Annotated in this window: 43 protein-coding genes and 1 tRNA gene (2 of these 44 running past the window's edge); 21 read left to right on the top strand and 23 right to left on the bottom strand. The window is 48.6% G+C overall.

Annotated elements, in window-relative coordinates; translation table 11 throughout:
* On the bottom strand, positions 1–170 hold the start of the coding sequence (secF, locus tag HRU79_06910) for a protein translocase subunit SecF (GenBank protein QOJ26395.1). 778 nt of this gene lie to the left of the window's left edge; 170 of the gene's 948 nt are visible here — the first part of the coding sequence; the start codon lies at positions 168–170; the stop codon falls past the left edge of the window.
* A gap of 24 nt (positions 171–194) precedes the next feature.
* Entirely contained in the window at positions 195–2,243 is a 2,049-nt protein-coding gene (gene secD / locus HRU79_06905) for a protein translocase subunit SecD (GenBank protein ID QOJ26394.1), read from the bottom strand.
* 101 nt (positions 2,244–2,344) lie between these two features.
* Between secD and trmB the strand changes: the two genes are divergently transcribed.
* From trmB to HRU79_06875, 6 genes are all read left to right on the top strand, one after another.
* A complete protein-coding gene (gene trmB / locus HRU79_06900) occupies positions 2,345–3,040 on the top strand; it encodes a tRNA (guanosine(46)-N7)-methyltransferase TrmB (protein QOJ26393.1) in 696 nt (231 codons plus the stop codon).
* Between the two features lie 12 nt (positions 3,041–3,052).
* On the top strand, positions 3,053–3,670 hold the full coding sequence (locus tag HRU79_06895) for a leucyl/phenylalanyl-tRNA--protein transferase (protein ID QOJ26392.1): 618 nt from the start codon (positions 3,053–3,055) through the stop codon (positions 3,668–3,670).
* Between the two features lie 38 nt (positions 3,671–3,708).
* Positions 3,709–5,424 (top strand): PD40 domain-containing protein, encoded by a 1,716-nt coding sequence (locus tag HRU79_06890; GenBank protein ID QOJ26391.1) that lies wholly within the window; start codon positions 3,709–3,711, stop codon positions 5,422–5,424.
* A complete protein-coding gene (locus HRU79_06885) occupies positions 5,421–7,565 on the top strand; it encodes a PBP1A family penicillin-binding protein (protein QOJ26390.1) in 2,145 nt (714 codons plus the stop codon). Before HRU79_06890 ends, HRU79_06885 begins: the two co-directional genes overlap by 4 nt.
* 85 nt (positions 7,566–7,650) lie before the next feature.
* On the top strand, positions 7,651–9,015 hold the full coding sequence (locus tag HRU79_06880; protein QOJ26389.1) for a hypothetical protein: 1,365 nt from the start codon (positions 7,651–7,653) through the stop codon (positions 9,013–9,015).
* Positions 9,008–9,637, top strand: coding sequence for a hypothetical protein (locus HRU79_06875; GenBank protein ID QOJ26388.1), 630 nt, complete (start codon positions 9,008–9,010; stop codon positions 9,635–9,637). Before HRU79_06880 ends, HRU79_06875 begins: the two co-directional genes overlap by 8 nt.
* A gap of 18 nt (positions 9,638–9,655) precedes the next feature.
* Here the strand turns inward: HRU79_06875 and HRU79_06870 are convergent, their stop codons facing one another.
* The 5 genes from HRU79_06870 to HRU79_06850 form a co-directional block, all read right to left on the bottom strand.
* On the bottom strand, positions 9,656–10,819 hold the full coding sequence (locus tag HRU79_06870; protein ID QOJ26387.1) for a 5-(carboxyamino)imidazole ribonucleotide synthase: 1,164 nt from the start codon (positions 10,817–10,819) through the stop codon (positions 9,656–9,658).
* Between the two features lie 56 nt (positions 10,820–10,875).
* Entirely contained in the window at positions 10,876–11,247 is a 372-nt protein-coding gene (gene acpS, locus HRU79_06865) for a holo-ACP synthase (GenBank protein ID QOJ26386.1), read from the bottom strand.
* Positions 11,248–11,262: 15 nt separating this feature from the next.
* Positions 11,263–12,006 (bottom strand): NAD-dependent deacylase, encoded by a 744-nt coding sequence (locus HRU79_06860; protein QOJ26385.1) that lies wholly within the window; start codon positions 12,004–12,006, stop codon positions 11,263–11,265.
* 14 nt (positions 12,007–12,020) lie between these two features.
* On the bottom strand, positions 12,021–13,124 hold the full coding sequence (locus tag HRU79_06855; protein QOJ27287.1) for a peptide chain release factor 2: 1,104 nt from the start codon (positions 13,122–13,124) through the stop codon (positions 12,021–12,023).
* Between the two features lie 552 nt (positions 13,125–13,676).
* Positions 13,677–16,367 (bottom strand): T9SS type A sorting domain-containing protein, encoded by a 2,691-nt coding sequence (locus HRU79_06850; GenBank protein ID QOJ26384.1) that lies wholly within the window; start codon positions 16,365–16,367, stop codon positions 13,677–13,679.
* Between the two features lie 478 nt (positions 16,368–16,845).
* Here HRU79_06850 and HRU79_06845 point away from each other — a divergent pair, with 478 nt between their 5' ends.
* The 4 genes from HRU79_06845 to HRU79_06830 all read left to right on the top strand — a co-directional run bounded on the left by HRU79_06845 (position 16,846) and on the right by HRU79_06830 (position 20,050).
* Positions 16,846–17,145 (top strand): transposase, encoded by a 300-nt coding sequence (locus HRU79_06845; GenBank protein ID QOJ26383.1) that lies wholly within the window; start codon positions 16,846–16,848, stop codon positions 17,143–17,145.
* Between the two features lie 17 nt (positions 17,146–17,162).
* Positions 17,163–17,597 (top strand): hypothetical protein, encoded by a 435-nt coding sequence (locus tag HRU79_06840; GenBank protein ID QOJ26382.1) that lies wholly within the window; start codon positions 17,163–17,165, stop codon positions 17,595–17,597.
* Between the two features lie 149 nt (positions 17,598–17,746).
* Positions 17,747–18,184, top strand: coding sequence for a transposase (locus HRU79_06835; GenBank protein QOJ26381.1), 438 nt, complete (start codon positions 17,747–17,749; stop codon positions 18,182–18,184).
* A gap of 42 nt (positions 18,185–18,226) precedes the next feature.
* Complete coding sequence (locus tag HRU79_06830) at positions 18,227–20,050, top strand: hypothetical protein (protein ID QOJ26380.1); 1,824 nt, start codon at positions 18,227–18,229, stop codon at positions 20,048–20,050.
* 338 nt (positions 20,051–20,388) lie between these two features.
* On the opposite strand, the gene HRU79_06825 is transcribed toward HRU79_06830, so the two are convergent.
* From HRU79_06825 to HRU79_06800, 6 genes are all read right to left on the bottom strand, one after another.
* A complete protein-coding gene (locus HRU79_06825; protein ID QOJ26379.1) occupies positions 20,389–20,880 on the bottom strand; it encodes a T9SS type A sorting domain-containing protein in 492 nt (163 codons plus the stop codon).
* Between the two features lie 6 nt (positions 20,881–20,886).
* Complete coding sequence (locus HRU79_06820) at positions 20,887–25,431, bottom strand: RHS repeat protein (protein ID QOJ26378.1); 4,545 nt, start codon at positions 25,429–25,431, stop codon at positions 20,887–20,889.
* Positions 25,432–25,742: 311 nt separating this feature from the next.
* On the bottom strand, positions 25,743–28,169 hold the full coding sequence (locus HRU79_06815) for a carboxypeptidase-like regulatory domain-containing protein (protein QOJ26377.1): 2,427 nt from the start codon (positions 28,167–28,169) through the stop codon (positions 25,743–25,745).
* A complete protein-coding gene (locus HRU79_06810; protein ID QOJ26376.1) occupies positions 28,166–28,834 on the bottom strand; it encodes an NAD(P)-binding domain-containing protein in 669 nt (222 codons plus the stop codon). Before HRU79_06810 ends, HRU79_06815 begins: the two co-directional genes overlap by 4 nt.
* Positions 28,835–28,893: 59 nt before the next feature.
* Complete coding sequence (locus tag HRU79_06805; protein ID QOJ26375.1) at positions 28,894–30,093, bottom strand: cation:proton antiporter; 1,200 nt, start codon at positions 30,091–30,093, stop codon at positions 28,894–28,896.
* A 2-nt stretch (positions 30,094–30,095) separates the two neighbouring features.
* On the bottom strand, positions 30,096–30,782 hold the full coding sequence (locus tag HRU79_06800) for a YggS family pyridoxal phosphate-dependent enzyme (protein QOJ26374.1): 687 nt from the start codon (positions 30,780–30,782) through the stop codon (positions 30,096–30,098).
* A gap of 53 nt (positions 30,783–30,835) precedes the next feature.
* On the opposite strand from HRU79_06800, the gene HRU79_06795 reads away from it, so the two are divergent.
* Positions 30,836–32,350 carry an AbgT family transporter gene (locus tag HRU79_06795; protein ID QOJ26373.1) on the top strand — a complete coding sequence of 505 codons (1,515 nt, stop codon included), beginning with the start codon at positions 30,836–30,838 and terminating at the stop codon, positions 32,348–32,350.
* A gap of 37 nt (positions 32,351–32,387) precedes the next feature.
* Here HRU79_06795 and HRU79_06790 read toward each other — a convergent pair whose 3' ends face one another.
* Positions 32,388–33,878, bottom strand: a complete 1,491-nt coding sequence (locus tag HRU79_06790; GenBank protein QOJ26372.1) for a polysaccharide biosynthesis C-terminal domain-containing protein — start codon at positions 33,876–33,878, stop codon at positions 32,388–32,390.
* Positions 33,879–33,950: 72 nt separating this feature from the next.
* Between HRU79_06790 and HRU79_06785 the strand changes: the two genes are divergently transcribed.
* On the top strand, positions 33,951–35,792 hold the full coding sequence (locus tag HRU79_06785; protein ID QOJ26371.1) for a M28 family peptidase: 1,842 nt from the start codon (positions 33,951–33,953) through the stop codon (positions 35,790–35,792).
* A gap of 14 nt (positions 35,793–35,806) precedes the next feature.
* Here the strand turns inward: HRU79_06785 and HRU79_06780 are convergent, their stop codons facing one another.
* Entirely contained in the window at positions 35,807–37,165 is a 1,359-nt protein-coding gene (locus HRU79_06780; GenBank protein QOJ26370.1) for a M20/M25/M40 family metallo-hydrolase, read from the bottom strand.
* Between the two features lie 89 nt (positions 37,166–37,254).
* On the opposite strand from HRU79_06780, the gene HRU79_06775 reads away from it, so the two are divergent.
* The 4 genes from HRU79_06775 to HRU79_06760 are packed head-to-tail and all read left to right on the top strand — an operon-like array spanning position 37,255 to position 41,250.
* Positions 37,255–38,391, top strand: coding sequence for a GNAT family N-acetyltransferase (locus HRU79_06775; protein ID QOJ26369.1), 1,137 nt, complete (start codon positions 37,255–37,257; stop codon positions 38,389–38,391).
* Between the two features lie 33 nt (positions 38,392–38,424).
* Complete coding sequence (locus HRU79_06770) at positions 38,425–39,138, top strand: YebC/PmpR family DNA-binding transcriptional regulator (protein QOJ26368.1); 714 nt, start codon at positions 38,425–38,427, stop codon at positions 39,136–39,138.
* Complete coding sequence (locus tag HRU79_06765; protein QOJ26367.1) at positions 39,138–40,595, top strand: amidophosphoribosyltransferase; 1,458 nt, start codon at positions 39,138–39,140, stop codon at positions 40,593–40,595. The genes HRU79_06770 and HRU79_06765 overlap by 1 nt, the downstream gene beginning before the upstream one ends.
* A gap of 4 nt (positions 40,596–40,599) precedes the next feature.
* Positions 40,600–41,250 (top strand): hypothetical protein, encoded by a 651-nt coding sequence (locus HRU79_06760; protein QOJ26366.1) that lies wholly within the window; start codon positions 40,600–40,602, stop codon positions 41,248–41,250.
* Between the two features lie 7 nt (positions 41,251–41,257).
* On the opposite strand, the gene HRU79_06755 is transcribed toward HRU79_06760, so the two are convergent.
* The 6 genes from HRU79_06755 to HRU79_06730 all read right to left on the bottom strand — a co-directional run bounded on the left by HRU79_06755 (position 41,258) and on the right by HRU79_06730 (position 52,000).
* Positions 41,258–42,529: an OmpA family protein gene (locus HRU79_06755; GenBank protein ID QOJ26365.1), complete on the bottom strand. Its 1,272-nt coding sequence runs from the start codon at positions 42,527–42,529 to the stop codon at positions 41,258–41,260.
* Between the two features lie 115 nt (positions 42,530–42,644).
* A complete protein-coding gene (locus tag HRU79_06750) occupies positions 42,645–44,036 on the bottom strand; it encodes a hypothetical protein (GenBank protein QOJ26364.1) in 1,392 nt (463 codons plus the stop codon).
* 32 nt (positions 44,037–44,068) lie between these two features.
* Positions 44,069–45,730 (bottom strand): hypothetical protein, encoded by a 1,662-nt coding sequence (locus tag HRU79_06745; protein ID QOJ26363.1) that lies wholly within the window; start codon positions 45,728–45,730, stop codon positions 44,069–44,071.
* Between the two features lie 25 nt (positions 45,731–45,755).
* The gene (locus tag HRU79_06740; protein QOJ26362.1) at positions 45,756–47,915 is read right to left on the bottom strand and encodes a hypothetical protein; all 2,160 of its coding nucleotides are present in this window, start codon (positions 47,913–47,915) and stop codon (positions 45,756–45,758) included.
* A 59-nt stretch (positions 47,916–47,974) separates the two neighbouring features.
* Positions 47,975–48,328 carry a hypothetical protein gene (locus HRU79_06735; GenBank protein QOJ26361.1) on the bottom strand — a complete coding sequence of 118 codons (354 nt, stop codon included), beginning with the start codon at positions 48,326–48,328 and terminating at the stop codon, positions 47,975–47,977.
* A gap of 192 nt (positions 48,329–48,520) precedes the next feature.
* Positions 48,521–52,000: a vitamin B12-dependent ribonucleotide reductase gene (locus tag HRU79_06730; protein QOJ26360.1), complete on the bottom strand. Its 3,480-nt coding sequence runs from the start codon at positions 51,998–52,000 to the stop codon at positions 48,521–48,523.
* Between the two features lie 338 nt (positions 52,001–52,338).
* On the opposite strand from HRU79_06730, the gene HRU79_06725 reads away from it, so the two are divergent.
* Complete coding sequence (locus tag HRU79_06725; GenBank protein ID QOJ26359.1) at positions 52,339–52,920, top strand: phosphatase PAP2 family protein; 582 nt, start codon at positions 52,339–52,341, stop codon at positions 52,918–52,920.
* On the opposite strand, the gene HRU79_06720 is transcribed toward HRU79_06725, so the two are convergent.
* On the bottom strand, positions 52,850–54,184 hold the full coding sequence (locus tag HRU79_06720) for an FAD-dependent oxidoreductase (GenBank protein ID QOJ26358.1): 1,335 nt from the start codon (positions 54,182–54,184) through the stop codon (positions 52,850–52,852). The genes HRU79_06725 and HRU79_06720 overlap by 71 nt on opposite strands.
* Positions 54,185–54,298: 114 nt before the next feature.
* Between HRU79_06720 and HRU79_06715 the strand changes: the two genes are divergently transcribed.
* The 4 genes from HRU79_06715 (at position 54,299) to clpX (ending at position 57,634) form a co-directional block, all read left to right on the top strand.
* Positions 54,299–54,380: transfer RNA gene (locus HRU79_06715), tRNA-Leu, on the top strand.
* Between the two features lie 25 nt (positions 54,381–54,405).
* Complete coding sequence (tig, locus tag HRU79_06710) at positions 54,406–55,698, top strand: trigger factor (protein QOJ26357.1); 1,293 nt, start codon at positions 54,406–54,408, stop codon at positions 55,696–55,698.
* Between the two features lie 28 nt (positions 55,699–55,726).
* On the top strand, positions 55,727–56,326 hold the full coding sequence (gene clpP / locus HRU79_06705) for an ATP-dependent Clp endopeptidase proteolytic subunit ClpP (protein QOJ26356.1): 600 nt from the start codon (positions 55,727–55,729) through the stop codon (positions 56,324–56,326).
* 18 nt (positions 56,327–56,344) lie between these two features.
* Complete coding sequence (clpX, locus tag HRU79_06700; GenBank protein ID QOJ26355.1) at positions 56,345–57,634, top strand: ATP-dependent Clp protease ATP-binding subunit ClpX; 1,290 nt, start codon at positions 56,345–56,347, stop codon at positions 57,632–57,634.
* A 9-nt stretch (positions 57,635–57,643) separates the two neighbouring features.
* Here clpX and HRU79_06695 read toward each other — a convergent pair whose 3' ends face one another.
* Positions 57,644–57,671 carry the final stretch of a choice-of-anchor D domain-containing protein gene (locus HRU79_06695; protein QOJ26354.1) on the bottom strand. The gene runs 3,644 nt beyond the window's last position, so 28 of the gene's 3,672 nt are visible here — the last part of the coding sequence; the start codon falls outside the window, past its right edge; the stop codon is at positions 57,644–57,646.

Genomic DNA, 57,671 nt, shown 5'->3' with positions numbered 1-57,671 from the left:
CCCTTGTTAAAGCGCACTGTCAGCTGGGTACCACCGGTAAAATCAATTCCGTAGTCAAGACCAACAATAAAACAAGCGATAATTCCAACCACGGCAACTATGGTTGACACCATAAAGAGACGACCGGCGGAAGAAACAAAGTCAAAATTGGTTTTCTTAATAAGATCCATGGTGTTTCCTTGTTCTAATTTTTCTTACGCTTGTTTCTTCTGGCCAAGGTTAATTGTAGTAGCACCGCTGGCAATGATCAGTTCAAACATTGCACGCGTCATCACCACAGCCGTAAACAGCGTCATGATTACACCAATAATGAGCGTAACAGCAAATCCCTTTACAGGTCCTGTACCAAGGAACAGCAGCACAACACCGGAGAGCATGTTGGTGATGTTCGAGTCAAAAATGGCTGACCATGCTTTTTCGTATCCCTGCTGGACTGCCGACCTCAGGTTTCTGCCGGCGGCAAACTCCTCTCGCATCCGTTCGAACACCAGAATGTTGGCGTCCACGGCCATCGCCGTAGAGAGAATAATACCCGCAATACCCGGAAGTGACAGTGTCCCGTTAAAGCCGATTAGCGCGGCCACAACAAGAAGAACGTTTACCAAAAGGGCAATATCTGCCAGTGCACCGCCAATGGCATAGTACAGAAGCATAAATACAATAACCAGGGCAAACGAGATAACCGATGAGGTGATGCCACGCCGGATTGAATCTTCACCCAGCGAGGGCCCAACCACACGTTCTTCGATAATCTTCACCGGTGCTTTCAGAGCTCCGGCTTTAAGTACAACGGCAAGTAATGTTGCTTCCTCGATGTTTCCTGAACCGGTGATCTGCGATGATCCATTTGGAATTTTGCCCAGAACGTTTGGTGCCGAATACACCCTGCCGTCAAGTACAATAGCAATTCGTTTCCCAACGTTCGCCCCGGTGATCTGAGCCCAGCGTTCGGCGCCGTTAGCGTCCATCTGCATCATAACCATCGGAGAGTTGTTCGTAGGGTCAAAGCTTGGATATGCTTCGGTGATAGCGTCACCGGTTAGCTCGGGTTCGGCAGCAACTGCGTACACATAATAAAACTTTTCGGATTCGGGAAGGTCTTTCGGACCCTCGGCAGTAGCGCCTACCAAAATCTTTAAGTCCACAGGCATTGCCTTCTTTACTTCCGGACGGTCAAGGAGTGCCAGCAGCTTTGGAACTTCGCGGGCACCAACATAGAAGTTATAAATCCCTGTCTTTGGGAAGCCATCAAGTTTTGCACCTGCAATTCCAAACTGCTGTGGCTGTGAACGCTCGTCAGCGGCATACGAACCGCTGATCATCCAGGTAAAGGGGTAGTCTGCCCGTACACGTCGTGCCCGTTCTTCTTCGGATAAACCGGCGTACGGATCTGCTGTGTCGGCATTACGTTTACCAGCCGAGTCAACCTTGGCACTGTCTGCCGTACTGTCGGCCTGAGCCAAGTTCTTGGCTGAGTCAGCAGCAGCGCCGGATGCGGTGTCGGCAACCGGCTCTTCGATCGACATACCTTTCAGGATTTTATCAATATTCAGAGCGGTTTCAATCAAACGGGGACCATTCAGCACCCGGGTAAATTCCAAACGTGCAGTGGTTTGCAGCAGCTTTCGAATTTCACCCTCGTCCTTAACGTCGGGAAGCTCAATCTGAATCCGGCGTGACCCAATCTTCTGAATCGAGACCTCGGATACTTCGAACTTGTTAATCCGTTGCTTGATAACCTGCAGTGCCTGGTCAATAGCATCAGAAACGTCCTTCTGAAGCTTCGTTACAACAGCTTCCTCGGTTACATCCAACTGATTGCTAACCGTGAAATACTCCAGGAGCGACCGCTTGGGATCCTTTCGGAAAATGTCCAGAAAGGTCTGAAGCACATCCTTGTCAGTATTGTCAGTGGCTTTGCGGGTTTGCTCCACAATGGCCAGGAACTGGTCATCCACGGCTTCCGGCAAGGCCGACTCTTCGATCAGCTTCAGTACGTCTACCTCCAGGGTAACATACATACCGCCACGAAGGTCCAGACCTAACTTTAACCGTCCGGCCTTAGCAGCGTCAAACGCTTTTTCGTTATTACGATCCCACTCGTCAAGCGCGGCACTGTCTGACTTCAGCGCAGAACGTTCATTATCGAGCTGGTAATACTCGTATGTGGGATAAAACAAATAGGCTGCTGCCACCAATGGCAGAACCAGAATCAACCAACGACTTAATACTTTCTGTTTCAATTATGCCTCCTGGACTGAACAGGAACCGACTCTCCAAAACTTTCGGAGAGTCGGGACAAGGACGGCAAATATACAGAGTCAGAGACTGTAGTTTTGCTATTATGCTTCAGCAATTTTTAATTGACTATCAAAAATACCCGATTCCACGGGTCAGGCATCACGTAAATCCACAGTCATATCTGGCTGCTGCAGACCAGCAAAAACTACCGTCGCTGTATCCGCCCGTAATAACGCAAGCCAAGTGGGAGCAATGGTTTACAGATATTCATCAGCCGCTGGTACTGGATATTGGTTCCGGCCGCGGGGGCTTTTTGCTGAACCATGCGTGGCACTTTCCTGAAAAGAATGTTTTAGGTGTCGAAATCCGAAATATTTTGGTGGAATGGACGATGCGGGTGATTTCAGGTGAGCAGTTTACCAATGCTCACGTTTTGTGGTACAGTGCTGCAAACGGATTTTCATGGATTCCCAACTCATCGGTTGAATATGCTACATATTTATTTGCCGATCCGTGGCCCAAAAAACGACATCATAAGCGGCGCGCATTTTCAAGCCCCTTTCTCACTGACCTACAGCGGGTTCTGGTACCACACGGAAAGTTGTACCTTGCTACCGATCGTGCCGATGTTGCCGAACAGCAAGCAGCAATGCTCGAAGAACACCAGGGGTTCCACCTTGCGGAGTTACACCCTGACGATTGGCCGTTCAGCTTTGAAACCGATCAGCAGAATTTCTGCCGACGCAAGAATATCCCGTACAGGCTGTTCTGCGCAACGGCAAATGCAAACAATGATTAGGATTGTACTCGCATGACGTCTTCTGCCAGCTCAGTTCCGGTTTTAGCCGATGTTCTGCTCCTTGCCTACAGCAAGGGATTCTTCCCAATGGCTAACGAAGATACCGGTGCCATAGAATGGCATCGCCCGGATCCCAGAGGAATCATCCCGTTGCAGTCGGTGCGTTTTGCACGTTCCCTACTGAAGACTGTTAAAAAACAAGTTTATAACGTCACGATAAACACGGCGTTTAGTGAAGTAATTGCCGGATGTGCTAACCGGAATGAAACATGGATTTCGCAGGAGATCATTGACGCATATACCCAGCTTCATTCGATGGGTTACGCATACAGTTTTGAGGCATGGAATGAAGGACGCCTGGCAGGGGGCTTGTACGGCGTAGCTATCGGACGTGCTTTTTTTGGCGAAAGTATGTTCTCGGTTCAGCGTGATGCGTCGAAAGTAGCGTTCTACCACCTGGTGCACTATCTGCGTGAGCATGGGTTTATGCTGCTTGATACCCAGTATGTAAATGACTTTACGCTGTCGTTGGGTGCCATTGAGATTCCAGATTCTGTTTATCAGCGTATTTTGCAAACAAGTCTGAAACCATCGTCAGACTCAGCCGATGAGGGCTGTACGTACTGTTGAGTTTTCGGAGGACTGTCCTGCACACTTCACCTTCCACATTGTTACGAAAATTCAGGGGTGTTGAAGCCTTACGATTTTCCACCTGTTTAACCTTCCTTTGCCTTGGTTTTACGGCAATATGGCTTGCCGGTTGTATGCCGGGAAGAACTGTACGGTCTGCCGCCTTTTGTCCGCCTCCGCCACCGCCTCCACAGTGTTTGCCAGAAACATTTAACGGCACCATCTACGATACGTCGATTGTTGTGAATAATAAGCAGTGGTTTATCCAGCGGGTTATCGGAGCCGCAACACGAACAAACGAGTGGGCACTGCAAACTCGTGGCTCCGCTGGTATTCTTATCAGGGGGAATACCCCTGCCCTTGCCGAGTATGTAACCGTGAACCGCCCTTCTGCAACATCGATAGCTGCATCGCCTCTGACTATTAGTCAATCCGTTTATATTACTGCAATTGCTGACACAATGATGAGCGGTGATGCTTCGGTACAACAGGCGGTGTTTACGAACGGTGTTTTGAGCAGGCAGCCACTACAGTCTGATTCTGTTAATTCATTTATTCATTGGGACGGACATCCCACCGTTAGCAGCAACGGGAAGATATTGGTGTTTGCTTCAGACCGACCCGGAAGCCTGGGTGGTACAGATCTGTGGTGGAGCGCTCTCATTAATCAGGCATGGTCAGCTCCACAACCGCTGGGTGAAGGTGTGAATACACCGTGCGACGAACTATGCCCTCAGTTTGCGGGTGATTCAGTGCTTCTCTTTTCATCTGCCGGACATTCCACGGTTGGCGGTTATGATTTGTTCGCAGCGCCAGTATCCGTTAACGGAAGTACTGTCACCATTGGTAAGCCTTATAATCTCGGAAAACCGGTTAACACACCGTTCGACGAGATGTTCCCGGTCTGGGCAGACGCTCAGACATTATACTACTCCAGCGATCAGCCTGTACGGGGTAGTACATCCCGAAAAGACTTCGACGTTTTTGTTCTCTCGATGAAAACGCAGGGCACACGGATCGAGCGCGAGGTGCACGTTGTAACTGAAGACGCAGAAGTGAACAATCAGAAACCGGCAGAACCGGCAAAAACAGTTGTTGTTGCAGGCACAGTAATCCGCAACGATACAAAGGAACCCGTTTCCGGTGCTGATGTAAAGGCTACAAAGCCCTGGTCGGAACAGGTGATATCACAGACCCAGACAGATACAGCCGGACGCTACGCACTGAACCTTCCCGAAGGCGAAACCGTGAATATTACTGCTCAGACGCCGGAACTGTTTTTTGATAAGATCAAGGTTACCGTGCCCAAGGCATCAAACAACGATACCGTAACGATATCAAAGCCCCTTTCAATCCCGGTGACAATGGTGCTTCGTATTAATTTCCCTACTGCCATTTTTGACGCACCATACCAGTACACTCTGGATACCAACGGAGTTGATACTGACGTTACATGGAATGCAGCTCTTCAGACATTAGTAAACAACATTAAATTATCAGGATCACGCCTTAAACGCTTAGTCCTGATTGGTCATACCGATGATGTTGGAACGGATGCCAGCAACATAACGTTGGGAAGGAACCGCGTAAACTTTATCATACAGCAGTTAGTAGCCAGTGGTGTGAACCCGGAAATCCTTGAAGGGCGGACTGCCGGCGAATCACTTCTCCCGGCCCGACGCCCCGGAGAGAGTATTGTTCTGTGGCGCAAACGAGCCCGTCGTGTAGAGCTCGTAAAGGTGCTTGAGCAATGAAACCATTCACTGCCTGGAGACTTGTTTTATATTCAATTGCTTTTGTTACAATCGCAGTTGCGGGCTATATTGCCTACTCACTTTCATCAGGCGTTCCTACTCTTCAGCAACTCGAAAATCCCCGCCAGGATCTGGCAACTCAGGTATTGAGTGCCGATGGCGTTGTCCTGGATCACTTTGCAACAACCAGGCGCACCTATGTTCCGTATGACAGTATTCCGGACCACTTTGTCCATGCCCTGATTGCAACCGAAGACAGAGCCTTTTACGATCACTGGGGCGTGCATGTAATGCGGATTATAAAAGCGGCTTTTAAAAATGTGCTTTCACTGCGCACAAAGGAAGGCGCAAGCACAATCACGCAGCAGCTTGCCCGAAACCTGTACTTCACCCAGGAACAAACACTGGCACGAAAAATCCGGGAAGCATGGACAGCACTACAGATCGAGCGCACCTACACCAAGGAAGAAATCATCGAGATGTACACCAATGCCGTCTATTACGGGAAAGGGGCTTACGGCTTGCGTGTAGCAGCAAACACGTACTTTAAACGAGAACCAATGCAGCTTACTGCAGCTCAGTGTGCGTATCTGGTTGGACTGTTTAAGGCACCGGAACGGTATAATAATGATGACAGTATTGGCGTACAACGACGCAACCTTATTCTTGAAATGATGAAGGAACAGGGCTTCCTTTCGGAAAGCAGCTATGCACAGGCAATCACCGAGCCGCTTGTTAAGGTCAGCTCTACCGACAGTTATCGTGGAATCGCACCACATTTTGTTGAGATGATTCGGCAGGAATTAACGCAGGACGAAACCTGGAAGCGCAGACTCGATGGATATGACCTTTACCGTGACGGTCTTGTAATCACGACTACCCTTAATGCCCGGATTCAGAATTACGCCAACGAATCCGTTGCAGAACACCTGATACAATTCCAGAAAATGTTTGATGATTCATGGTCGTGGAAGTCCAACAGAAATACTCTTCAGAGCATTGTCAGCAACAGCATTCGGCAACGGTCAGACTATATTTCGGCCGGTAAAGAAGACCGGTCGAAAATGATGAAACGATTATCGTCCAGCCGACGATATATTGACAGCATCAAACACCTGGCTCAGACAATTCAAACCGGTGTTGTAGTGCTGGACAGCCGCACCGGAGCCATTCTTGCTATGGTGGGTGCTTCGCCGCGGGCAATGAAGTTAAACCGTGCATCAAAATACTCGCTCAATCACGTTACTCAGATAAAACGTCAGCCCGGCTCTGCTTTTAAACCGTTTCTGTATGCCACTGCTCTGGAAGCAGGAATAAAACCCGACTCAACGATTGAAAGCGGTCCCTTCAGCATCCACCTTGGCAATGGCCAGGTGTGGGCTCCACGGGGCAGCAGTAAGGACGGAGGACCAATGACGCTACGCCAGGCATTAAAGATGTCGGTTAACTCCGTGGCAGCCCGACTCATAACACAAGTTACTACTCCGGCCGACGTTGTTGACATGTGCCGCAGGATGGGTATTACAAGCACACTTCGTGCCGTGCCATCAATTGCTCTGGGCGCTGTTGAAGTTAGTCCGCTGGAACTTACCGCAGCCTACATCCCGTTTGTTAACCAGGGTCTGGCCATTGAGCCCGGGTTTATTACAAAAATTGAAGATAAGCGCGGGAATGTACTTTGGGAAGGAAAACTGCCACTAAACGTTACTGATGCTATCTCGCCCCGGATAGCCCACACCATGACGAGCATGCTTCGTGGTGTAGTTGACGGCGGTACCGGCTCACGAGTTCGGCAGTTCTTTAAGCAGCAGGCTGCCGGTAAAACCGGTACAACCAACGATTTTGCCGATGCATGGTTTGTGGGCTACACGTCACAGCTTGTAGCCGGTGTTTGGGTAGGATTCGACGACCGACGCATTCACTTTACCACGAACGACGGACAGGGCGGCCGGGCCGCTGCGCCTATATGGGGTCGGCTTATGGCCCACATCTCCGCCGATCAGGTCCTTCCGTTCCAGCGAAGCGTTTTCTCGCTGCAGGCTGCCTCGGCCGATACGGTACTGCCCATAGATATTGTCAATCCACCAGAAGAAAAAAGCTCAACAAAACAGGAGGCCGACAGTGCAGAAGTCCTACACTAATTCTGGCAAACCGTCACCGACAAGTTTTAGCCGGTACCCAAGCCCCTTCCAGGCATCACGAACACACAGGACGGCTGTTTTGCTCATGATACTAAGCATAGGTCTGATAACGGCGTGTGGGTCCATTAACCGCGTTGAGCGCGACCGCTTTACACATACGATTATTGACACGCTTACGGCCAGCGAGGTAAAGAACCAGCCAAACTCCCGTCCCGAAGGTATCATCTACCCGTCATCACGGACGGTTACTACCGAGCGTGCCCTGCTTCAGTTTGACAGCGTTGTAACGCGTGAATACCCAGCCTTTATACGCCTTGCACTGTTCGAAGGCGTTGGCATGATAGGTACTCTACAAACGGGTAATAGCACCCTGCTGGGTTTGTTTGGCATTTTTCCCGAAGTAGATGATATCCTTTTTGGTGATCCCACCACAATCCCTGACCGTACGCTATTCACCGGTCAGCAGCTAAGGCTGGGTATCGGTGAATGGAAACTTGATCTGTTCAAGGATGATCCAAACTGGACGTACGGCCTAACTGCATTTGAGCAGATTTCTCCCGATGATGATGTTGAGAACACACTCACCGGCGTTGGTACTTTTTCAGTTAGAAAACGGTGGTATCTCAGAGATAGGATTCCCTATGTTGCCATTACTCCAGGACTGCACTTCACTGCTATGCCTTCGTCATACGTGCATGCCAACGTGAGTGCCGATGTTGGAAGCATTGCCGGGGTTAACCTTCGACTTCAGGCAGGATACGTATTTGGTCAGACTACCCTTATCGGCGGCGATGCCCGGCTGGTAAGCTTTCCGTATCTGGGTGTCGGCTTAGGAATGTTCGACTTTTTAAATCGCGAAGAAGAACTCGAGGTTGAATGGAAAAACCACGAACATAGCGGCTGGCAGCTTTCGGTTCTTGACTTTGCATTTCTTGGGTCAAGTGCTGATAGTTCGTTTTTCTCTCGAAAAGACCCTAAAACGCAGACCGAAAATCCAATAAACGGTTTTACTGTGTCTGCACTTACAGCCAAACTTGCCTTACCGTTTGCCGACTACAGGTTTTATGCGGGCACGTCACTTTTGAACTTTACGGTTGCGGGTATTCGTGAATACACTCTTGGTGTCCTGCCAATTCAGGTAGGCTACCGGTGGAATCCCGGCAGTGGTAAACTTGCCATTGACCCATTTGTGGAAACTGCCTTTGCTCCGTCACGTTACCTACAGGCCGGTGCCCGCGTCATGCTGCCAATTGCCGATCAAACATCGCTACAGGTTGTTTTCGGATATCTTAGCGGCAATACCGGATCAGAACTCTTAAAAAATCTTAGCGACAGAATACAAACCAGCAGCAGCTTCAGCGTGTTCTACATTGGTGTGGGGGCCAGACTGTTTGACAGGATATTCTCACGAGATGAGCTGCGGTATGGCAGGGGGCTTCCGCATGAGTAATACCATGCCTGCATCGGTTCGGCACATGCCTGCCGTTACATCCATCAAGACATCAAAACTGGTGCTGGGTGCCATCGTTACTGTGCTTCTGCTGAGTGGTTGTAACCGGCGTGTTTTTCAGCTGCAGTCTGAAGACTACACGCTGCTGGACGGACGAATCCTGAGCAATCCCGATTCGGTTTCACTGCCGGCTCTGAACCGTGTTGTTGTATCATGGCCTGCCAGGATTGCCATCCGGAACCCGCAGATTACCGATGGCGAGCTGAATACAGTTATGCGCTTTGTTCGGGGCAACAATGCCACAGTACGGTTACGGTCAACCCCATACGATGATAGTACCGGCTCAAACCCCAACCCAATTACTATCGATATTGATGGTTCGCTAACAACACTGCGTTACCGTGACAAGTCGGAAACCCGAACTACAAATACTGTAGCCCAGCCGTTTGCAATCAAGTACGCATCCTTAGGCAGGTGGACCGATATTGAGGTTGGTTGCACTCAATTCCCCCGCTTCCGGAATCACACTCCTTCCACTCAGTGGATCCTGGTTGCTCCGGGGATGGGTAGCAGCGTTGAAATAACAAATCTTAATATTGTCGGAGTTGAACCCGAAGAATAGCAATCATTAGTGTCAGGCTTACCACACCAGCCTGTCCAATGCCTTACTTGCACGTGCAAAAGCCTCATCCACTGTATTTGCCGTTACGGTAAGGTGTCCCATTTTACGTCCCATTCGCACCTCCTTCTTCCCATATAGGTGAAGAACCACATCATCAATTTTCAGAACATCCAGAATGTTGTCGGGAATACCGTTACCATTACGCTCACCAAGCATGTTAATCATAGCGGCTGCAGGTACCTGCATTGTTCCCGCTCCTAAAGGCAGATTCAGAACAGCACGAACATGGTTTTCGTACTGACTTACGTGGCATGCTTCAATCGTGTAGTGTCCGCTGTTATGCGGACGTGGCGCTATTTCGTTAAAAATGATTTTGTCATCTGGCGTTAAAAACATCTCCACACCAAACACCCCGATACCTCCAACGGCTTCTACGCAGGCTAAAGCAATTTCCTGAGCCTGTTTTTGCAGGTGTTCCTCGATTGGAGCGGGGGCTAAAACCGTAACGCAGATATGGCCTTGCTGAATTGTCTGCACACACGGATACACAGCAGTTTCGCCCCGCTTGTTTCGGGCAACCATGACTGCAAGTTCTTTTGCGGCCGTGACAAAACTTTCTGCGTACAAGGCCCTGGGCTTACCGCCACCCATGAACCTGTTCCAGGCGATGTCAATTTCCGATTCACGGTTTACGGTAGCATTACCGTGTCCGTCGTAACCGTGTGTTCTGGTTTTCACAACAAAAGGGTATCCGTACTGCTTTCCAAAGGCGATTAAGTCTTCACGATCAATAATTTTAGCAAAGTGCGGTGTGGGGATACCTATACCTGCAAATGTTTGTTTCTGTGTGAATTTATCGCGGACCAGACGCATTGTTTCAACGGTTGGGTACAGTAATCGTTTTTCTGCAAACTTTTCGAGCACCTCGGGCGGGATGAATTCGTTTTCAAGCGTAATCACGTCCGATGCTTCAATAAACTGCTGTACCGATTCTTCGCTGTCCCAGCCACCGGTAAACTCAAGCTTCGTAAGCATTCCTGCCGGCGAGTTGGAAGCATGCTCGATAATTGCAACCCTCAGCCCCATGCGCTGTGCAGCCTGTGCCGTCATTTTTGCCAACTGACCGCCTCCAAGTATTCCCAGTGTAAGTATTTCGGATGGGTTATAAATAGATGGTAACATATTTTATATTTATGATGATGAACGAATAGTATGAGCTCTGGTCCCTTACCAGATGATTATGATTCAATAACAACAACGGCCAGGCCTACGTTATCGGTATGTGAGAGTGTAACGTGAATCGTTTTGTTTGACCAGCGCTCATGCATTGCACCGAACAGCTCGATGATGGGCAGTCCTGATTCCAGATTTCGAATACCAACAAGTTTGAATGCCATTCCCCCGGTCATGCCGGTTCCAATAGCTTTCGAGAACGCTTCCTTGGCAGCGAATCTGGCGGCGTAATGCAGAAAGCGGGTTTCGCCAAAACGTTCGCAGTAGCTGATTTCAGTGTCGGTAAATATGCGTTTGCAGAACCGCTCCCCGTACTCGCTATAAGCGTGTTGTATTCGGGCAACTTCTACGATATCAGTACCAATTCCAATTATCATCAGATTCTCTTGGCCTCAGCGTGGTGGTGAATGTGTATTGCGTTTATTCAGAAACCGCTCTACTAACTCCGATACAGCCTTAACTGCTGTATGCCTGATGGACTGGTGAGCGTACGGCGTTAGGACTGTTTGGTTTGGGTTAATTTCTACAAGATACGCACCATGGTTTCGGGCATCGTACGGGAGCTGCGCGGCAGGATATACTTCGGCACTTGTGCCAATACAGATAAATACGTCGCATGTACGGGCTGCTTCGGTGGCTTGTTCAATCGCTTCAACCGGGAGCATCTCGCCAAACCACACAACGTTGGGACGCATCAGGTCACCACACCGTATGCAGATTTCAACATGCTTGTGTGCATCGGTAAGCCAGCCGCAGCCGTTACACCGGTTTTCAAGGAGGTTGCCATGCAGTTCTACTACATTGCGCGATCCGGCCTGCTGGTGCAGTCTGTCAACATTCTGTGTGATCAGCGTAAGCTTTGGAACATGCTGCTCCAGCGTTGCCAATGCCGTGTGTGCCCGGTTTGGCGTCACAGAGTCAATAACATGCAGACGGTATGTGTACCAGTCTCTCACACGCTCCGGGTTTGCCAGGAATCCGTCCATACTTGCCAGCTCCTGCGGCGAAAACTTTGCCCACAACCCATCGGGATCCCTGAATGTTGCTACGCCGCTCTCTGCACTAACTCCGGCGCCGGTAAGTACGCAAACATGCATTGCGTCACAGAGGTGTTGTATCGTTGTTTCTGACGGCATGCAGCCACACCTGCTTAATGCTGACTCTCAGCATTTTCCATTAACAGATACGCTTTTATCAGTTCGTCAAGGTCGCCGTCCATCACACTGTGAACATCAGTTATTTTAGTTTCTGTCCGATGGTCATTGACCATGGTGTACGGCTGAAACACGTAGCTGCGAATTTGAGAGCCCCATTCAATCTTTTTCTTTGTTCCTTCGATGGCCGCTTTTGCAGCTTCTTCTTCTTCGCGACGTTTCTGATACAAGCGCGACTTAAGCATTTTCATGGCACGTTCACGGTTTTGCAACTGTGAGCGCTCTTGCTGACAGCTTACAACGATGCCTGTGGGGACGTGTGTAAGCCGGACGGCAGTTTCAACTTTATTTACATTCTGTCCTCCCTTACCACCAGACCTAAACGTATCCATTTCAACATCTGCAGGGTTGACTTCGATTTCTACGTCGTCATCTACCTCGGGGTACACGAATACCGATGCAAACGAGGTATGGCGGCGTGCATTCGAGTCATACGGACTTATCCGTACCAGCCTGTGTACGCCATTCTCGGCCTTCAGGTAGCCGTACGCATAGGCTCCGCGTATTTCAAGGGTACCACTCTTGATGCCTGCCTGATCGCCTTCCAGCTCATCGGCAAGCAGCACCTGATATCCGTGCTGATCGGCCCACCGGGTGTACATACGCAGCAGCATTTCGGCCCAGTCCTGAGCTTCTGTTCCTCCGGCACCCGCATTGATGGTGAGGATGGCATTCCGGTTATCGTCCGGGCCCGACAGAATCTTTCGCAACTCCAGTTCATCAACAGCCTGCACGGCATTTTCAAGTTCGGTGTCGATGTCGGCCTCCATCGAAGCATCGGCGGCTTCCTCGGCAAGTTCTATCAGGGCCCGTACATCTTGAGTTGCGCTATTGGCGCGTTCCCAGGTTTCCACCCAGTCTTTTAAATCGGCCTGTTCTCTCATGAGTTTCTGGGCTCTCTCCTGGTCATCCCAGAAGTCGGGTGCCTGCGACAGCATGTCGCGCTCGGCAATCAGATCGCGCTTAGCATCAACGTCAAAGGAACCTCCGGAGTTGTTCCACGCGTTCCGAAAGCTCTTCCAGTTTTGATTTTTGAATATCGAACATGTTCAAAAATACAAATGGACCTTCGGGGGCAAGGTGAATCGTGCTACAGAGCCTGCCGGCAAGCACGTATGCTCCGTCATCATTGAATGTGAGGAGGCTTGACCAATATTCCGTTTTTTTCAGACTGCTTTAGTCCGCTACGCCAGTGCTTGATCGACAATCATCTTTTATAGTTCCTGATTTTCCATCCGAAGTCGTTGAGTCCCCGGATCGTCATTGCGAACATTGCCCGACGGTCCCGCTTCTCCCAATACCTAGCACTTCTTCTTCCAGTCATGAATCCGGATTGCCGATACACCTTGTTTTCGGCTTGTCTAGGCTATCCCGGATTGTTAAGCCGGGATAGCCAGTTTTATTTCTTTACTCCTGCGGCGGTAGCTTCCTATCTGATACTCAATGTTTGTGAGAAATCACGATTAGGAGTCCGGCTAAGGTGATTAGAGGACTAATAAGGAAGTGCATAGCCGTTATTTGCATCATCTGATTGGAGCAGGTGGAGTCACCCCCCCCACATAGCTGGGAGAGTATGGTTCATAAACAAGCCCTTAGTGTGCGACAATCATTTGCACGATGGATATTCCATTAGTGGTAGAGAGTCGAACTGAGTACGTACCGGTAGCAAGGTTTTGAACGCTGAATGGGATCTCGTGGTATCCAGGGGTATCGCTCACCACCGGAATATCAGCAACCGCGTTACCTACCATGTCAAAGACTGTGAGCGTAACTCGCTCGTTTGTCGTTTGACGGTAGCGGATTAGCACATCTCCAGCAGTTGGATTTGGAACAGTTTGATATAGTATTGGCTTGTAATGTTCAGCGTCGCCACCTCCACCAATGCCAGACACAACGGTTTCGAGTCTCACCCTACCGGTAGCCAATGGCTTTGAGCTTTCATTATAATAGATGATGTCTAAGAACACATCCTTCGCCTGTGGTCGGCGCGACTCAACAAGTAGTGATACATTGAACTCGGATGATTCTGTTGAATGGGGCGCAGCAAGGTCAAGGTATGCGGCTATGCTGCCGACACGAATGTTTTCGACAGATATTTCGTTCTGGTCAGCTCCTACAGATAATATGGAAACCAATCCAGAATCCTCTGTACGGACACGAAATCCTATTGATCGTACTTCACCGACATCAGGCCTCCTTGAGAGCGTTATAACATCTCCAAAGCGCCTAGTGCCGCTGTCCGGAGTTATTCCACCAATGTCGCCAAGGGTTGAAACATCACCAGGGAAGATATCTTGTGGGCAATCATGTAGATTTGGACGCGCACACCAATCTATGGTTTGTTCACATTCTCTGCCATCGCAGTGAATGATAGTGAACTTCACCTGACCACTCCAGTCATATTGATATTCGATGAATAAAGAGAAGTAAATTGGTGAGAAACTAAATGGTGCACCGGTGGGAATATTTAACGAGCCGGCCTGAGGACCAGGGCTTCCGGTAGCAAAGTCCCAAAATACCATCTGCGACATACTCGGAGTTCCACTATTATTCACAGTCCACGAGTGATTCTGCATAAAGCTATGTAGAGCAAATTGGGATGGTGGGATAGGAACGATAATATGATTGTTAATGATATCATTTGGAATATTGTTGGCAGGTACAAATGTACTAGTAATGAAATCTACTTTTACCGCACAAATTAGTGCCGGGGGCTGTATGTGATTCCATATCGTAAAGTCTAACCCAGATCCAAGTATATTCCCGGTATTACTATTCAGGTAGGGAGCAAAGGCGGAAGGATGAACTGAAATCGAGTCACACCGTGTTGCAACGGGGGGTTGGCAGTGGAAAGTTATCGTGTCCTCACAAACGGCACCATCAACATGTACTACCTCCAGTTCTATTGTCGTTGTTCCGGCAGAGGGGGAAACCTCCAGATTTAGCCAGAAGCCGGCAGCGTTGCAATCTGGCAAGAAGTCAATAGTGCCTTGGGATGCCGGAAATGCAGGCACTGCGCTAAACGAACTACACCACCCTAATACTGATGCACCATCAATACTTCCACCAATAACCCGGTAATTAATTTTATCTATATCACTGCCGTTAACTTTGTGTATATACACTCTTCCGGTACAGCAGAGTGAGTCGAACTCAACGGCTCCAATCTCATCGCCTTTACACAGTGCGGGTGCAGTAGTATCACCGTGTTCTGCTGCGATCCTCCACATCTGATTGCCAGTAGTGCTATCATCGTACCGCCAACCAACATATATGTTGTTACCGAGAACAAAAGTCCTTCCACTATTCAACTCTACAGGAAAGTTTAGTAGGTTATTTGACGGGAATGGAATCCAACTCCCCATGGCTTGCCCAATACTTGGTGGATCGAAGGCATAGAGCGTTTGCTGAGGTATATTCGGTGAATGACATTCAGTTCCCAATCCAATAAAACCAATAGCGTTCGAGATGCCAAGAACCGTCTGGCCCAGTACTGTACCTCCAGTTGCCCATGTCCTTGCTCTGTTTGTAGGGGACAATGGATAGTTAGCCATTGGGCTCCAAACACGCGATTGCAGATCAAAGCGCCAGAAGCCATTTGAGCAACTGCTGTTGATCCCACTCACTCCAACGTACAGGTAGCCCTGATTCCCACTCGTAGGGTCTTCTCCAAAGCCCTCAACATAGCCGGAAATGGCAAAAGGATTAGGACCCGACGAAGCCAGCTCGGTCCACGTCCCCTGCGTTCCACCTGCTCCCGGACTATATTCCCACACATCGGATGGATTCCCGCCGGAATTCACTCCGCCAACTACATAAGCCCTATTGTTAACTATCATAACGGCCGGCTCAATTCTCCCCCGCATAAGCTTGGGCAGATCTTGCATTTGTTGCCAAGTGTCGAGAGCTGGATCGTACCTCCAAAAGTCAATAAAGTAGCTGTTTCCACCGCTACTCCCCGAACCTACGTAACCATACCCTCCAAGAGAAAAGGCAAATGCACCAAGCCTTGGGCGAAAGGGAGGGTCACTCAGGCGTGTCCATGCATTGGTTGTGTGACTAAACTTCCATAGTTGTTTACTTAATATTGTATTCGTGGTTGTAGCTCCTCCGCCTACATACGCTATGTTATTTAACGTGAAAACGTGTTGAAAGGTACGACCATCGCCAAGATATGGTGGTGCTGCCTGCCAGTATAGCGTTTGGGCCGAGAGAGATGTTTTAATGATAATGACTACAATTAACCATATTATCATCTTGTAATATGAATGTGACCTTGCCATTTTTGAACTCCCTAGTTTTGTGGCTTCTACGTGAAATAATTGTGAGTGTAGTAATACGCTTGAAAACCGCTTGAATATGTAGACTGTATAAGTCTGCGCTAGATGCTCGGAATCCGATCTCTATTGATGTAGTTCCTTTCCTACATGACCGTATAGACTATGTAAAGCTGATGTCTAATGGCATTTGATAGGTACAAATGCACATCTGAGGGGCGGTTAGACTGAATCTCAACTGTAAGTCGATCAATTTCATTAACTACTTGAACAGGAATAATCGTCCCTACACCACAAAGCTATCATTGAGGATATTATCTATTCAATACTGGGGTATACTTGTTCTTTTTAATTTCTGTAAATCATTAACCTGAACAGCTTAGCATACTAACATCAATAGTGAACTGTTTCACACAAAACAGGACATGCAAGAAAAAGTTCTAAGCATTAGATTGGTGCTGCTTTCACATCATAAGGAGCAGCAATGTCAGAGAAACGACAACGGCGACACATGAGTGCGGAGGAGAAGGTCAAGATCCTCCGTGTACATTTAGAAAAGAAGCGACCGATATCGGAGCTGTGCGAGCAGTATGGAATCGATCCTGGTCAATTCAGCCAATGGAAGAAAGCCTTTTTTGAAGGTGGAGTCCAAGTATTTGCCACTAGAGCTGGTCGGCGGCGCAGTCCCACATCAGACGAGCTACGGGCACAGAAATCCGTCATAGAGATCAAACGTCTTCAGGAAGTTGTCGCCGAATTGGCGGCCGAGAACATTGAGTTATAAAAAAGGACTGGCAGATCATGCGAGGAGTACACCTACCAGGGGAAGTACTCCGTGATGTTGTGGCAACGGTGGAATCGCTTCGTGAGCGCACACGCCTTTCACGCCGCTTGCTTCTGTCGTGGGTTGGCATTGAGCCCAGTCGGTATCAGCGGTGGCGGCAAGCATCCTTTCAGGCGGCCAATAGGCGTGAGCAGCAGCGTCCATGTTCGTGGAAAATTCTACCGCAGGAGCAGGAAGCGATCTTAGCGTATCACGATGCCACCATACGTGAAGGACGGCGCCTGAGCCACCGCGTGCTCACCTACGAAATGATTGATAACGACATTGCAGCCTACAGTACTTCTACAACGTATCGCGTGTTGAGTACGGCAGGCAGGATAAGCTCACGGATGTCAACCGAAACCAAGAAGGGAACAGGGTTTGTCCAGCCGAGAAGGCTACATGACCACTGACACATCGACATCAGCTATCTGTGGGAGTTCGGCTACCGGGCATACCTGTTCTCTGTACTTGAGGGCAAAAGCAGATACGTACTACATCACCGCGTTATGAGGAGCATGACAACTGGAGATGTCGAACTCGTCCTACCACCAGCACGGAGATGTATCCCGATGCAAGGCCTGGCTTAGTGAGCGACAATGGAAGTCAATTTGTCGGCATTCAATTCAAAGGCTACATCGCAGACTGCGGTTTTGAACACCGTCGCCCTTCCGTGTGCTATCCGCAATCCAATGGTACGATGAAGCGTCAGTTCCGCACGACTAAGGAAGAACTACGACAGCGATCCATCATCGACGTTGATGACTTCACTGAGCAGATCAGCAACGTTATCAACGACGACAACACAAAGAGGTATCACTCAGCTCCTGGCTATGTTACACCATTGGACGTGGTCCAAGGTCGGGAAGATCGGATTAAGCATCAACGCCGCGAGATACTCGATGAAGCGCAAGGTAGACGGAAACAAAAAAAACACAAATACTCTAATAAGGCATGTCATGAAATTACTTCGATATTTAACTTGGACAACCTATTTTAGCTTAAACAGTCACCATCCTTAAATTCATGACAGGGGGTTTAGATGACCAGTGACCATTATGGAAGTCAACTGAAGTTATTATGGTTAGTAGCTGAGGCTTCAAAGGCAATCGAGGTCAGTAACTTCGATAAGGCTTGGAGTAATGCCAGCCAGGCACTCAGGCTCATTACCGATGATGGTCTTTTTATAAATGGATATCTTGCACTGGAAGAACAAGGGGGCTACTCACTTTCGCTACGTTGCTACCGCATAATGCTCCGCGCTGCCTTGTTTCAAGGAAAGGCCGACGAAGTGCAGCAGCTTTTACAGAAGGCAATGCAAATAGCACAAAGTAGAAACAATGTTAACGAAATTGCCGACGTTTATAGCGATTCCAGTATCATGCATATTATGAAGACGGAATGGAAAGAAGCACTTGTTTATACTTCGAAGGCACTGGACATTTATAAACAAACGAACAATAAAGAAGATCTTGCTAGAGTGTTGGGAAACTTAGGCATTATACAGCTAAACCAAGGCAACCTGGAAGATTCTATGACGAATTTTAACGAGGCACTGCACTTGGCTACTACTCTGGGTAATAAGCACCTTATGGCAAGCATGCACTCTAATATAGCAAACGTATATAACGAATATGCAGACTACAATGCAGCCCTTAACAGTTACTTACTTTCCTTAGAAACATACGAGTCGATTGGCTATCGAATGCAAATAGCCGGATTGTTGGGAAATATTGGTCAGATCTATTACTACATGAAGCACTACCAATCTTCCTATGAATTCCACAACCGTGCCCGGGCTATAAACGAGTCGCTCACAGCGACTACGTCGTTAATACTTAACTACGGCAACATGGGCAATTGCCTTATTCAGTTAGGCAAGCGTCAGCTGGCGCATGAATACATTGACAAAGCAATAGCCTTAAGTGATTCAGTGGGTGCTGCGTCAAGGACAGCAGCTCTACTAGGAATAAAAGGAATGGCATACTTTGATGACCAGAAATGGGAATCAGCACTCTCGTGCTTTTTAGAATGGTTACAATGCTCAGAGAAAGCCGGTATGCAAACTGAGCAGATGAATGCTTGCCTCAATCTAAGCCTTTTATTTTGCAATGCAGATTCTTCACTTATAAATCTTAGCATGGCAGAGGAATATGCCAAGAGAGCATTAAACCTTGCCAAGAGCAATTCAAATCTTGCCGGACTAATTGAGGCATTACGAACACTTGCAAATCTCTATGATAAAAGAGGTGATTACAAGGAAGCTCTGGTAGCGTACAGAGAATTCCACGATAGGTTTGTTGACAGCCAGAACGAAAAGATCAGGTTTCAACTGTCCCGGCTTTACCTAGAGCGACGCTTAAGTGAATTGGAAACTAAAAGGAGTACCGAGAAGGCTAGGTATGAAGTTGAATTAACATCACTACAGCAATTACTAGACCAGCAGAGACGCGAAATTGAAAATTCAATAAAGGAATTGGTAAGCCGGAATAGTTTGCTTCATGAGATCGCTGCCGACGTTGAACATCTAACACCCTATATCCAAGGAAACGGCATTGAAATCCAGCAGCGTTTAGTGGGAAGATTAGGACGTAATATTGCAGCACTTCAGAATAGCGATGGGGTGGGCATCAGGTGGGATGACCATCAGCCTTTTATGTCCGTGCTGAAAAAACATTATCCTTCGCTATCTCCGATGGAAATCAAAATTGCTGCACTTCTACGCCTTAACTTAACATCCATTGATATCGCACAGGCACTCTTCCTTTCTAGGCGTACAGTGGAATACCATAGGTTAAATATTAGGAAAAAGCTGGGGCTATCCAAGGCTGATGACCTGCATGTAGCACTTTATACTCTTTCATAATAGCACCTATCTCTGTATGACATGAGATGGTTGTCTCGGAAATTATCCCCCACGCGCAGGTATTCACTTCACCCATCACAAGCCAAGATTCTGCAAATCAAAGCGGGATAATATGGCAGCCTAATTTAGCATCAACGTCAAAGAAACCTCCGGAGTTGTTCCACACGTTCCGAAAGCTCTTCCAGTTTTGATTTTTGAATATCGAACATGTTCAAAAATACAAATGGACCTTCGGGGGCGAGGTGAATCGTGCTACAGAGCCTGCCGGCAAGCACGTATGCTCCGTCATCATTGAATGTGAGGGGGCTTGACCAATCCCCCTCATCAGTACGTGTTCACTATTTTGAAACTATCAGCTTAGATGAAACAACAACCTCACCCTTGCGGGCAGTAACCACATACACTCCGTCTGCAAACACACAGTCCGACTTTGAAAGCATCACTCTCGCAGTCCCTGTTGCCGATGGAGGTACTGTACGCGAAAGCACCACCTTGCCCGTGACGTCTGTTATCGTTAGCTGTGCACCGGCACTTAAAGCGCCACTCAGTTCAACCGACAGTGCATCGGTTGCCGGATTGGGCACCATTCGAATTGATGCAATCGTTGAGTTCTCATCGTTAACATCAGTCGTGGTTTGCACTGTTCGTCGGATAATGTTGTCACGTTTATCATACTCATAGTTCACAACTAATCGCTTAGCCCCTTGCGTAAATACCACTGTTGATACCCTACCTAAATCATCGTACAAAATATCTTGTCTTGTTTGAGCACCTGCTGCGATTACAAGCAAGGTCAGAAGACCGGCAATGCAAATACAGTTCTTCATCATTTTCTCCTATTTTTTATTCGGGGTAGTTGTGAGTGGTGGCGTTACATGAAGAGGCGGAGCAGGTGTTGACTTTATCGTTGGCGGAGCAGTAACCGGTGGCCCGTCACCAAAGAAGAAGTCAGCAAGAAGTTCATTGGGGTCAACGAGGAATTCAGCACAACCCAGTTGGATGATAGGGTTCAAATATCCCCCTGTACTAGAGCCCCATACCTTTCTGTTGAGGAATTCCTTATAGTCAAAAAACGGATTAAATACTGCATCAAATAATCTGCCGTGTGTTCGAGCATAATCCAGAAAGTACTTCCTCCCGGCGTCGTTATTTGATTGTTCAGCAAATTGGAAATCAGAAACGTATGAATTATGATATTTATCCTCTTCAGTAGAAGCCCGAGCAATTCTGAATCCTTCCCACTTCAGCACACTTGTAGCCGGAGGTGTGTACTCTGCGGACATAAAAGGAAAATGATCTTCAACGTCATTTAAAGGGTGCGCAATTTTGAGTCCTTCCCGCTTCAGCATATCCAGCGCTGAAGATGATTGCATTCGTAGGACGGCCATTAGTTCTTCCTGGAATATTGCACGCTCACTTTCCATATCAACATGACCACTTACGTCGATAGGCACTGGCTCGTCACCGCCTACCTTCCCAAAACCGAACTTCTTTTCAAATGCACCCTGAAATTCATCACTCAGTTCCGGCATGTGTGTTTGTCGCCCGTCGAGTGTTAAATGTAAGCCGCCCATGGTTACGATGCCGTTGGATCCACCGAAGCCCAGCGGATACTGTTGGGCTCCTATCTTTTCACCAAACGGAGTGTACCACAACGGCTCATCATACGTACCGTCCTTATTACGAACAGCTACTATATTCCCATTTCCATCATCGATAAGATACTTGCCGTCGAGCTTTGTAACATCACAAACTTGATAATTCGACTCTGCATAGGGGAAGGTTAGGAAAGCATAGTCACTATTAGCAATCTTATAGGATATTGCTGCAGGTGTATGGGAGTATGGGTCAAAGTAAAACTTCACAGTCTCAGCATTGTTCTTAATAGAGTCAATCTTGCCAAACGCATTATAGATTATGCTGAAGTCCTTTCCGTCCCTTGTGAATGAAGAAATACCGCTCTGACCATACTTGATATTGGTGATACCTAATGACGGAGCGCCCTGTAATCGGAAACGGCTATCGTACTGTGCTCCCTCAACCAGGTTATCCTGTGTGTAATTCACGGTGAAGTCAGAAAATGCCTGGTCCAGATTCACATTGTCACTACGCGTGACTGAGCTTACCCGACCGTTGGTGTACGCATACTCCATCCACCATCCACCCGAGTCTTCAATGCGTTGTATCTTACCATCGGCTGTGTAAACGTAATTAAGAGTTGATAAATCGGGATAGATATAACCTGATTTCAACCCCATATCGTTATAACGCATTTCCGTTCTGCCACCCAGGAAGTCAGTTACTGCCGTTGGTCGTCCGTTGGTGTATTCATAGGATGCCAGCCTTTTGTTATTGACGTCAATTTGTGTAACCTGCCCGTCTGCGTTGTATGTTTTATGAATATTACCGGCATCAGTAATTCTGCCAGCCTGATCGCGACCAATGGGAGCACCGTTCATTGAATTCATCAGGCCACTCAAGTCATAGGTAAATGTATTGGCTTCACCCCCAACAGTTACCTTGGTTAACCGGTTCTGCGAATACTCATACGTATCGGTCGATTCGTCGGGCCAGGTCACCTTTTTAACCTTGCCTAATGCATCATATTGTACGACCATTTTCTTTCCGGAAGGGGTAGTGTATTCCGCGTATCCGGCACTGAAACTGCTTATTCTCCAGGTGTTATCCTCGGCATCCGTCATTGTGAGGTCAACAGACCGCATCTTATCATATTCCATTGTGTAGCTAAGCCAGGGCAAACCATTCCGAGTTATGTCAACAGTTTTGTTGTTATTGCGCTGACCATACGAATACGAGAGCCCTGTTGGAAGTTGGATTTCACCAAGACTTCCGCTGTTTGTCCAGGTATAGTTCGTTGCCAGCCCCGACGGTGTTATGACCTGAGTCCGCCTGCCCATGTTATCTGATATTATATTTATTGCAGGGATTCCCGGCATAATAAAGGATGTTGGGATACCCTCATAGTTGTATTTTGCCGAATACGATAAATCATTGGGGCCGACAATGGTATTTGGGCGCATATCTGAATCTCTGTTCACCTGATACGACCGTCCATTTCCGAAATCAATTCCCGATAAATAAGGCCCTGTCCAGGTATAGTTGGTCAGTGCGCCACCGGGCTTTGTAATCTTCTCCAGCATACCCTGCAGATTATACGAGAACGATGTGATTCGGTTTTCACCGTCGGTAATTGCTGACAGCAGACCATCCTTATCGTAGGCGTACTGTACATGTTGTGTTCCCCACTGCCAGCCAGTAACGGCACCCAGAGTATTGGTTTGAATCGTCATTGGTGAACCGGTACTGCTTGTAATCTCTTTTAATGTATTATCGGTATTGTAAGCATAGGTATAACTGGAGCCATCAAACATGGTCAGTCGCTTGAGCATACCGTCTAAATCATATTCGTAGCTGTTATCAACTCCTGCTGACCGTACATGCACTGGTTTTGACGTGAGTGGTTGGTAGGTGAGTTCGGCGCTGTACCCGTCTGACCGTATGATTTGTTTAACCATATCGGTTACCGGTATAATGCTTGTTGTAAGGCCATTGACGACCTCGATACTCTCAATATCAGCAATGTCTAAATCATTTACAGTGCGGTTACGGTAATTGATTGTGTATCCAGTGTTATCGGGATACCGTACGGAGGTCGGCAGACCATCAATGAACGTCCGTACTGTTTTACCACCTCCCATGTCGGTTATTTCAGACCGATTGCCTGCAGCATCATATACAAACGTTGCCGTGCCGCCGCCGGCACGTGTCAGACTTGTGAGTCGGGCATCGGCATCATGCGTGTGCCTGGTTGTTTTCCCGCCTGGGAGAGTAATGCTGGTAGTTGTTCCAACTTGTGAAAAATTGACGAGGAACCCACCAAAGTCCTGCGTTTGAACCTTCCCTTCGGAGTCGTACGTTACAATCATTGGAGTGCGGCCTTCGGGCGTAGTCCATTTTGTTAGTAACGACGTACCCGGAGCATACGTGTATGTTGTAGCATTACCAAGTCCGTCCGTTGCACGTGTCAGTAGTCCGTTGGTGTAGTCATACAGGGTTGTTGTCCGCCCATTGGATGCCGACACTATTCTGCCAACACTGTCGCGCGCAAAGGTGAGCCCCTTCCCTGTTGGTGTTGATATTCCGGTAATCCATGCCCCGGTCCAGGTGACAGTGTTTTTATATCCTGCAGTATTACCAATGCTGAGCAGGCGGCCGGCGCTATCGAATTCGTATAACCGGTCGGCCGCTCGATCAAGCAACATCCAGGTATTGTTGTTGGGGCGCGATAGTTGGTAGCTGCCGGTTGTTGGCCAGTCAAGCACCCACTTCCCGTCAGCCTGCCTAAATCGGATATTCAAGCCGAGCGGGCCCAGAATGTATGCCTCACCGTCACCAGAAACAAGTGTCCAGTCAAACGGATGACTCCATCCGGGACCGAAGTCATGCACCTTAGGTCTGATAGTTTGCAGCGATGACAAGTAGTCGCGTTCCAGCGATACACCAATATCCGCATTTGTAATCACGTCAACGGGTGCGGAGACAATAACCTCACGTGTAGCGGTAATTACCGGATCGCTGTCATAGCCACTGTTAGGACATTGAGCGCCACTCACCGGAGGGGGCGGAGTAGTATGGTTAGATGCGGTTGGAGCCTGCCCTTCGCGTACCAAAACATAGTCACTGCCGGCCGACTTATCATCACATGAACGCCAGTCAACTCGCACGACGGTGGTCTGGCCGTTGTTCTTTACCTTATCGATGGTTACAGCAACCTGAGTACCGGCAGTGGAAACAACTGTCCAGGTGTCCGGCGAAACAGTAACTGCATCTGTTCTGCCACTAACCTTTGTAACCTTAATGCGAAAGCAGCAAGACTCCTTGGGTGTTGAATAGCTGATTGAGCCGCTATTTCCGGTGCCTAAGTAAATCACATCGCCGCTTGCCGTTGGCCTGTCCGGGCATGCCGCACCCGGGCATACGGTAAATGTATTTTCAGCCGTTTGGGTTCCGTTGATATTATCCAGGCCCTTTGCCGTTAACTTGACACTATAGGTTTTGTTTGCCGGCTCGGGCGCTGTCCATTGGGATACAATCTCTACCTGCTTTGACCCGCTGGGTGCCAGAGTGTGTGTGCCAATTGAATCCTGCACTACCGGGGTACTGCCGTCACTAATGACTATGGTTCCTTTTATACCGTTTATTCCATACGTGGTGTTTGTATTCGATAAAACAACTGAAATGGTTGGCTTATCACCGACGCAGGTTTTCGAGATACTCGAGATTGTAACATTGAGTACGCCGGCCGCTGAAAAACCCGTACCCAGCATAATTCCGACAATTACATTCAGCAGCAATCTCAACGCAAGCCCAGAATACAGACCATCGAACATACTGCCTCCAAGAAATCTATTGGATATTTATTTTATTCGTTTAATATTAACTGATTTTTGATTAACAAAAAATGACTGTTTTATTAATTCCGGATGAGGATTATCGCTGCATCATCTGTATTTTCCACCCTTGTTGGGCTGAGTGATGCCAGTCGTATTATGCATATCTACCTGGCCGGCCAGATACCAGCCGTCGTTATCAATAAGGTTGTTATAATGCAAAAAGCTCGAACACCCTGTCCCAACCACTCAGAAGAAGGTGTTTTCAGAATTACGCTTTATCACCAGGGCGTACTCACGCCTACTGACCACCCGAACGACCCGGCAGATGCCAAGCCCCCTACCGGCCACAGTGCATCAAAACGAAGCGTAACAAGATCACTGATGAAGGACGGGATTCTGGACAGCGCGAAGCCGGCTTCCATGTAGGGGGTGGGTGTTGCCTGCCATACCGACAGTACTTCAGGCAGGGTGTTTTTTGCGATGCCGGCTCCGAACTGCACAATTAGGTCTGTGCCTCTCCCACCTGCAAATACCGGCAAGCCTATGGCTCTCCACCATACGTCAGAAAAGTTATGTTCGGCATGAAGAACAATTGCAGACGTGCCGCCATACCGATCTGTGGGAACAGTAGCCAGGTCTGTTGTTGATCCAAAGGCAGGGTAGCGCCGAAGAAGGCTTCCCCGGTACTGTACCGGTACCCAGTCCGTCAGTGTAGTTGTTGCCGAGACGTCGATATCCAAACGCATTGGCTGGTAGCCGGTTTCTATGGTTTCAAGCCGGTATCCCACTGTTGCTCCCAGCGTGGCAAACCGCCTGTCAGTCGTAACCTCCAGACCCGCAACGGCCTGTATCGTAGCCTTTAGGGGTGGCTCCGAGCCAAGAAGTGCCGTCAGCCCGGTTTTGATATTCCACGACACGGCAGCACGAACAACCTGATAATTACCAACATCAGGTGCTACAATGGGATGGGGTACATTGGTCAGAACACTATCGGCCCGGTGCCGTGACCATTCAAATGACAGAGCCGACGTAAATGCACCAGACTGAAGCCCCACACCTGCGTCCCATCCTTCACGCCGGTAGTAATCGTGATACTCCATAAACAGGATATGGTTCAGGTTAAATACCTCCTCACCACCTAATATCATACGCCGTGGCTGGACAGTCTGTACATCCGAAAACAGATGTCCTGTTAGTTTAAGATTTGTAGATGTTCCCTCAAGCAGCTGTACGCTAACACCAAGGTTTGCAATCCGGGAACTGTTACTGCCCCACAGAATCAGCGGAGTAACGGCGGCCGGTCCCACACCGATCTCTGCCTCCAGTCCAAACGCCCATCGCGTAATGGTGGTACGTGTAATCTGTGGGAGCAATGCCAGTGAAAACAGCCCCGACCGTGCCACCTGCACACGGACGGCTGTGTCGGACGATGCAGGGGTTGCGGCCGCCACACTATCTGCTACACGATACACTTCTCTTTCGGCATCGCTCATTTCGGAGAATGAGTGCGTTTCCCAGTATTCTGACTTTGATGTGTCGGCATCCTTATCAACCGTTACCACTTTATGAGCATCCACCATTCGGACCTGCACCGAGCCGCTCTTCATTTCAGGTTCAGCGGCAGACGTTGCAGCCGGTTGCAGCAAACTGTCTGCAATTGTGTGGTTTACCTGCACCTCGGTCACGTATGTTTCTGCTGATGCGCCAAGGCTTACGGAGGCAATCCCGGCCAATAGCTGTACGTGAACATCACCGCTCATTTGCTGATACATGGGCACCCAGATACTATCGCTGATCGGTTCGTACTGCTGCTTTATCTTCAGACCGGTCACAAACGGTATGGCGGTACTTTCCGTTATGGCAAAGTCAGCCGATATTGCCTGGTAGGTACCGTCCACGATACTCAGGGTACCGGCAAAACCCGGAAACAAGTGCGATTGCGGTTCAAACTCCAAATCATATACAAGTTTATCTCCAAGCATTCGCTTACCTGCGATGCGGTACGTATATGTGTTGAGTGCGTTGGATGAAAGGGGCGATACCAGACGTGTATTCAACAAGTTTACTTCCGGCCGAGTTAAATTAAAAAACTCATCGAACACCGCAAGATTATTGGCCGAAGGGATATTTCGGGTTTGTCTGCGCTGAACAATATGTACCCGTTTCGTGCGGGTGGGGTTCCGACGGTAGTACACCTTCGAGAATGTTTCCATAATGCTTTCCGCAGCCGTGGCAGAGCTCCCCAGAATCGGAGCATCCATATTCACATAAAGCTTGGAATATGTTGTGCTCTCCATAGTTCTTAGCCGCTCGTCATTCGTAACAGCATGTGCGATAGCCCGTTTAATAATCTCGTCGGCCTGAATATTACCAACCACTTCCACGGTTTTCTTTCGTACGTCGGAGGGCTGAAGCCGGATAACAATATCAGCACTCGTATTAGCCGGCAGAGTTGTTGCGGCATATCCGATACTACGCACTTCCAGCATTTTCATCTCAGCCTGAAGCGGAAGTTTAAATGTTCCCCGGGAATTGGTATATGTGCCTCGTGTTGTACCTGCAGCGCGCACCAATGCACCACCAATGGGTTCACCTGTTTCTGCGCTGACCACGCTTCCACGCTGAACACTCTGTGCATGCACGATAACCGGTAATACAATTACCGCAACCAAGAGTACCACAGCGTTGCGTACAGTACTCATCATCCCCTGCCGCGATCTGGTGTTTCCTGAACGATCCGCCACCCCAAAGCCCCTTGCAATTCATAGCGCTTAGAAATACCAATCAGCATTGCACTCATTCGCTCAAGTGTCCTGCTCATACTTAAACCACCAACGTACCAGGCACGGAAACCAATGCTGTTAATGATACGCTCAACAATGCGTGCGGCTTCGGGATGATCAGTGGCAATAAACGTATCAAAGAGCGGTTTGCCGTTTTGCTGAACATCAAATGCTGCTGCTGATAGTGTATTAAATGCCTTTACGGTTATACTCTGTGGCAGGAGGCTGGCTAAACCCTCGGCAGCACTTTCATCATGTGTGGTTACCACATCATCAAGTGTATCGGACAACGGATTTGTAATACTCACAACAATTTTCTTGTCGGCGTAATCGGCAAGGACCCCCGCAATATGTCGTTCTGCAGGGTATGGGACTGCCAGCAGGATAATGTCCGATGCTTTAACGGCCGCCTGCAACGACTCATGAACGTGCAGAGTGGTACCGTGATATTTGGGGTCGTGTACAGTACCCGGATTTGCATCGAAAGCGTGTACCTGGAATCCTGCGTTCAGCATTCGTGTAAGAAGAGCAGAACCCATGGTGCCGGATGCCCCCACAATGCCAATGTGCATCGTACTAATGTCCATTCTGTTTCCAGTATTTAATGATAATCAACATTTGCGGTGTGCATGTTATTCGTGCAACCCTATGTCTGCGACAACGGCGCTGCCGGCCTGGAGAAATAATCGGCAATCTTGGGCGCTTTATTCACCAAGACCGGCGTTACAACCAGTGTGGTTATAATACACACCAGAACATTCTGGTACACCTCATCCGATAGGATACCTTGTATTCTGCCAGTGGTGGCCACAAGGAAGGAGAATTCGCCAATCTCGGCAAGAATCACGCCTGAAATAATAGCCGTACGCTTTGGCGTTCCGAGTGCTCTAAGCAGCAGGGCAACCACCACTGCGTTAGCAACAATAACACCCAGAGCAGCCAGTAAGTTAACATGCAGCCAGTTCCAGTTAATGTGCAGCAGCATCCCTACCGACATGAAGAAGACACTTGTAAAGGCATCCCGGAAAGGTGCCATAACGCGCTCGATGTATTTCGACTCTTCGGTTTCGGCAATTGTGGCGCCGGCAAGGAAGGCGCCAAGTGCCAGTGACATCCCAAGTGACTGGGTGATAAAGGCAGCACCGAAGCACAAACCCAGTGCTCCCAACACCAGCACTTCGGCAGAATCTGTGCGCACCACATATTTTACCAGTTTGGGCATTAACACACGCATCAGGAGTGCCAAACCCGCTACGATGCCTACCAGAATTCCAATGCGAAGGAGGACTGCAAAGAAGGTGACGTTGCTGCCGGGTGCCAGAAGGCTTACCACAATCATCATTGGTACAATGATGATATCCTGAAAAACAAGAAGACCAACAACTGCCTTGCCGTGCTGTGTAAACAGTTCTCCCTTATCGTTCAGTAGTTTCATGCAGAACGCTGTACTGCTGAGTGAAAATGCCATGCCTATAACGATTACAGATTCAAGAGTCAGTCCGTAACCTGTCAGTACCGATAACCCAAAAGCGCCGCCCGCAATAATCGCCGTACACACCACAACCTGCAGAGTGCCGCCAACGATAACCAGCTTACGCCGTTCAATTAAATCATCAAGTGAAAATTCCAGGCCAATTGTAAACAGCAGAAGAGTAATTCCAAGCTCGGCCAGGCCATTAATAAGGGTGTCCTGACCCATCATACCCAGGCCCATGGGGCCAAGCAGAACACCTGACGCAATCAATCCGATAATGGGCGGAAGGTTGATCTTCCGGAACAGCAGGATCACACCAACAGCGGTAATACACAGAATTACCAGTTCATCAATAAAGTCAACATGAGGCACGGCTACCTTCCTCCGAAGATTGCCGATCCTACCCGTATCAGGGTAGAGCCTTCGGCAACTGCCCACTCCAGGTCAGCCGACATCCCCATGCTAAGTTCAAGTGCCGTTTCAGGTATCAGCTTTCGTTCAATGGCAGAGTCGCGAATCTGTCGTAACTGGGCAAATCCTTTGCGTACAGTCTTCTCACTGGTAGATAGTGCTCCTACCGTCATAAACCCCCGAACATGGAGCCTTTTTGCTGATGCAATACGCGTAAGCAATGCATCAACCTCAGCAGGCGAACAGCCGTGCTTACTTACTTCGCCACTGGTGTTCACTTCAACCATAACATCCAGATGCCGGTTCAGCTGAACACAGGCCTTTTCCAGTTCGTCCACCAGCGAAGCCCTGTCCACACTCTGAACACAATTCACAATCTGAACACAGTCCATCACCTTATTGGTCTGCAGATGACCAATAAAGTGCCACACAACATCAACATTTTTCAGCTGAGCAGCTTTTTCTTTAAGTTCCTGAACCTTGTTCTCACCGCACAGGTGTAATCCGGCTCCAACAGCCTCACTAATTTGTTCCGGGGTTTGATCCTTTGTAGCAAGCAGGATTCGCATTTCTCCAATATCCCGGTTATTCTGCTCACAGGCAATGTGAAGCCGTTGCATCAGAATTTTAATGTTTGTTTGAATATTCATAGCAGCGAAGATAATTCTGTTTGTTTACTCGGCATTCAAGAATATTTTCGTTTATGAAAAAAATTTTCCTCCGTTTCCTTGATGTCGTCGAGCGGTTAGGCAACCGTCTTCCGGACCCCACAACACTCTTCCTTATCGCAGCGGCGGTTGTCGTGCTTGCTTCCTGGATCCTGTCGGCGGCAAACACCACAGTTGTACACCCGGGCACAAAGGAAACCATTAGTGTTGTAAACCTTCTGTCTGCCGATGGATTGCGACGCATGGTCACCGACGCGGTCAAAAACTTTACTGATTTCCCTCCGCTGGGACTTGTACTCGTTACAATGATAGGAATTTCTGTTGCAGAACGGAGTGGTTTAATCACGGCAGCGCTTCGTGTTACCGTGCTTTCGGTGCCCCGGTGGCTTGTTACGTCGGCTGTTGTTTTTGCAGGTGTTAATTCATCGTTGGCTGCCGATGCCGGTTATATTGTGCTGATACCACTTGGTGCAGCGATTTTTCATGCGGTGGGGCGGCATCCTCTTGCAGGATTATCGGCGGCGTTTGCGGGAGTGGCCGGAGGCTTTAGCGCGAATCTTTCAATAACGTCACTCGATCCGTTGCTGGCTGGGATCACCGATACCGGTGCCCGATTAATTGATCCTTCGTTCGCGATGAATGTTGCCGGTAATTGGTATTTCATGATTGTTTCTACCTTTCTCCTTACCGCCATCGGTTCAGTGGTGTGCGAGAAAATTGTAGAGCCAAGACTTGGTGAATGGAAAAGCACGGTACTCACCGGACCCGACGAAATGCAGCGGCACATCAGCCACACCGAGAAGAGAGCACTGCTGTTGTCACTTCTGTCATTCATCATCGGAATTGGTGTGGTTGCACTTGTGAGTGTGCCCGATGGTGCTCTCCTTCGCGATGCTGCAGGTACGCTTAAGCCCCTTGAAAAAAGTATTGTACCAATACTGATGCTGCTGTTCCTGGTAAGTGGTATTGTTTATGCAGTTGCAACGAAGACGGCACGGTCCGATAAGGATATTGCTACCATGGCATCCGATGGGTTAGGTACTCTGGGAAGTTATATCGTGCTCAGCTTTGTAATGGCGCAGTTCATCAGCTACTTCGCATGGTCTAATATGGGCGTGGTTGTAGCAGTGCGTGGTGCCGAGTTCCTGCAGGGGCTGCACCTTGACGGTCCTATACTGATGGCAGCATTTGTGATCGTTGCGGCTGTCATTAACCTGCTTATCGCCAGTGCATCGGCAAAATGGGCTGTCATGGCCCCCGTTTTTGTACCGATGTTTATGTTACTTGGTATTCATCCCGCAGCTACACAGTTGGCATTCAGAATCGGTGATTCGTCAACCAACATGATTGCCCCACTGCTGAGTTATATCCCGCTGATTCTGGTTGCTATGCAGCGTTATACAAAGTCAGCATCGCTGGGCACAATGCTAAGCCTGATGATACCGTATTCAATTTCGTTTATTATCGTGTGGACGTTGTTCATGCTGGCCTGGATTTATCTTGGGATTCCCCTTGGTCCCGATACACAGGTAGCTATTCCGATCCCGTAAGACGATGGGAAGGGGCTTTGACTAACGTAAACCGCCACTATCGCACATGCTGTTTCGTACCGTGGTTTCGTCGTCCCGGCAGCAATGCTAGCGCAGAGGTAATGAGCGATTTGCGGATAACTCCAACGGCAGCCAGTACCAGTATAAACACGGGCACTGCTGCTACGCGAGCAATAATGCCGGTTATCGAAGCTAACTCGGGTATCACCGCAAGCCCGTACACAACACCGGTTGTCAGAAGCGTAATGACCAGCTTCTTATAATCGTACTGTACGGGATACACACGACGCGCATACACCGATAGAACGATGACTGAGGCTGCATAGGCAATGACCTTGGCCCAGGCAGCCCCCATGATGTCCATTTGAGGGACCAGGACAAGCATTGCAACCACGTTTACAATTGCAGCCACACCCGTTGAAATTGGGAGCCACCATGTCCGCATCGTGATATGTAGGCCTGCCGCCAAATTGATGTACACGCCATTAAAGTAGTATGCCAGCATCACAACCGGAATAATAACCAAGCCCTTCCAATACAACGGGTTAATAAACTTCCCGCCAACAAATGGGAGCTGTACCGCGTACGGCATAAACAGAGCTGTTACCAGGAATATCAAGCCGCAGACGGCGGTAAATAGTGTTAATATTCTCGACAACAGAAGTCGAACATCATCATCAGCGCGGTGCTGTAGATAGAATGGCTTAAAGGCGTATTCAAATACGGTAACAAACATCATTACCGGTAACGCCAGCCGGAAGTTGGTTTGATACAAACCCAAGGTTGCACTCGAGGTAAGCATCAGCATTACCGTACGGTCTGCTACCATAACAACAATCGACGAGAAGCTGGCAGGTACTGTGGGCAATCCAAAACGCAGCATTCCTTTGATTATGCCCCAAACCGGCTCAGCGGCTTTCAGAGAAACCAACGGAACAAACACCAGGAATACCAGAACATTTGTGATAACGCTTGCCCACAGAACACCCTCGATATGCATATCCAACCAAATCAGAAAGTATGCATTGAGCGCAACATTGATTACGATGCCAAGCAGACGCATCAGGGCAAACTGCCCGGGCTGGCGCATCATTCGTAACCGGGCATACGGTATTAAAACAAGTGCATCAAGAAGCGGAATGAATGCGGCTATCTGCACCAGCCGGCTACCACCCTTGCCTAACTGCAGAAACGGTGATGCGGAAACTGACTCTGCTGTAACTATTGTTACTATGGTAATGAGCGTGCCAACAAGTGCCACACCAAGGAATGCTGCACGAAAAGCACTCTGCGACCGCTGCTCATTATCCTGCTCAAAAAAGCGCATGTAGGCAGGCTCCAGTCCCAGCGAGTACACAACCGCAATAAAGGCTATGGCAGCATAGATTGCCGTTACGTCGCCAATTTCCGAAGCTGTAAGGTAGTTGGTGTACAGGGGAGTTAGCAGGAACGTCAGAAAACGCCCTGCAACGGTAGAAACACCGTAAACAAGTGTGTCAGAGGCTAATGACCGTAACTTGCTGCTCATGAATATTCTGTTGGCAGCACTCTCACTGATACATAGTTTTGCTCATTCCTACAAAAGTACAGAGGCTCTTTCATGCAACGGTTGTTTCGGCTGATTTCCGGCTTTTTATTTACTGCCTTCCTGATTCCCGGACTGGTTTGGTCGCAAACTGCTTCCACACCCCAGGCGCAAAGGCTGCTTGAATCAGTTAAATATCTGGCATCAGAGGAATGCCAGGGCCGGTCGCCGGGAACGCCTGGAATTGAACGCGCTGCGGATTACATAGCCACACAGTTTACCACAATGGGTTTGGTACCTGCAGGCAAGGCCACGTCATTCAACAATTCGTTTACCATGGTTACCAGGGCAGAACTTGGAAAGAATAACTCCGTAGTATTTTCAGTTAAGCGCGAACGTCCCGGCGTGCCAATTGAAAAGGTTCCCGCACTCAGCATACAGTGGCAGCTTGGACAGGATTACCAGCCGTACAGCTTTACCAGAAGTACGTCAGTCACCGGCAAGGTTGTGTTTGTGGGGTATGGCATATCCACACCCGGACAGGGTTACGATGATTATAAAGGTGTTGATGTCAAGGGTGCAGTCGTTATTGCCCTTAGGGGGCTTCCGGCATGGGCAGAAAAAAACCATGGGTTTTACACACTGGCATCAATCCGGTCAAAAGTTACTACAGCCCGTGACAAAGGCGCAGCTGCCATTATTCTGGTTAATAGTCGGGGCGATTCCGCCGATGTCTTGTCAAAGTTTGGTACCGACTCGTTTGGCAAGGAGTCGGGAATTGTTGCACTGCAGGTTCGCAGAACACAGTGTGCAGGGATTTTCCCGCATAGCGTACCAACCTTGTTTAACTCCGAGCAAACAATTGATAAAAAGCGGAAGCCTCAGTCCTACTTGCTCCCCAATACTACCGTGACGATTACAACCGATGTTGAATTCAAGGAAAGTACCACACGGAATATTGTTGGTATGGTTCGGGGGACAGACCCCTCACTTTCAGGTGAGTACATCGTGATTGGAGCACATTACGACCATCTGGGATTTGGCGACGAGGGCTCTCTGGCGGCTAGCAAGGAGCCGGCAATTCATCACGGCGCCGACGACAATGCAAGCGGAACTGCCGGAATGCTCGAGCTTGCCAGGCGCTTTTCAGAGTCACCTGCTAAGCGAAGCGTGGTGTTCATGGCATTCTCAGGAGAGGAAAAAGGTCTGCTTGGATCTAAACATTGGGTTCAAAGCCCTACACTGCCACTGAAGAGCCTGGTTACAATGATCAACATGGATATGATTGGGCATCTTACGAACAACAAGCTGAACATCCATGGTACGGGTACCAGCACAACGTGGCCAGAACTAATTGAACGTACCAACAAGGATTTCAACTTTACAATTAGCACTACCACCGATGGATTTGGCCCAAGTGACCACAGTTCGTTCACACCGCTGAAAGTTCCTGTTTTATTCTTCTTTACCGGCCTGCATTCTGATTATCACCGACCCACCGACACATGGGAGAAACTCAACTACGATGGCGAGGCACGCATACTGGACTTTATCGAGACTGTTGTGCGGTCTGTTGCCGACACTACCGAACGGCCCCTTTTTACCGAGGGTGCCGAAAAGCCATCAGCAAACCATACCTCCACCGGCTTTAAAGTCGTGTTTGGAGTAATCCCCGACTACTCGGATAACCCGGCGGGACTGCTTATCTCGGGCGTCCGCGATGGCGCACCGGCTGCAAAAGCCGGTTTACAGGCAAACGACATTATCACGCAATTTGGGTCAACAGCCGTTAAAAATATTTATGACTTGACAGCAGCCATGGGTGATAAAAATCCTGGTGACGTTGTAAAGGTAACCGTTATCCGAAACGGTACCAGCATGGAATTCAGTGTCACCCTTGCCGCACCCGCACGGTAACGGTATTGTGGAGTCTATTCCTGCTGAGAATCCATACAGCTTAATGCGTATGCCATAACGGCCACTGCATAGGTACACTTGTTTAGTTCCTGCGGGTCCAGCTTATCAGGCGTATCAGCTTCCGTATGATGGTACCAGAAGTACTTTGTAGTATCCACCGTCAGCTCCAAAACAGGAACGCCCTTTTCGGCAAGTGGCGATGTATCGGCACCGCCGCCACCCTCGGCCCAGGTAGTGGCTCCAACGGGTTTCAGTAAACCCAGAATTTCCAGAATGTTTGTTCTCATATAGGTGGGAACTGAACCGCTAAAGCCTGTAGGATTAAACGTGCCTCCATCAATTTCCATGGCGGCAAAATGTTTTTCGTGACGTGTGTGTTCTGCGTATGCACGTGCCCCGCGTAACCCATTCTCCTCGTTCGTCCAGAAGCATACGCGTAGTGTTCGCCGTGGCTTTAAACCTGCACGCCGAATAGCATGTAAGGCTCTCCAGGCAACAAAACACCCCGAAGCATCATCCATTGCGCCGGTACCCAGATCCCAGGAATCGATATGTCCGCCCATGACAACCACTTCGTTTGCAAGGTCGGTACCCGGAATTTCAAAAACAATATTGCCCGACACAGCATCGGGAAGCTCTCGGGCTTCCATATACAGTTCAACAACTGGAACTTGCTCAGCATCCTGCAGCCTCTGGAGCAACAAGGCATCTTCGATGGTGATTGCAGCGCACGGTATTTTTGGGAAGGTATCGTCATACTCCATCATGCCGGTATGCGGTGTCTGCATTCCAAACGGTCCTACTGACCGTACCAGTGAGGCAACGGCACCCACAGCGGCCGCCTTACTGGCTCCGGAATAACGGTATTCTACCGTTGCACCGTAGGTTGAAAACGGTACATTCCATACCACGATCTTCCCCTTTGCACGGTGTGCTTTCTGCTCCAGATCCGCAAAGCTCGAAACAACCAGTACCGGTGCTCTGAGCGGTTTTCCGCCAGTACTCACACTGCCTCCCAGACCAGCCATCGGCATCGCGTGTGCCGGGCCCCCTTCCACCAACTTGCACCATTCCGTACCCCGGACCCACACGGGAACATGCACATTCTGCCTGTTTACCCGCCATCCATCGGCACGGAGCCGCTTAAGCAGCCAGTTGATCCCATCCTCGAGTGCCTGAGAGCCGCTAAGACGGCGCGGGAATTTGTCAACAAACCCGGCAACTTCGTTCCACAATGTATCGCCATCAGCAAGCGTGGAGGCAAGCACACCGGCAGCGTGTGGCAGTGTAGGTGAAGCGCCATGTAGTGGACTGCCCAAAGCCATGGTTGCAAAAACAGACAATGTTAGCGTCAGTATTCGGATGTATTGCATAAGCTGTTCAGATAGTAATTGGTAAAGATTAGGCATCGTGGCTAATCACGGTGTTTCTATTTTTGTCCGAACCATCGGCGTACAACATTATGAATTTAAGCATCACCGCACTTGAACCCGGCAATACCCTACCGTTTATCAAGTGCCAGTGGTCGTTCTATAAAAACGATCCGAATTGGGTGGCACCGTTAGTTTCTGAACGGAAGAAACTTCTAAGTATCACCAAAAATCCCGTATACGCTCACACCCAAATTCAACTGTTTGTTGCTGAACGCAATGGTACAATCGTTGGACGCATTGCTGCGATAAGAAACGGGAATCATCTGGCTACACACAATGATGATGTAGGTTTCTTTGGCTTTTTTGAATGTATCAATGACCAGGACGTTGCGAATGCCTTGTTTAAGGCGGCAGAGCAATGGCTGAAAGATCGTGGCTTACAACACGTGCGGGGTCCGGTAAATCCAACGCAAAATGATGAATGCGGATTGTTGGTGGAGGGGGCTGAGGGTCCGCCTGTAATTCTTATGACCTACAACCCACCATATTATGCCGATTTAATACAGAGAGCGGGCTACAGTAAGATTAAGGACTTACACGCATACTGGGTAAGCACTCAAACATATCGATCTGACAAGCTCTCCGGCCTGATGAAGTCGCTTATTGAACGCAGACACATCACGTTCCGTAATGTTAACTTTAAAGACAAAGCACAGTTTAAAAAGGATGTTGAACAAATAAAGTCAATGTACAACACGGCATGGCAGCCAAACTGGGGCTTTGTAAAGATGACCGATGCGGAGTTTGATTTTCTTGCTTCGGATCTTAAACAAATTGCCGATCCTGATTTTATTTTTTTTGTAGAGATAAAGGGCGAGCCCGTTGGCTTTATTCTTGCCCTCCCTGATGTAAACCAGGCATTGATCTACAATCGGGGCGGAAGCCTGCTGGGTGCCGGCTTTCACTTACTTACCAAGAAAACGAAAATCAATCGGCTGCGCATCATCGTTCTGGGCGTTCTTCCGGAACACCAGCGCTCGGGTGCAGATGCCGCTCTCTATTACGAGGTTGGCGAACGGGCTAAACGTAAGGGTATGGTGGGAGCCGAGGCAAGTTGGATATTGGAAGACAATACCATGATGGTGCGTGGACTAACGCAAACAATGAACGCCGAGCTGTATCGGACCTACAGGCTGTATCAGAAATCACTCACTCAGGAACATTAGTTTTTTTCAACTTTCATCAGTAGTATTCCCACTATGGGTCGCGCATTTGAATTTCGCAGAGCACGCAAAGAGAAACGCTGGGCCAACATGGCCAGGACATTTACGAAATTTGGCAAAGAAATATCGGTTGCTGTAAAACAAGGTGGACCTGACCCGGAAACCAATGCCCACCTTCGCGTTGTAATCCAGAACGCAAAGGCGGCAAATATGCCAAAGGACAATATCGAAAATGCAATTAAGAAGGCATCGTCGAAGGATGCATCCGAATTACAGGAAGTTAACTTCGAGGGCTACGGTCCGCATGGTGTTGCAATATGGGTGGAAACTGCAACCGATAACAATACCCGTACGGTTGCTAACATCCGGTCGTACTTTAACCGGAATGGCGGCCAATTGGGTACGAGCGGTTCGCTGGAATTTATCTTTACGCGCAAGGGCGTTTTTACAATACCCGCCAATATTGGAAACAGGGACGAGCTTGAACTGCTCCTGATTGAAAACGGCGCCGAAGATATCAGCGAACAGGATGGCGAACTGGTTGTTACAACCGCCTTCGAAGACTTTATCGGTATGCAAAGAGCTCTGGAGCAGTCTTCAATCACAGTGTCGAATTCTGAACTGCGCCGTATTCCAAGCTCGAGCATAACCTTAACCGATGAGCAAACCGAAGAAGTAATTAAGTTGATTGAGAAGCTGGAAGAAGACGAAGATGTCCAGAATGTTTTTCACAATATGAATGAAGACTAATGTGTGCTGTTGTTGGGGTTTTTAATCATCCGAATGCATCAATTTTAACCTACTATGCACTGCATGCATTACAGCACCGCGGACAAGAGGCTAGTGGAATTGTAACCGTGTACCAGCAGGACAACAAGCCTCGTATGGGCGTCCATAAAGGTGAGGGGCTTGTTCTGGATGTGTTTGGTAACCATGATGTGTTCAAAAAAACATTGTGTGGCTCTGTTGCAATTGGTCACAACAGATACTCCACCACCGGATTAAGTACAGTTGCCAACATTCAGCCGTTTCACTTTTCATATACCGGCGGATTGTTTGCTCTTGCTCATAACGGCAATCTCACAAATACGCGTACCTTGCGTAATCAGCTGAAAGGCGATGGCGCCATATTCCAGACAACAACCGATACCGAACTGTTCATGCACCTGATTGCACGCTCCAAGCAGCCAACACAGGTAGAACAAATCCGGGAGGCCGCTCAAATTACTAAAGGTGCTTATTCGCTTGTCATGTTAGGCAATAACACAATGTATGCGGTTCGAGATCCGCACGGGTTCCGGCCTCTGTGCATTGGCAAACTTGAACACGAACAAGGGACGGCCTATATCGTTGCCAGTGAAACCTGCGCGCTGGACATTCTTAGTGCAGAGTACATCCGCGATGTGGAGCCAAACGAAATTGTAGTGTTCAACAATGATACCATTACAAACGGAACAATGCAATCCTTTGCTATTGCCGAAACAAAACCTGAACCGCGCCACTGCATCTTTGAGTACGTGTATTTCAGCCGACCCGATTCGATGATCTTTGGTCACGCAGTTGATAAGGTACGCAGAAAGCTTGGCAAAAACCTCGCAGAGGAAAGCCCCCTTGCCGGAACGGAAGACGATAAGGCCGTCGTTATCTCTGTCCCTGACTCCGGAAACACGGCTACACTGGGCTATGCCAGGGTGAATGAAAAATCGTTCCCAACGAGATACGAAATCGGCCTGATTAGATCGCACTATGTGGGGCGGACGTTTATTGCCTACGGCCAGGATCAGCGGGAGTTTAAGGTTAAAACAAAGTTTAACGTTGTGCGCGGTGTGCTGGAAGGTAACCGTGTGGCAGTAGTAGATGACAGCATCGTCCGCGGCACTACATCAAAGCTACTCGTTGGCTTGATTCGTATGGCAAAACCCCGCGAGGTTCACCTTCGCATTACATCACCGCCTGTAATGCACCCCTGCATATACGGTATGGACTTCCCCAGCCGCAACGAGCTGATTGCACATCATTATCGGACCGAGGACGAAGTTGCCAAGGTTATTGGCGTAGACTCTGTCCGGTATCTTAGCATTAACGGTCTTATGGATGCTGTCCCGCAGGATGCTGCCACGGGATACTGCACTGCTTGCTTTACCGGAAACTACCCGGTTTCACCGGATGTTGACGTTAATGAGTTCAAGCAGGTTATCGAAGAATAGCGGTATGATCAAAGCAACCAGGCACGGCTGGAAATACGTCTTTGGAGGATTTGCCTTTATAATCACCCTGGCCGCCGTTCTATCTGTTCTTTACGGGGAATGGCACAAACCAACTGCCGTACTCAATAAGAAAGCTTCGGCAGCCAGTACGTCCGTTTGTTACGCCATTGTAGTAAGCCCGGTTCACACTGATAAGCAGAACAAAATTGTATCCGGGATCATGGCTGATATTGGTGCCGACACATCTACGACCGAGTTTATTATTGGCAGTACGGTGGCCGATCCGTGGTGTGCTACCGCCGGCGAGTTTGTAACCCAGCTGCGTAGGGCTATGACGGACACTCCGGATATGATTACCGGGAAGCAAAGTTTAATTCTCTCGATGATTACCGGCTTGATAACCAAGAGCGACGTTCCTGCAAGACTTTACGTAATTGGGACACTGTCAGATGTTGGATCGCTCAGAGAAGAACGTGCGATTGTAAACAGAACACGTCAATCTGTATCCGCAATTTCGTGGCGTAATGCCTCCAGGGCGCCAGTGACCGTAGTTTCATACCTGGATACGGCATCGAATCGGATAACGCAGGAGTATTCACAGATTCTGCTAAGCGGAACCTATACCCGCCTTCAACGTGAAATTGCTGATAACTAACGTCCTGTTACTTTTGAGTAATCACAATTTCTGTACGACGGTTTAACGACCTGCCAAACTCTGTGGTATTCGTAGAAATTGGTCGTGTAAGGCCGTAACCCACTGTTTTAATTCTGTCTTGCTTTATACCCTTTCGTACCAGGTAAGCCTTTACGCTCTCGGCACGCCGTTCAGACAGGGTCATATTCAACTGAGCTGACCCAATATTATCGGTATGCCCTTCTATCTGTACCCGCATCGTGGGACGTTTTTCCATAAACTCTGCCAGTACATCTAATTCCTCGACTGATTGGCTTAATTCCGCACTATTTGTTGGGAAAAGCAAGTTTTCGATAATAAATTTTCTTCCAATCTCTACAATCGGAATTAACTGCTTAATCAGTTGCCTTTTACGCTCATCAAGAATCGATACGTTGATCGAATCCTTCATTACCTTGGCATCGGTTCTGTACGAAATTGCATACAGGTTGGTGAGCTGTGTACTGTACTGGTCAAGAATACGCGAAAACGACGTACGGATATCGTACACAGCTCCGTTGGTTTCGTCTGACATTTGTTTGTATCCTGCCAAACCCGGGACTGTGATACAAAACAAACGTACCTTACTCTTTTGCAGTTGCTCTATCACAATATCGGTATTCAAGTAGGTTCGACCGTTGCCCTTCTCTCCAAACTGATGGTAGGGTGCATCGGTGACAAGCACCAGAACCTTGCTGGCAGCAGGATTCCACCGCATCTCCATTCCTTCACGAATAGCTTCGAGAGCATTTTCTTTCTCATCGAACCCGCCACTGGCAAACACCTTGTTTAACCAGGATAGGAACTCTTTTACATCCGTGGTAGGCTGGTGTACCTCCTCAATAATATCCGAAAACAGAACAAGCCCCAGTCTGTATTCAATCCCTCTGGTACGCAACGCTTCAACAAAGTTTTCGATGTTGTTCTTAACCCCATTGATGTATGCCTGCATCGTACCCGTCACGTCAACCAGAAAAACGAAGTCAACCGGTATTCGCTCTGTTATTGTGATTTTTTCAATAGAAATCACCGGCTTCTCTACGCCATCTTCCATTACCGTGAGTGTTTTGGGGTCGATTCTTTCAAGCACTCTGCTGCTATCATCATACGCTTCCACAATTAGTTTTATTTGCGGGAATTTCGAGATGTCAACATTTTGAATAATTAGTCTGAGACCTTCCAGTGAAGACTGAATTTTCGCCTTTTCTGCTTTAAGGGCTGCCTGCTCAAGCGAGTCGTTAGTCTGACCAAGACAATACATGGGCACGGCACACATCAGCAGTACCAGACCGAAACACAAAAGGGCGCACCTACTGAACGCCCTTTCGATTTGATGCCTTGGATTTATAGACATCACAATATCTTCATTCTACTTACTAGAAGTTCAGTCGTAAAACCGGAGAAACCATAAAGAAGTTATCACGTTCCCAGGGTTGTGCATCCCTTAGCGCCGTACTGTATTTCCCTTCAACATACAGCCAGTCACCTAAAATTGGCAGGTAGGCCCGTGTAAGGAGAATTTGATTCGAGTACTGAGCAGAAACACCAAACGGGAAAGCCCCCTGATTTCGATATTCAACTTTAGCATAAATCCAGTCAAGGACTTCATCCGGATGGTACAGCGTTAACCCGGTAACACCCTGGTAGGCAAGGTAGCTCATCTGAACTGTTGTATCTCTGAACATCGCTGCTTCGCGAACGTCGTAGTACCCCAAGCCTGCGTCAATCCTAAAGAAATTCTCGGGACCCTTTTCACCAAACCAGAAGTTATAAAACAACGTGGCCTGTCCGGTGGAACGAAGCACGTATGTTGTTGATGCTGGATCTACTGGGTACGAAGGTGCTGTAATCCGGCGAGACTCAATATCGAACTGATAATATGTTGTAGGGTCTACCCCGGTAGAGTTTGTAATACCTTGTAACGGTATCTCCATGTTCAGGCCAACACCAAACTGTGGATGCAACGGCAGGTGGAAGTCAATACCGCCAACCAGTTTCCCGCCATAACCGGAATTTAGGCGACGTCCCGGAACAAAGTCAAGCAAACGCTCCTGGCCATCCATCGAACCGGTAAGCCTGTATCCAAATCCTAAACGGGCGTTAATCAAATACGGGATAGCTGTTCTTGTTTCGTAATCAGAGTTAATATAAAGCGGACGTTGCAGATAGATTCTGGATTCGCCCGATGACCAGTAGGGATAACCAACCTGATCTGTACCGGTAGATGCTTTCAACCAAAAACCACTCTTACCGATTTTCAGAACCTGATCGAATGCCGAGAGCGTAAAGGCATGCGTTACGTTTGTTGGCTCCATGTAATTGATAATCTCCTCGGCCTGAGCACTACTGGGAGGCGATGCCGGCGGAATATCCTGAAAGCAGTAAGCACGTTTGGGTTCTGCAAGACGGAATCCCAGCTTACGCATATTCTGGGCTATTTCGGCAGCCACCATCTTTTCCTGACCACATTCAATTAAGATAAGGTCATACTCGGGCTCAGCCTGGTCAGCACGTATCGGTGCAGATGTTACAACGATATTGTTTTCGTCGAGCCTGTCCTTATCGTACCCCATCAGTGCAAAGGTCTGCTTGATCTGGACTTTTAAGTCAGGCTCACATACACGCCATCTTGGGAAATACTGAAGAATTTCCGGGTCGATAGTTTTGAGTGCCTGTACAATCGTTTCGGTTGAATTCTGTGCACCGGCGTGGAAGGCACCGGTTAAAAACACGAATACTGTTGATAACGCTATTGAGAATCTCTTCATGGGTGATACCTGATTTCTCGAAGGGGGCTGTACTAAAAGTTAAAAATGAATCGTATGGCCGGCATAACAACAGCAGATGTTTCCCATGGTCTGGGATCTCTGAACACGGGTGCGAAAACCCTGGTATCAATGCGCAATGAGAAGCTGTCGGCAACCGGGATTTGCAACCATGCTGTACCAAGGACAGTCTCGTCGAAGTAACCAAGAGAGAAGCCTGCCGGTGTAGACCAGCTGGTGGTCATAAACTCAACGCGGCCTGATACGCCACCTACTGTAGTGTTCGATACATTTCTGAAGTCAGCCGAATCGGTACCTTGGTTGAACGGCGTCCATGTTTCCATACCGTAAATCGTAGCACCCAGCCGGAGTCTGAACAGGTAGTCTTTGTCAATGCTGACAGCAAACGAATACTGCATTGTTGCATGATACCGTACCAGGTAGTCTTCCCAGCGGTTCATTGTGCTGCTTAATCGCATGTGGTCGCTCTGAGTTGCATCGTCGAAAACATAGCTTAATGCAACGTTAAAAACTCCGCTGTTGTCAATAACTTTAATTGGGAAGTCAAAGGATCCATTAATGCCGAGGCCGGCATACGTCATTGTTTGAGTATTGCCAAACGTTTTTGCAAGCTCACTCCACCCGGCTGTGGGAAGAATTAGTCCAAGCTTCGATGAACCCCACAGTGCGTTTACTGCCGTACGGTTTGACCACAGTGATGGGTAATTGATATCTTCCAGACCATAGCGGAGTTCAACACCGTACAGTGGAAGATTTGCATTAGTTGGCTGAGTACTGTCAACTTCTTCCGATGCGGCATCGCCTACATGTTTGCGTTCGTATCGGCGGTATGATACACCGTCGGCAACACTAACAATTACTTCGTTGTTATTCTGATAATCCTGTGGTAAACCTTCTGATATTCTCATGTAGGTTTGAACATTGTCTTCCGGAATACCTAGTGTATTACCATACTTCTTTTGTACAAAGCGGATTCCCTCTTCACCAATACCTTGTGCCTCGGGAGTAACATTTTCATAGTTACTTTGGATTAGCTGGTTATTAAGGTAATCCAGTAGGGTGGCTGCGGCTGTTCCGCCCAGGATGTCCTTCCCCTTTAAGGCCTGACCATCCATGAGGAATTGTTTTTCCAGGTCAACATTTTGCAGTTGCGCCGGCATATAAATATCCGTTGGCGGATCCAGGTCATCCTTTAGAGCGTAGTAGCTTTCCGAATTTCGCTGGGTTAGGAGTCCAATGATCTCAAAAGGTTCGTTTTGATTGCGACGTGTGGTTAGCACATACGCCTTTTTAAACTGAGCTTTTTCCCAGGCTACCTTTTGAGTGTAATACCGTTCGTAGGCTTTGCAGCCAGGCTTGCGTAGAATGTTTTGAATTTCTTTTTCTTCCATGCCTTCGCCGCCGGTAAGAACGATACTCTCCACATCATCGCGGGACTTACATTCCTTGGCATCGTCAGTTATTTCCGGCTCACGCGGGCCAAGCAGGATGTTTAACCGGCGCATAGATTCTGCTTCGTCGGCATCGGGTACCTTGTATAAGGATATCATGCCGTATCGCCAGTTCTTAAAACGCAGAAGCAGATTTTTAATCTGGGCATTCTGCTGCGCCTGCACCGGCACCATTGCCAGAGCGAAAGCCATAAAACAGATTATTGAAGTTATAGTACGCATCATTTGCGTTGCACTCTATTATTGGTCGTCAATTACTTACGTTAACAGTTTTAGTGATCATGCGTGGACGTGACTCTGCTCCGTCGGCACTGGCAGTTGCAGAGATTGTAACCTGTACACTGCCTTTTACTCTGCCCTTGGTAAGGGGGAACTTGCCACCCTGAAGTTTTAGCGTGATTTCGTAGTCATTGCCTGAAACTTTTCTTGGCTTGCCAACAGGAACAGCTTTAAAGGTTGCACCCGTTTTCATGTCACGAACAGAGGTATTGCCAATATTCACAGATACTGAACCGATACTTGCACGCTCGTTCCCATCAGCACTTATTGACGGTGCACGGACTTGAATGCCTTTTACAACAAACTCGCCCGTCTGGTTATCAGTAATTGGGTCGGCCGTCATATCACTGGTTACAATTGTTGGTTTTTTAAGTCCAACATCTCCGCTGCCACTCCATATTGGAACTACTTCTCCTGTACGCGGATCTTTCCAGGCAACATTCAACGTCACCTTTGCCGTACCCGGAGGTACTGATACTGCATCACTGGCCTGTACGTTCAGTTTCCGCAGTGGAGCAATCTGAGCTCCGGTTCCCATATCAAACTGCATCATAAATTCACTGGGCTTAATCGTGTTGCCTGATGAAGGTACAACCACTAATTCCAGTGCGTCACCCCACGAAACTTCGAGGAAGTTCTTTACTTCGTCAGCATTACTTATCGACGACGAATACACATAAACCGAGCATACTGCCGGCTCAGATTTCTTGGGACCATTAGCCTGAGCTAACTGGAATACGTATGGTTCATCGCGTGGTGCAAGATTCCCGGCAATCGGAATTACGAGATTTTTGCCAACCCACTTGGTTGAACCACTTCCTGAGGAACTTGAGGAAGAACCGGATTCCACAACTGAGGCAGATCCTGGTTGTGCCAGAAATTCGGTTTTGCCATTAGACGGCGTTACCTGCATTGGCAGCACCAGCTTGGACAGTTTATCAAAGACTCTGACAACATTTTCAAGGTCGGCAATCTTTGGATCGGTAATCTGAGGCGTGGGCTTCAGCACATGGATATTAAACTCCATCACGCCACGATTCCTGTCGAAAGCATTCTCGGCCTGAATTCCCGGAGTTGTGAGTTTTACAATTGCTCCAAACAACTGAATACGTGCTTTTGTGGGCAGGTCGTCTGTTTCATCCTTCAACTTGTTGATTGCTTTATCGAATTGCTCGATATTGGTTTTTACAAGGTCAGGATTTGGTAACCCTTCGGTATTTCGGGTTAATTCTTCACGAACCTTGAGCAGGTCTTTTACTTTAAGCTGGACAGTACCAATATTTACTTTTTCTTCCGGGTCGATTTCTGCGTGACTAGCCCCTTCTTTTATGGTTACGCCCAGAATTTGGTTTGTTCGTGACGAAAACCGCAACTTATACCAACCGGCATCACGGGGTTCGAAATTCACAACAAACGATCGTTTCTTCCGCGAAATTTCAGGACCTAACTTTTGGGTTTCTTCCTGACTGTAATAGTACTCGGGATCCTGAATTCCGGAAGGTTTAAATGCCGTTACCTGAGGCTGAGAGTACTTGGGCTCAATCAGTATGCGCTGCATCTGTTCAATGAAGGCCTTGGGATTAGTGCGGTTCTGCTCCCATGCCTGTTTAACCCTGGCTTCCATGTCCTTTACCTGTAAGTCAAGAGACGAAACCGATTTAAGCTGCCACGACGAACTGTCTTGGGGAACCGTTTCGCTACCCTGGTCACCGGAGTACAGAATTTCATATTTCAGGTCAGATACGTTGGACAGTTTTAGAAAGCGCATCATACGCTCAACGTAATCCTCGGCTTCTTCGGATTCCTGCTGCTTCAGGTTCGATACAACGTCTGTTATCCCAACTTCAACCAGGTACTTCCGTTCCGGCTTAATATCTGCACCAATTGCTTCCTTAACATTAACACCTGGCGGCGGTATCGTAATCTGGTCTTGCGGACGCGTGTTAATACCTTCTGACCCGGCTCCTACCTGAAGCTGGGCAAGAATGCTCTCCACGATGCGCATTGATTCCTTCTGCTTGGCAATCAAATGCTCTTCTGCTTCATCACGTTCTACAATGATGATGAGAAGTTCAAGAATAACTGCCAAGTAGAGCACGAAGTAAACTTTCCCTGCTCCACCCTTCGACATATACTACCTCCTGGCTTGTAAGGGGCTAACTATTAACCCGTTTTCGTTTTCTGGTTGTCTCACTTTTGAACCGATGTTCCGTCGTTGAGTTTTGCATTGTCAGCTTTCGACATCGATGTTTCCGCTGCACCCTTCTTGGTCATACAACAGCCACTACTTGCTTTTGCCGTGGTACCGGCGCCTGAATTCGATACTTTCTTGGCTGATGCTTTTGCCTTCATTGAGCAGCATGCTTTCTTTGAGGTTGCACAGTTGTCAGCATCCTCGGCTTTGGCTCCAGCTGTCTGACTGGTTGACTTCGACATGCACGATGACGAGTTTTTTGCATTGTCATCACAGCGCATGGCTGCCGTGATGGCAACCGACATTACCAAGAAAGCCGCAACAAAAAGTCCGGTTATTCGAAGATTCATATCATTACTCCTGGCTGAAATTCTGTTTCTACAAGTTAGTTATTCTGCACAATTGCGTTAAAAATAGGCTGAAACAACGAAGTATTCAAAAGAAAACGTATAAAAAGTATGTTTATCCTTACTTGGTTAACGTGATTTTCTCTGAATTCCGTCGGCAGAGCAACAATTTCTAAGCCATTTAACACGGTATGCCTACGAACACCCCGTAGTGTGGCCGCAATCAACACATACCATACATGAACCGTTAATCTTTACGTGCATCGATGCGCATTTGCCGCATGCTTCACCGGTAAATCCCATTTCGATTGCAATCATCCGTGCATCTGCTACTCGTCCGCCAATAATACCGGTAACTTTCTCCGGATTATCTCCAACCACTATCGGCGGATGAAAATTCTCTGAATCCGAAACCGCTCGCGCACCATCAGGTAAGCCCGTTTTTTCGGGAAGTTTATTGTTTTTTGACGGTGCAACCTCGTCTACGGCCTTTACGTGGACAAAATCAGTACGGTTTAAGTAGTCATACCCCAACGTCCTGAACACATAATCCAGGATTGAGGTCGCATTTTTAATTGCTTCGTGTCCTTCAACAAAGCCTGCCGGTTCGAATCGGGTAAAGGTAAAGGTATCAACAAGCTCTTCAAGCGGAACGCCGTACTGTAAGGCTTTTGACACAAGAACGGCAAAGCAATTCATGAGCCCCTTAAAAGAAGCTCCTTCCTTGTACATATCAATAAAAATCTCACCCAGCTGACCGTCGTCAAACTCACCGGTACGCACGTAAACCTTGTGTCCGCCAACCGTTGCCTCGCGCACGTATCCATGGCGTCGTTTGGGCAGACGTCTGCGTTCTGCCCTGTGATAAACGCGTTCACGGATTACTTCATACACTTCTTTCGGACCCTTGGTTTCATCCAGCGTGTCTTCATCGCCAAGCATGACAATTTCGTCGTAGCTGTCCGCAGAGGCATTTAACGGCTGACTAAGCTTCGAACCGTCGCGATACAAGGCAATGGCTTTTACCATCTGTTTCCAGCTTTCGAAGTGTACTTCTTCCACCTGGCTAACGGTGGCTTCGCCCGGCATGTTGATTGTTTTTGAAATAGCTCCACTGATAAAGGGCTGGGCTGCCGACATCATTCGAACATGGGCCATGTATGGGATATAACGCTGACCGCTTTTTCCGCATTTATTTGCACAGTCAAAAATCGGCAAGTGCTCATCTTTTAAGTACGGAGCCCCTTCAATCGTCATGGTACCCGAAACGTACGTGTTGGCAGCTTCGATTTCTTCGTCGGTAAAGCCTAATGCCGAGAGAACCGAAAACCTTGGCTGCTCCATCTCGGCCTCGGTAAAGCCGAGCTTTGCGCAAACATCGTCACCCAGGGTAAACCGATTAAAAACAAAACGGATATCAAAAGCGGAATCAAGCTGGTCTTCGATCTTATCGATGGCAAATTCAGGAAGCCCTTTTTCACGGAGCGAGGCTTTGTTAATAACGGGGCTGCCAACAAGAGTTCCGTGACCTTTACAAAAGCGTTCTATGCTTTCAATTTGACTGTCGGTATAGCCCAATTTATGTAGTGCTATACTTACACTTTGGTTTACAATCTTAAAGTAACCACCTCCGGCCAGCTTCTTGAATTTTACAATTGCAAAGTCAGGCTCAATACCCGTGGTATCACAGTCCATCAGCAGACCGATTGTACCTGTTGGTGCAATCACGGTAGTCTGTGCGTTCCGGTAGCCGTACTTTAAACCAAGCTCAAGAGCACGATCCCAGGCGTGGGTGGCTGCTTTCCGCAAGGGTTCCGGACAATCATTGTGGTCGATACCACGGGGTGTAATTGTTAGATGCTCGTATTCCTCTTTTTCGGCATTGTATGCTGCACGCCTATGATTTCGAATTACACGAAGCATGTCTTCGGCATTACTCTTGTATCTGGCAAAAGCCCCTACATCTCGGGCCATCTCTGCTGAGGTTGCGTATGCTTCGCCGGTCATGATAGCAGAAAGGGCACCGCACAGGCTGAGTGCTCGCGGTGAATTATAGGGGATCCCCATAACCATCAGAACCGTTCCAAGGTTGGCATAACCCAGGCCAAGCGTCCTGAAGTTAAAACTTCGTACGGCAACTTCTTTTGAAGGAAACTGGGCCATGAGAACTGATATTTCGAGCACCACGGTCCATAGCCGGATTGCATGCCTGTACTCATCAATTAAAAATGTTTCCTTTTCAACACTGTAAAAGTGTGCAAGATTTAATGACGCCAGATTACAGGCCGTATCGTCCAGGAACATGTATTCCGAACACGGATTCGAGCCGTTGATTCTGCCGTCAGCGGGACATGTGTGCCATTCATTGATGGTTGTATCAAACTGAAGTCCCGGGTCAGCACTCTTCCACGAGGCCATGTTGATTTTATTCCACAAGTCGCGGGCACGAACCGAAATGCGCTTGGTATTATCGGTACGCCATACCAGGTCCCAGGTTGTATCGTTCAGTACGGCATGCATGAAGTCATTGGTCACCCGAACAGTATTGTTGGAGTTCTGTCCGCTCACAGTGCCGTAAGCCTCACCCTCGTAATTTGTATCGAAAGTAGAGAAGTTTAATGTTGTAAACCCTTGTGCCACCATGTCGAGGGTCCGGCGTACAACATTGTAGGGAACGCCGCGATGCAGTGCTTTCCGAATAAGAGTGTCCAAAGCCTTATTGCTATGCGGATCGGCGCCGTTTGTATGCGCTTCGTCCATAATTGCCTGTAAGAATGTAGAACACACCTTACTACCGGCAACCAGTGATGCCACTTTTTCTTCTTCTTTTGCCTTCCAGTCGATAAATTTTTCAATATCGGGGTGATCAACATTAAGGATCACCATTTTTGCGGCACGGCGGGTCGTGCCACCGCTTTTGATTGCACCGGCTGCACGGTCAAAAATTTTCAGGAAGCTCATTAAGCCGCTCGATACTCCGCCGCCGGATAACTTTTCGTTTTCGCCCCGTAAACTGCTGAAGTTGGAGCCTGTACCACTGCCGTACTTAAAAATGCGGGCTTCACGGGTGGCAAGGTCAAAAATGCCGCCTTCGTTCACTAAGTCGTCCGACACTCCCTGAATAAAGCAGGCATGTGGCTGCGGGTGACTGTAGGCATCCTTGGATTTAACCAGGCGTTGTGTTTCAGGGTCAACATAGTAATGCCCCTGTGATGTTCCGGTTATCCCGTATGCCCAGTTCAAGCCGGTGTTAAACCACTGCGGAGAATTAGGAGCAGCCATTTGATTCAGCAGCATATAGGCAACTTCATCGTAAAAGGCCTGTGCGTCATCGGCAGAGTCAAAATACCCATGCTGCTCACCCCACCATCTCCAGCATCCTGCCAGCCGGTGTACTACCTGCTTGACAGAACGTTCTCTGCCCAGTACCTGTTCACCACTCTCGTCAAGAACAGGGTTGCCGTGCTCATCAGTTTGCGGAACACCTGCCCGACGGAAGTACTTCTGAGCCAGGATGTCGGTTGCTACTTGCGACCAACGTTCTGGTACTTCAATGTCGTCCATCTGAAACACCACGGTACCGTCCGGGTTCCGAAGCGTAGAAGATCTTCGAGTGTAAACAAATGAATCAAAAACATTCTGTCCTTGCTTAGTAAAACAACGCGTAATGCGCATGCCGTAACCTCATCCTACAATTAGGGGTATTAAATAATTTTACGGTAACGACTAAATGACTCGACATTCTACTGTGAAGAAAACACCTGTAGAGAGAATGCGTCCTCTACTGCCAACATTCACTGGCTGTATAGTTAAAATGTCTGGTCATGAATTCGTTAAGCCGCTTTGTGCTTTGCCGCTACTCTTTCAATCTGATGGCCCTTTTCTTTCAGTGCAAAGCCAATAGTTCACAAATTAGGATAAGCAGCGATGCAGACAAATAACATTGGGTATATGTGGATAAAAAAGGATGACCAGCCGGGAACCGGAAAAATTCCATAGCTTTCGGCAATCACATGGTACCTTGGCTTGAATCACTCGACAGGTGGTTGTTTTATAGCATCAACCACGGCCTTTCGTCAGGTTGGCTGGACACGTTTTTTGTATGGATTACTTCCAGCTCCAACTGGAAGTGGATCTGGTTTGCAGGCTTGTTCTACCTGGTTGTATTTGGCGGGAAGCGGGGCCGGTGGTGTGCTGTATCACTTGTGGTATTGGCAGGGGTGCTCGACTTCACGTCGCACCATCTGCTCAAGGAGGCGATACATCGTTTGCGCCCGTTCAGCGTCCTACCCGATGTATATCAGTTAGTGGGATCAGGGGGTGGCAGCTTCCCGTCGAATCATGCGCTCAATAATGCTGCGGGAGCAGTCGTTCTAACGGGGTACTTCCCGTCAAGAGTCTGGTTATGGTACACGCTTGCCGGTCTTATTGCCTTCTCACGGGTGTATTGCGGCGTTCACTGGCCCAGCGATGTTCTGGCCGGTTTTGCATTAGGGATGGCAGGGGGCTATGGTTTACTGTGGATTACGAAACGGTTCTGGAACATGCCTGACCGGCAGCATAAATCCCACTCCGGGCAGCGGCTTCAATTGTAGCGGGTAGTCCGGGCATCGTCCAGTCACCGGCAAGCCACAGAGTGTTGTCGCCATGTCCGACCGGAATACCGTGGTTCTGATGCCTGGTAAAGTAGCTGGTCCTTGCTGATTCGATTTCCGGTGTTATCAGGGGGGTAGCCTGCTTTTCACGAATCACCTGGGCATGCACGATGGTTGCATGCTTCGATTCAGGAAAGAGTGATTCCAGCTCTGTCCTGCAGAGCTGAACAATTCGGTCATGGTTATCGGGTACAATGCTGGCGGCACTAATGGTAAGGGCAACAAGTCCTTCGCGGATTCTTTTTTTATTAAAAATCCACTGCACCGTTGTGCCCAGCGCAGCACAGAAGTCAGCGGATAACCACTGTGTATCGTACCACAGGTACACGCTAAGAATTGGGCTCACTTCAGGTTCTGCAGGCAGATTAATGGTTAGGTTTGATGCTGTTGCCAGACGGTGCAGGGCACGCTGTGGTATCGCACTAATCACCCGAGCTCCGTTAAGCATTGTGCCGCTGTGCAGAGTAAGCGTCCAGCCCAAGCCCCTTTCATGAGGTTTCAGTAACTGCACTGCATCACCCGTTATAAGTGTACCATGATGGTTGTTCAGCCAGTCAGGGAAGGGGCTTAACAGATCACTTAGTCCCGTAGTTGGTATCCAAAGTCCTGAGGCTCCGGTACCGGCAAAAAACGACAGGCGCAGCACGTTAACAAGGAGGGATGCGGCAGCCTTCTCCGGAGGTGCGTTGAGTGTTGCAAGAATTATTGGGTCCCAAAAGCCACCAATGGCAGCGTTGGGCTGACGTTCGCGGATAAGGAACTGTGTACAGGTGAGCCCGGTTGTATCGGGCGGATTCGATATGATCCGTTGAGCAAGTTTTAGAATTGCCAGCTTGCTGGTCAAACCCAGATGCCGAATTCCAAGTATTCCTGTAACCAGCCCTGCTCGTCCCGGTAGCCTTCCGGTATTTAGCACCGATTGTGAGCCTTGCTGACCTACAAAGGCAACCGTGATTGACGTTTGTTTATCCAAAATGGTATCCGTTCCCAGGGTTTTCAATACCGAATCAGCAGCAGAATACGCACCTATCATTACATGCTGCCCATTGTCGATTACCGTACGGGTATCCCTGTGCATGAACGATCGTGCCCTGCCTCCAAGGTACGGACGCGCCTCTACCAGCGTCACAGCCGCACCATTCCGCACCGCTGTTATTGCAGCAGCAATACCGGCCCAGCCCCCGCCAAGAATGATAATGTCCATGCTACAATTGTGTATGATTAATGACCATGTTGCCGGCAAAATCTTCCAGTTTCTGACAGAAAGAAGGCACCCGTGACGTATTTCGGACAGCAATCTGTTTATCTTTGCAGCCCCGCGGAAGTGGCGGAATTGGCAGACGCACCAGACTTAGGATCTGGCGGGGCAACTCGTGAGAGTTCGAGTCTCTCCTTCCGCACAACATACTTTATCCTGGAGATTTCTTGGAACGTACTACAAATGTACTGGCAGGCTGTAAACGCCAAGTTCAAATTCACCTGGAACCGGATGACCTAAAACCCCACTATCAACATGCATATCAGGCTGCTCAAGCCGAGATAACCATGAAGGGGTTTAGGAAGGGTAAGGTTCCGATTAGTGTTATTCGGCAGACGATGGGACGCCAGATCGAAACGGATGCTCTTGAAACTATTGCCGATTCCGAGTTCAGAAAGTACGCCAAGGACGAAGCGGTTCCTGTTGTCGGTACTCCCGCATTGGTAGATATCCGCAAGGAATCAGATGCCGTAACCTTTGTCATTGAATACGAAATTCTCCCCGAAATCAACCTGGGTGAGTATCGTAATATCGAGGTTGATAAGCCGGTCCGTGAAGCTACCGATGCCGATGTGCAGCGCGAGATTGAGTACCTGCGCATGAAAGCAGCAACATTTCAGCCTGCAGAACAAATTACCGATACGCAGTTCGTTGCAACAATCTCGATGAATGAGGTCGACAAAGAAACGTCGATGCCGATAATTGGTGCCGAAACAACGGAAACGAAGGTGTATTTAGACGATGATTCGGTTGACATGCACCTGAGAAATTCGCTCCATAACGGTACCGTTGGTACGGTTTTCACATACGTTGCCGAAACCGCCGATCCCAATGCACAGCCACCGTCGTACCGCGTTACGATTACTGATATTCAGAAAGTTGTGCCTGCCGATTTTACCGATGAGTTTGTAGAGCAAATCACCGAGAACCATATTCATACAACCGAAGAACTGAAAGCCGATATTCGCAGGCAGATCCAGGCGTACTTCGATCAAATGGCCCGGCAGTCAGTAGAAAATCAAATTGTTGACAAGCTGGTTCTGGCCCATGACTTCGATGTTCCGGAATCGTTAACCCATGCGGTTATTCATCAGCTGTTTGATGATTTTAAAAAGAGAAATGAGGGTGACCCACGGCTGGAGAAACTTACTGCCCACGACCTTGAACATGAACTCCGCGATCCGGCTGTACGAATCGCAAAGTGGGAATTGATCCGCCAGCAGATAATTGCCAAGGAAGGTATTACTCTTACCAAGGAAGACATCGATAGCGCTGCCGAACGTACAGGCCTGCCGGTAGATCAACTAAACCTGCTAATGGCACGCAGCGAGTCATTTGCCGACAGATTGCTTTCCGAAAAAGCAATGGATACGTTGCTCGGATACGCTGTCATTAACACAATACCTGCTCCAACCGATGAGTCGGCTGAAGCAGTTTTCCCAGAAGAAAGCCATTCGTAATCGTGTAACTTCAAGAAGGACGTTAACTATGCACTCCCAGCTCGTGCCGATGGTTGTAGAACAAACCAGTCGCGGCGAACGCGCCTACGATATCTATTCTCGACTATTAAAAGAACGTATCGTTTTCATTGGCACACCAATTGATGACTACGTGGCCAGTTTGACAATTGCCCAGCTGTTGTTCTTGCAAAGCGAAGATCCTGCTAAGGATATATCGGTTTATATTAACTCTCCTGGTGGCAGCGTGTCTGCAGGAATGGCCATTTACGATACAATGCAGTTTGTAAAGCCAGATATCAGTACAATCTGTGTTGGTATGGCTGCCTCGATGGCACAGGTGCTGCTTTGCGCCGGTACTAAGGGAAAGCGGTATGCTCTCCCCCATTCACGCGTGATGATGCACCAGCCCCACGGTGGCTCGCAAGGTCAGGCTTCGGATATCGAAATCTATACCCGCGAGATGCTGCGTACACGTGACATGTTGTACGCTGTGATCGCAGAACATACCGGTAAAGACTTCGATACCATTAGGCGGGATGCAGACCGCGATAACTGGATGACGTCGCAGGAAGCACTCGAATACGGTTTGATTGACAAGGTGCTTACACGAACTACCGGTACTGTTTAACTTATCGGCACTGACATTATGGACTCAACTGATACCGGACACCCGGAAGAATTACATTGCTCGTTTTGTGGTCGCAGCTCACGCGAAGTAACCAGCCTGATCGCAGGGAAGGGGGCTTATATGTGCGATATCTGCGTTCAGAATTCAGTTGAGATTCTTAGAAAGAACCAGCCACAAACATCGCTTCGATCCGATATCTCCACCCTGCCACGCCCGTCCGAAATCAAACAGCGTCTGGATTCGTATGTGATTGGGCAGGATAACGCTAAGGAAACTCTTTCAGTTGCCGTTTACAACCACTACAAGCGGATTCAGGCACAAGACCTTGTAAGCCCATTTGATGATGTAGAGATCGACAAAAGCAACATTCTGCTACTGGGTCCAACAGGTACCGGGAAAACCCTGCTCGCACAGACACTTGCACGTATCCTGGATGTTCCGTTTGCTATTGCCGACGCAACAACGCTTACGGAAGCAGGGTATGTTGGCGATGATGTGGAAAGCATTATCGTAAACCTGCTTCAGAATGCCGATTACAACGTAGAGCGCGCCGAACGAGGTATCATCTATGTTGATGAGGTTGACAAGATCACCAGGAAAAGTGATTCTGCCTCCATAACCCGCGACGTTTCTGGCGAAGGTGTGCAGCAGGGTCTGCTGAAGATTCTTGAGGGTACAATTGCCGGAATACCTCCTAAGGGTGGACGTAAGCACCCGGAACAGCCGCTGATAAATGTCAACACACGGAATATTCTGTTTATCTGCGGTGGTGCGTTCGAGGGTCTGGATAAAATCATCGCACGCAGAATGCGGCCGGCCTCCATCGGATTCACGGCGGGCTCAGCTCCGTCCATAGAAGAAAGTGCTTTCCTATTGCGGTACGTAGAGCCCGAAGACCTGATGCGCTTTGGCTTTATACCCGAGTTTATTGGCAGGCTTCCGGTTGTAACTGCTCTTGACCCACTGAGCGATGCTGCCATGTTGGATATTTTAACGAATCCCAAACATGCCTTGGTAAAGCAGTATCAAAAGTTAATGCTTCTTGAAGGAATCGAACTGGAGTTCGAACGTGATGCATTAGAAGCAATAGTAGCAAAAGCAAAGGCCCGACGCACCGGCGCCCGCGGCTTGCGAGGCGTGATGGAAGAAATCATGAATCCAATCATGTATAAACTGCCCGATGTAGAAAACGTACGCAGATGCGTTATCACCCGCCAGGTTGTGGATAATAAGAGCGAGCCCCTGCTCGAGCTGCAGGACGCAGTACAATCACCATCACCTACTAAGTCTGCGAAAAAAACGGTTTAATCGTCCAACTTAATGCAAGTGTACAACGGCACTCCGC

It is taken from the genome of Ignavibacteria bacterium (assembly GCA_015709655.1).
Taxonomy (GTDB): Bacteria; Bacteroidota; Ignavibacteria; order Kapaibacteriales; family Kapaibacteriaceae; genus OLB6.
This window is presented reverse-complemented; position numbering and strand designations above follow the sequence as displayed.

Coding starts and splice junctions, on each gene's coding strand:
- HRU79_06810 (QOJ26376.1), bottom strand. CDS start 28,834: ATGGACATTAGTACGATGCACATTGGCATTGTGGGGGCATCCGGCACC.
- HRU79_06720 (QOJ26358.1), bottom strand. CDS start 54,184: ATGGACATTATCATTCTTGGCGGGGGCTGGGCCGGTATTGCTGCTGCA.
- HRU79_06785 (QOJ26371.1), top strand. CDS start 33,951: ATGCAACGGTTGTTTCGGCTGATTTCCGGCTTTTTATTTACTGCCTTC.
- HRU79_06745 (QOJ26363.1), bottom strand. CDS start 45,730: ATGATGCGTACTATAACTTCAATAATCTGTTTTATGGCTTTCGCTCTG.
- acpS (QOJ26386.1), bottom strand. CDS start 11,247: ATGATAATTGGAATTGGTACTGATATCGTAGAAGTTGCCCGAATACAA.
- HRU79_06850 (QOJ26384.1), bottom strand. CDS start 16,367: ATGGCAAGGTCACATTCATATTACAAGATGATAATATGGTTAATTGTA.
- HRU79_06765 (QOJ26367.1), top strand. CDS start 39,138: ATGTGTGCTGTTGTTGGGGTTTTTAATCATCCGAATGCATCAATTTTA.
- HRU79_06755 (QOJ26365.1), bottom strand. CDS start 42,529: ATGTATTGTCTTGGTCAGACTAACGACTCGCTTGAGCAGGCAGCCCTT.
- HRU79_06730 (QOJ26360.1), bottom strand. CDS start 52,000: ATGCGCATTACGCGTTGTTTTACTAAGCAAGGACAGAATGTTTTTGAT.
- HRU79_06735 (QOJ26361.1), bottom strand. CDS start 48,328: ATGAATCTTCGAATAACCGGACTTTTTGTTGCGGCTTTCTTGGTAATG.
- HRU79_06800 (QOJ26374.1), bottom strand. CDS start 30,782: ATGAATATTCAAACAAACATTAAAATTCTGATGCAACGGCTTCACATT.
- HRU79_06760 (QOJ26366.1), top strand. CDS start 40,600: ATGATCAAAGCAACCAGGCACGGCTGGAAATACGTCTTTGGAGGATTT.
- HRU79_06895 (QOJ26392.1), top strand. CDS start 3,053: ATGACGTCTTCTGCCAGCTCAGTTCCGGTTTTAGCCGATGTTCTGCTC.
- HRU79_06840 (QOJ26382.1), top strand. CDS start 17,163: ATGCGAGGAGTACACCTACCAGGGGAAGTACTCCGTGATGTTGTGGCA.
- HRU79_06870 (QOJ26387.1), bottom strand. CDS start 10,819: ATGTTACCATCTATTTATAACCCATCCGAAATACTTACACTGGGAATA.
- HRU79_06740 (QOJ26362.1), bottom strand. CDS start 47,915: ATGTCGAAGGGTGGAGCAGGGAAAGTTTACTTCGTGCTCTACTTGGCA.
- HRU79_06880 (QOJ26389.1), top strand. CDS start 7,651: ATGATACTAAGCATAGGTCTGATAACGGCGTGTGGGTCCATTAACCGC.
- HRU79_06885 (QOJ26390.1), top strand. CDS start 5,421: ATGAAACCATTCACTGCCTGGAGACTTGTTTTATATTCAATTGCTTTT.
- HRU79_06790 (QOJ26372.1), bottom strand. CDS start 33,878: ATGAGCAGCAAGTTACGGTCATTAGCCTCTGACACACTTGTTTACGGT.
- HRU79_06750 (QOJ26364.1), bottom strand. CDS start 44,036: ATGAAGAGATTCTCAATAGCGTTATCAACAGTATTCGTGTTTTTAACC.
- HRU79_06795 (QOJ26373.1), top strand. CDS start 30,836: ATGAAAAAAATTTTCCTCCGTTTCCTTGATGTCGTCGAGCGGTTAGGC.
- clpP (QOJ26356.1), top strand. CDS start 55,727: ATGCACTCCCAGCTCGTGCCGATGGTTGTAGAACAAACCAGTCGCGGC.
- HRU79_06780 (QOJ26370.1), bottom strand. CDS start 37,165: ATGCAATACATCCGAATACTGACGCTAACATTGTCTGTTTTTGCAACC.
- trmB (QOJ26393.1), top strand. CDS start 2,345: ATGCTTCAGCAATTTTTAATTGACTATCAAAAATACCCGATTCCACGG.
- HRU79_06725 (QOJ26359.1), top strand. CDS start 52,339: ATGGTACCTTGGCTTGAATCACTCGACAGGTGGTTGTTTTATAGCATC.
- HRU79_06815 (QOJ26377.1), bottom strand. CDS start 28,169: ATGATGAGTACTGTACGCAACGCTGTGGTACTCTTGGTTGCGGTAATT.
- HRU79_06825 (QOJ26379.1), bottom strand. CDS start 20,880: ATGATGAAGAACTGTATTTGCATTGCCGGTCTTCTGACCTTGCTTGTA.
- HRU79_06770 (QOJ26368.1), top strand. CDS start 38,425: ATGGGTCGCGCATTTGAATTTCGCAGAGCACGCAAAGAGAAACGCTGG.
- HRU79_06775 (QOJ26369.1), top strand. CDS start 37,255: ATGAATTTAAGCATCACCGCACTTGAACCCGGCAATACCCTACCGTTT.
- HRU79_06860 (QOJ26385.1), bottom strand. CDS start 12,006: ATGCCGTCAGAAACAACGATACAACACCTCTGTGACGCAATGCATGTT.
- clpX (QOJ26355.1), top strand. CDS start 56,345: ATGGACTCAACTGATACCGGACACCCGGAAGAATTACATTGCTCGTTT.
- HRU79_06835 (QOJ26381.1), top strand. CDS start 17,747: ATGTATCCCGATGCAAGGCCTGGCTTAGTGAGCGACAATGGAAGTCAA.
- HRU79_06830 (QOJ26380.1), top strand. CDS start 18,227: ATGACCAGTGACCATTATGGAAGTCAACTGAAGTTATTATGGTTAGTA.
- HRU79_06875 (QOJ26388.1), top strand. CDS start 9,008: ATGAGTAATACCATGCCTGCATCGGTTCGGCACATGCCTGCCGTTACA.
- HRU79_06845 (QOJ26383.1), top strand. CDS start 16,846: ATGTCAGAGAAACGACAACGGCGACACATGAGTGCGGAGGAGAAGGTC.